At 61.2% G+C, this 55849-nt stretch carries 52 protein-coding genes and 2 pseudogenes (1 of these 54 cut by a window edge); 26 read left to right on the top strand and 28 right to left on the bottom strand.

Translation table 11 applies throughout. The features are described from left to right. The 3 genes from ABX75_RS08955 to ABX75_RS08945 all read left to right on the top strand — a co-directional run. A protein-coding gene (locus ABX75_RS08955) for an SUMF1/EgtB/PvdO family nonheme iron enzyme (RefSeq protein WP_047881775.1) crosses the window boundary here: on the top strand, positions 1–1485 show its 3' portion. 228 nt of this gene lie to the left of the window's left edge; 1485 of the gene's 1713 nt are visible here — the last part of the coding sequence; the start codon falls outside the window, past its left edge; its stop codon occupies positions 1483–1485. A gap of 84 nt (positions 1486–1569) precedes the next feature. Then, positions 1570–2493: a type VI secretion system-associated lipoprotein TagQ gene (gene tagQ, locus ABX75_RS08950; protein ID WP_034115457.1), complete on the top strand. Its 924-nt coding sequence runs from the start codon at positions 1570–1572 to the stop codon at positions 2491–2493. 124 nt (positions 2494–2617) lie between these two features. Continuing rightward, positions 2618–2992 carry a hypothetical protein gene (locus ABX75_RS08945; RefSeq protein ID WP_003195530.1) on the top strand — a complete coding sequence of 125 codons (375 nt, stop codon included), beginning with the start codon at positions 2618–2620 and terminating at the stop codon, positions 2990–2992. Positions 2993–3107: 115 nt separating this feature from the next. On the opposite strand, the gene ABX75_RS08940 is transcribed toward ABX75_RS08945, so the two are convergent. From ABX75_RS08940 to exbB, 6 genes are all read right to left on the bottom strand, one after another. Continuing rightward, positions 3108–4508, bottom strand: coding sequence for an aminoacyl-tRNA deacylase and HDOD domain-containing protein (locus ABX75_RS08940; protein WP_034115456.1), 1401 nt, complete (start codon positions 4506–4508; stop codon positions 3108–3110). Between the two features lie 117 nt (positions 4509–4625). Beyond that, positions 4626–6701, bottom strand: coding sequence for an ATP-dependent DNA helicase RecG (recG, locus tag ABX75_RS08935; RefSeq protein ID WP_047881792.1), 2076 nt, complete (start codon positions 6699–6701; stop codon positions 4626–4628). Positions 6702–6709: 8 nt separating this feature from the next. Next, a complete protein-coding gene (locus ABX75_RS08930; RefSeq protein ID WP_034101490.1) occupies positions 6710–7630 on the bottom strand; it encodes a hydrogen peroxide-inducible genes activator in 921 nt (306 codons plus the stop codon). 142 nt (positions 7631–7772) lie between these two features. After that, a complete protein-coding gene (locus ABX75_RS08925) occupies positions 7773–8525 on the bottom strand; it encodes an energy transducer TonB (RefSeq protein WP_034101489.1) in 753 nt (250 codons plus the stop codon). Beyond that, entirely contained in the window at positions 8522–8947 is a 426-nt protein-coding gene (gene exbD, locus ABX75_RS08920) for a TonB system transport protein ExbD (protein ID WP_003195519.1), read from the bottom strand. Before exbD ends, ABX75_RS08925 begins: the two co-directional genes overlap by 4 nt. Before the next feature lie 6 nt (positions 8948–8953). Further along, the gene (exbB, locus tag ABX75_RS08915; RefSeq protein WP_034101488.1) at positions 8954–9922 is read right to left on the bottom strand and encodes a tonB-system energizer ExbB; all 969 of its coding nucleotides are present in this window, start codon (positions 9920–9922) and stop codon (positions 8954–8956) included. A gap of 191 nt (positions 9923–10113) precedes the next feature. Here exbB and ABX75_RS08910 point away from each other — a divergent pair, with 191 nt between their 5' ends. Continuing rightward, positions 10114–10965, top strand: a complete 852-nt coding sequence (locus ABX75_RS08910) for an SDR family oxidoreductase (RefSeq protein ID WP_034101487.1) — start codon at positions 10114–10116, stop codon at positions 10963–10965. 63 nt (positions 10966–11028) lie between these two features. Here ABX75_RS08910 and ABX75_RS08905 read toward each other — a convergent pair whose 3' ends face one another. The 6 genes from ABX75_RS08905 to ABX75_RS08880 form a co-directional block, all read right to left on the bottom strand. Further along, on the bottom strand, positions 11029–11772 hold the full coding sequence (locus ABX75_RS08905) for a hypothetical protein (RefSeq protein WP_034101486.1): 744 nt from the start codon (positions 11770–11772) through the stop codon (positions 11029–11031). 56 nt (positions 11773–11828) lie between these two features. Continuing rightward, the gene (locus tag ABX75_RS08900; protein WP_003176922.1) at positions 11829–12209 is read right to left on the bottom strand and encodes a RidA family protein; all 381 of its coding nucleotides are present in this window, start codon (positions 12207–12209) and stop codon (positions 11829–11831) included. Between the two features lie 39 nt (positions 12210–12248). Beyond that, complete coding sequence (gene spoT, locus ABX75_RS08895) at positions 12249–14354, bottom strand: bifunctional GTP diphosphokinase/guanosine-3',5'-bis pyrophosphate 3'-pyrophosphohydrolase (RefSeq protein WP_034101485.1); 2106 nt, start codon at positions 14352–14354, stop codon at positions 12249–12251. Positions 14355–14414: 60 nt separating this feature from the next. Next, entirely contained in the window at positions 14415–14678 is a 264-nt protein-coding gene (gene rpoZ, locus ABX75_RS08890) for a DNA-directed RNA polymerase subunit omega (protein ID WP_003176920.1), read from the bottom strand. Between the two features lie 167 nt (positions 14679–14845). After that, positions 14846–15466: a guanylate kinase gene (gene gmk, locus ABX75_RS08885; RefSeq protein ID WP_034101484.1), complete on the bottom strand. Its 621-nt coding sequence runs from the start codon at positions 15464–15466 to the stop codon at positions 14846–14848. Positions 15467–15476: 10 nt separating this feature from the next. After that, positions 15477–16340, bottom strand: coding sequence for a YicC/YloC family endoribonuclease (locus ABX75_RS08880; RefSeq protein ID WP_034101483.1), 864 nt, complete (start codon positions 16338–16340; stop codon positions 15477–15479). A gap of 214 nt (positions 16341–16554) precedes the next feature. On the opposite strand from ABX75_RS08880, the gene rph reads away from it, so the two are divergent. Together rph and ABX75_RS08870 are read left to right on the top strand one after the other, a co-directional pair. Further along, positions 16555–17277 (top strand): ribonuclease PH, encoded by a 723-nt coding sequence (gene rph / locus ABX75_RS08875; protein WP_034101482.1) that lies wholly within the window; start codon positions 16555–16557, stop codon positions 17275–17277. 22 nt (positions 17278–17299) lie between these two features. After that, entirely contained in the window at positions 17300–17668 is a 369-nt protein-coding gene (locus tag ABX75_RS08870; protein ID WP_047881774.1) for a DUF4870 domain-containing protein, read from the top strand. A 58-nt stretch (positions 17669–17726) separates the two neighbouring features. Here ABX75_RS08870 and ABX75_RS08865 read toward each other — a convergent pair whose 3' ends face one another. Then, a complete protein-coding gene (locus ABX75_RS08865) occupies positions 17727–18506 on the bottom strand; it encodes an exodeoxyribonuclease III (RefSeq protein ID WP_003195493.1) in 780 nt (259 codons plus the stop codon). Positions 18507–18588: 82 nt separating this feature from the next. Between ABX75_RS08865 and pyrE the strand changes: the two genes are divergently transcribed. Continuing rightward, positions 18589–19233, top strand: coding sequence for an orotate phosphoribosyltransferase (gene pyrE, locus ABX75_RS08860; protein WP_034101480.1), 645 nt, complete (start codon positions 18589–18591; stop codon positions 19231–19233). Between the two features lie 100 nt (positions 19234–19333). Here pyrE and argB read toward each other — a convergent pair whose 3' ends face one another. The 4 genes and pseudogenes from argB to coaBC all read right to left on the bottom strand — a co-directional run bounded on the left by argB (position 19334) and on the right by coaBC (position 23591). Further along, a complete protein-coding gene (argB, locus tag ABX75_RS08855) occupies positions 19334–20239 on the bottom strand; it encodes an acetylglutamate kinase (protein WP_010207505.1) in 906 nt (301 codons plus the stop codon). A gap of 19 nt (positions 20240–20258) precedes the next feature. Continuing rightward, positions 20259–21680: pseudogene (locus ABX75_RS08850) on the bottom strand (phosphomannomutase/phosphoglucomutase); the annotation flags it as partial. Between the two features lie 241 nt (positions 21681–21921). Next, entirely contained in the window at positions 21922–22377 is a 456-nt protein-coding gene (dut, locus tag ABX75_RS08845) for a dUTP diphosphatase (protein ID WP_034101478.1), read from the bottom strand. Between the two features lie 5 nt (positions 22378–22382). Further along, positions 22383–23591: a bifunctional phosphopantothenoylcysteine decarboxylase/phosphopantothenate--cysteine ligase CoaBC gene (coaBC, locus tag ABX75_RS08840; RefSeq protein WP_034101477.1), complete on the bottom strand. Its 1209-nt coding sequence runs from the start codon at positions 23589–23591 to the stop codon at positions 22383–22385. 143 nt (positions 23592–23734) lie between these two features. On the opposite strand from coaBC, the gene radC reads away from it, so the two are divergent. Continuing rightward, positions 23735–24409, top strand: a complete 675-nt coding sequence (gene radC, locus ABX75_RS08835; RefSeq protein WP_034101476.1) for a DNA repair protein RadC — start codon at positions 23735–23737, stop codon at positions 24407–24409. Positions 24410–24432: 23 nt separating this feature from the next. On the opposite strand, the gene ABX75_RS08830 is transcribed toward radC, so the two are convergent. Then, entirely contained in the window at positions 24433–26025 is a 1593-nt protein-coding gene (locus ABX75_RS08830) for an ABC transporter substrate-binding protein (protein ID WP_034101475.1), read from the bottom strand. Positions 26026–26483: 458 nt separating this feature from the next. Here ABX75_RS08830 and rpmB point away from each other — a divergent pair, with 458 nt between their 5' ends. Both rpmB and rpmG read left to right on the top strand, forming a co-directional pair. Then, on the top strand, positions 26484–26717 hold the full coding sequence (gene rpmB / locus ABX75_RS08825) for a 50S ribosomal protein L28 (protein ID WP_034101474.1): 234 nt from the start codon (positions 26484–26486) through the stop codon (positions 26715–26717). 11 nt (positions 26718–26728) lie between these two features. Further along, positions 26729–26884 (top strand): 50S ribosomal protein L33, encoded by a 156-nt coding sequence (gene rpmG / locus ABX75_RS08820; protein ID WP_003176906.1) that lies wholly within the window; start codon positions 26729–26731, stop codon positions 26882–26884. Between the two features lie 71 nt (positions 26885–26955). On the opposite strand, the gene ABX75_RS08815 is transcribed toward rpmG, so the two are convergent. Next, positions 26956–27318, bottom strand: coding sequence for a cupin domain-containing protein (locus tag ABX75_RS08815; RefSeq protein ID WP_034101473.1), 363 nt, complete (start codon positions 27316–27318; stop codon positions 26956–26958). A 229-nt stretch (positions 27319–27547) separates the two neighbouring features. On the opposite strand from ABX75_RS08815, the gene ABX75_RS08810 reads away from it, so the two are divergent. Then, a complete protein-coding gene (locus ABX75_RS08810) occupies positions 27548–29041 on the top strand; it encodes an aldehyde dehydrogenase (RefSeq protein WP_034101472.1) in 1494 nt (497 codons plus the stop codon). A gap of 182 nt (positions 29042–29223) precedes the next feature. Continuing rightward, positions 29224–30369, top strand: a complete 1146-nt coding sequence (locus ABX75_RS08805) for an MFS transporter (protein ID WP_047881773.1) — start codon at positions 29224–29226, stop codon at positions 30367–30369. Here the strand turns inward: ABX75_RS08805 and ABX75_RS08800 are convergent. Beyond that, a complete protein-coding gene (locus ABX75_RS08800) occupies positions 30366–31934 on the bottom strand; it encodes a phospholipase D family protein (RefSeq protein WP_047881772.1) in 1569 nt (522 codons plus the stop codon). The genes ABX75_RS08805 and ABX75_RS08800 overlap by 4 nt on opposite strands. 62 nt (positions 31935–31996) lie before the next feature. Further along, complete coding sequence (locus ABX75_RS08795) at positions 31997–33421, bottom strand: PLP-dependent aminotransferase family protein (RefSeq protein WP_034101469.1); 1425 nt, start codon at positions 33419–33421, stop codon at positions 31997–31999. A 164-nt stretch (positions 33422–33585) separates the two neighbouring features. Here ABX75_RS08795 and ABX75_RS08790 point away from each other — a divergent pair, with 164 nt between their 5' ends. Next, positions 33586–33810 carry a DUF1127 domain-containing protein gene (locus ABX75_RS08790; RefSeq protein WP_047881771.1) on the top strand — a complete coding sequence of 75 codons (225 nt, stop codon included), beginning with the start codon at positions 33586–33588 and terminating at the stop codon, positions 33808–33810. Here ABX75_RS08790 and ABX75_RS08785 read toward each other — a convergent pair whose 3' ends face one another. Then, positions 33811–35103 (bottom strand): FAD-binding oxidoreductase, encoded by a 1293-nt coding sequence (locus ABX75_RS08785; protein WP_047881770.1) that lies wholly within the window; start codon positions 35101–35103, stop codon positions 33811–33813. A gap of 113 nt (positions 35104–35216) precedes the next feature. On the opposite strand from ABX75_RS08785, the gene ABX75_RS08780 reads away from it, so the two are divergent. Beyond that, the gene (locus ABX75_RS08780) at positions 35217–35570 is read left to right on the top strand and encodes a YkgJ family cysteine cluster protein (protein ID WP_034115453.1); all 354 of its coding nucleotides are present in this window, start codon (positions 35217–35219) and stop codon (positions 35568–35570) included. Here ABX75_RS08780 and ABX75_RS08775 read toward each other — a convergent pair. After that, positions 35567–36055: an Lrp/AsnC ligand binding domain-containing protein gene (locus ABX75_RS08775; RefSeq protein ID WP_003176896.1), complete on the bottom strand. Its 489-nt coding sequence runs from the start codon at positions 36053–36055 to the stop codon at positions 35567–35569. The two genes, ABX75_RS08780 and ABX75_RS08775, sit on opposite strands and share 4 nt — an antisense overlap. A 155-nt stretch (positions 36056–36210) precedes the next feature. Between ABX75_RS08775 and dadA the strand changes: the two genes are divergently transcribed. The 6 genes from dadA (at position 36211) to ABX75_RS08745 (ending at position 42305) form a co-directional block, all read left to right on the top strand. After that, a complete protein-coding gene (gene dadA / locus ABX75_RS08770; protein WP_034101464.1) occupies positions 36211–37512 on the top strand; it encodes a D-amino acid dehydrogenase in 1302 nt (433 codons plus the stop codon). Beyond that, complete coding sequence (locus ABX75_RS08765; RefSeq protein ID WP_034115452.1) at positions 37484–37837, top strand: RidA family protein; 354 nt, start codon at positions 37484–37486, stop codon at positions 37835–37837. The genes dadA and ABX75_RS08765 overlap by 29 nt, the downstream gene beginning before the upstream one ends. Positions 37838–37916: 79 nt before the next feature. Next, entirely contained in the window at positions 37917–38990 is a 1074-nt protein-coding gene (gene alr / locus ABX75_RS08760; RefSeq protein WP_034115451.1) for an alanine racemase, read from the top strand. A gap of 116 nt (positions 38991–39106) precedes the next feature. Beyond that, positions 39107–39655 carry a cupin domain-containing protein gene (locus ABX75_RS08755; RefSeq protein ID WP_005792468.1) on the top strand — a complete coding sequence of 183 codons (549 nt, stop codon included), beginning with the start codon at positions 39107–39109 and terminating at the stop codon, positions 39653–39655. A gap of 182 nt (positions 39656–39837) precedes the next feature. Next, positions 39838–40248 carry a cytochrome c5 family protein gene (locus ABX75_RS08750; RefSeq protein WP_034115450.1) on the top strand — a complete coding sequence of 137 codons (411 nt, stop codon included), beginning with the start codon at positions 39838–39840 and terminating at the stop codon, positions 40246–40248. Between the two features lie 134 nt (positions 40249–40382). After that, positions 40383–42305 (top strand): acetyl-CoA hydrolase/transferase C-terminal domain-containing protein, encoded by a 1923-nt coding sequence (locus ABX75_RS08745; protein WP_047881769.1) that lies wholly within the window; start codon positions 40383–40385, stop codon positions 42303–42305. A gap of 74 nt (positions 42306–42379) precedes the next feature. On the opposite strand, the gene ABX75_RS08740 is transcribed toward ABX75_RS08745, so the two are convergent. Then, positions 42380–42952 carry a xanthine phosphoribosyltransferase gene (locus tag ABX75_RS08740; protein WP_003195447.1) on the bottom strand — a complete coding sequence of 191 codons (573 nt, stop codon included), beginning with the start codon at positions 42950–42952 and terminating at the stop codon, positions 42380–42382. 58 nt (positions 42953–43010) lie between these two features. Then, positions 43011–45020, bottom strand: coding sequence for a DNA helicase Rep (gene rep / locus ABX75_RS08735; RefSeq protein ID WP_034101459.1), 2010 nt, complete (start codon positions 45018–45020; stop codon positions 43011–43013). Positions 45021–45288: 268 nt separating this feature from the next. Here rep and ABX75_RS08730 point away from each other — a divergent pair, with 268 nt between their 5' ends. Next, positions 45289–46962 (top strand): bifunctional diguanylate cyclase/phosphodiesterase, encoded by a 1674-nt coding sequence (locus tag ABX75_RS08730; RefSeq protein WP_047881768.1) that lies wholly within the window; start codon positions 45289–45291, stop codon positions 46960–46962. A gap of 25 nt (positions 46963–46987) precedes the next feature. On the opposite strand, the gene ABX75_RS08725 is transcribed toward ABX75_RS08730, so the two are convergent. After that, a complete protein-coding gene (locus ABX75_RS08725) occupies positions 46988–48391 on the bottom strand; it encodes a NorM family multidrug efflux MATE transporter (protein WP_047881767.1) in 1404 nt (467 codons plus the stop codon). A 153-nt stretch (positions 48392–48544) separates the two neighbouring features. Between ABX75_RS08725 and ABX75_RS08720 the strand changes: the two genes are divergently transcribed. From ABX75_RS08720 to ABX75_RS29945, 3 genes and pseudogenes are all read left to right on the top strand, one after another. Continuing rightward, positions 48545–49465: a LysR substrate-binding domain-containing protein gene (locus ABX75_RS08720; RefSeq protein WP_047881766.1), complete on the top strand. Its 921-nt coding sequence runs from the start codon at positions 48545–48547 to the stop codon at positions 49463–49465. Between the two features lie 180 nt (positions 49466–49645). Beyond that, a pseudogene (locus tag ABX75_RS29950) lies at positions 49646–50719 on the top strand (Cache 3/Cache 2 fusion domain-containing protein); the annotation flags it as partial. 42 nt (positions 50720–50761) lie between these two features. Then, complete coding sequence (locus ABX75_RS29945; RefSeq protein ID WP_371263985.1) at positions 50762–51622, top strand: methyl-accepting chemotaxis protein; 861 nt, start codon at positions 50762–50764, stop codon at positions 51620–51622. 25 nt (positions 51623–51647) lie between these two features. On the opposite strand, the gene ABX75_RS08710 is transcribed toward ABX75_RS29945, so the two are convergent. Both ABX75_RS08710 and ABX75_RS08705 read right to left on the bottom strand, forming a co-directional pair. Next, positions 51648–53144: a YifB family Mg chelatase-like AAA ATPase gene (locus ABX75_RS08710; RefSeq protein WP_047881765.1), complete on the bottom strand. Its 1497-nt coding sequence runs from the start codon at positions 53142–53144 to the stop codon at positions 51648–51650. 165 nt (positions 53145–53309) lie between these two features. Beyond that, positions 53310–53570, bottom strand: coding sequence for an accessory factor UbiK family protein (locus ABX75_RS08705; RefSeq protein ID WP_034101453.1), 261 nt, complete (start codon positions 53568–53570; stop codon positions 53310–53312). Between the two features lie 421 nt (positions 53571–53991). Between ABX75_RS08705 and glnK the strand changes: the two genes are divergently transcribed. Both glnK and ABX75_RS08695 read left to right on the top strand, forming a co-directional pair. Next, positions 53992–54330 carry a P-II family nitrogen regulator gene (glnK, locus tag ABX75_RS08700; RefSeq protein ID WP_002555808.1) on the top strand — a complete coding sequence of 113 codons (339 nt, stop codon included), beginning with the start codon at positions 53992–53994 and terminating at the stop codon, positions 54328–54330. Between the two features lie 34 nt (positions 54331–54364). Next, complete coding sequence (locus ABX75_RS08695; RefSeq protein ID WP_034101452.1) at positions 54365–55702, top strand: ammonium transporter; 1338 nt, start codon at positions 54365–54367, stop codon at positions 55700–55702. Positions 55703–55849 lie beyond the last annotated feature (147 nt).

The following is a 55849-nucleotide window of genomic DNA, read 5'->3' as shown; positions in this document are numbered from 1 at the left end:
TACCAGCAGTCTTTTATCTCCGGCTACCGTCGCGACTTCATCAACGGTCAGTTCACCCTCAAAGACCTGCCCAAGGACTGGAGCAAAGTCATCACGCCGTTGATGCCCAAGACCGACGCCAAAACGCCGCTCAAACCGATGCTGTATTTCATCGGTAAGTACGAAGTGACCGCGCGCCAATACGCCCAGGTGATGGCTCAGGCGCAGTCCCTGGCCAGCGGCGAGCCGGCCCCGGCCTGTGACGCGCCGACCGGGATGGCCGCGCGTTTGCCCAAGGTGAAGTTGTCGCGGTTTGAGGCCGAGCGGTTCTCGGCGGTGTACAGCGCCTGGCTGCTCAAATATCACCGGGATGCGCTGCCGGTCAGTGGTCGCGGCTCGTCCGAGGACGATGGCGGTGTGGGCTTTGTACGCCTACCCACCGAAGTGGAGTGGGAATTCGCCGCCCGGGGCGCCCAGGCCGTGAGCCGTCAGGACCTGGAAGGGCGGCTGTTCCCGCGCCGCACCGAAGGCAGCGACAGTGACGGCCCGCTGGGTGACTACGCTGTCTTCAACCAAGTGGCCGGCGGTACTGGCCAGGCCGCGCGGTTGATGCCCATCGGCACCAAACTGCCCAACCCGATCGGCATGTTCGATGTGATTGGCAACGCTGCGGAAATGGTCCAGGAATCCTTCCAGCTGGTCCACGCCGGCCGCCGCCAGGGCACCTATGGCGGGTTCGTGGTCAAGGGCGGTAATTACCTGGAAGGCGAGGGCACGTTGTTTACCGGCATGCGCCGTGAGTACCCATTGTTCGCCGCCGACGGCACCGAGCAAAGCAACGAGACCACCGGTTTCCGCGTGGCAATTGGCGCACTGTCGGCGCCGCGCTCGCGCTACAAGGAGCTGTTTGCGCAGTGGCAGAAAGAAGGTCGCCTGGCCTCGCTGACCGATGCCATCGACGACGCTCAGGACCCGACCAAGCGCCTGGACAGCATCATCGCCGCCAGCGTCGACCCCAAGCTGCAAGCCGAATTGGGACTGGTCAACGAGGAACTCAAACGCAACGTATCGCTGATCGCTCAACAGCGCGAAGAAGCGGCGGGCAACCTGATCCAGTCGGCGGCCCTGGTGGCCGAGACGATCAGCAACTACAACATTCGGCTGATCAACTTGCAGAAGAGTCGGCAGCAGGCGGTGGACAACAAGGACGAAGCCAGCGCGCAGCTGTTCGCTACGGCCATCGACAATGGCCGAAGCGCGCTCGACGGCGCGGTGGCGATCTATATCGACAACCTGGCCACCGGCACCCGCTATACCGATGCGGTGATCCAGGCGCAGTTTCAACGGATCAAGGAAGAGTTGGATCGCAAACCGGTGCTCGGCAAGAGCCTGGTGACGCGCGCAACACTGTTCGTTCGCCATGTCGGCAACTACCGCAAGCAACAGCGGGCCGACCCGGCAACGATCTTGAAGGAATTGCTCGCAGCGAGCGGTCAGCGGTCTTGATCGTTGGCTGTATGGCGAGCTTGGAAGGGACTCAGGCGGCATCGGCCGTGCTGGGCAAGTCAAACTTAGAAGAGAACACAACTTATGCTTTTTTCCCGTAAGGCGGTTTCCAAGCGTCACTTGCTGCTGATCGCAGCCGGTTTCAGCACCGTACTGACCGGTTGCGCCACGTCGCCGGCCTCCAAGGTCGCGTCGAGCACCAAGGTCGAGTACTACCCAAGCTGCTACGAGCCGGTCCAGCACCTGCGTGCCACCGATTCGGACATGACCAAGTCGGTCGTTACCGGCGCGGCCATCGGCGCTGCCGGCGGTGCCCTGCTGGGCGTGTTGAGCGGCGACAAGGACAAGCGCGGCCGTAACGCCGCCATCGGCGCGGCGGGCGGTGCCCTGGCCGGCGGCGCGGCGGGTTACTACACCGAGCGTCAGAAGCAGATTGCCGACGACAACCAGCGCATTGCGTCCTACGCGGCCGACGTCAACAAGAGCGCGTCCGACATCGACCGCAGCACCGCCTACGCCAAAGCCTCGCAGCAGTGCTACCAGAGCGCGTTCACCAAGCTGGTGGCCGATCGCAAAGCCAAGACCGTCAACGACACCGAAGGCCGCAAGCGCCTGGCGGAAATCGTCGCCGGCCTGAAGGAATCCAACGACCTGATCGTAGCGGTCAACGGCAAAGCCGCCGAAGACCTGAACAACTACACCCAGGCTTACGAGAAAGACCTGCAACAGGTCGGCGTGCAGCGTAACGACGTGGTGACCGTGGCCACTGCCGATACCACTCCGGTGGTTGCTCCGACCAAGGGCAAAAAGGCTGTGAAACCGGCCAAGAAGCCAGTGCTGCCGGTGGTGCCGAAAGAAGCCGTCGCTACCGAGAAAACCCTGCAGACCGCGCAGACCAAGCAAGCTGAAAGCAAGCAGGTCGCCAGCGCCGGTAAGGCACAGATCGAAGGCACCTGCCGCGATCCAAACCTGGCCGACTGGGCACCGGTCCCTTGCCCTAACGTTTAAGCAACATGTTGCTATAAGCGTTAAACGCCAGCCGATCTCCCGCTAAAGCGCGAGATCGGTGGCGTTCTTCCGGCAAATCGCTACACTGCTGCGGCCACTCAATAATTACACCGAGGCCGTGTGCATGAAATTTCGTCTTCTCCTGTGGGTGCTGGGCCTGATGATGGGCAAAGCCAGCCGCACCAACCCTGCCTTTCAGCAACAGCTGGGTGATAAAGACCTGGCGTTCCAGTTGCAGACCCTCGACGGCAAGGTTGCCCGTCATTTCATCGTCAAAGATCAGCGCATTACCAGCCGCTCAGGTGTTCACCCCGCGCCGGCGTTTGCCATTGCCTTTAAAGATGCCGCCTACGGCTTCGCCACGATGCAGGCGAAAAACAAGCAACTGGCGTTTATGACGGGGATTCAGGACAAGTCGATCCAGATCAAGGGCAACCCGGCGCTGGTAATCTGGTTCCAGGGGCTGACGAAGTACTTGAAGCCGAAGAAAAAGAAGTAGGGCTCTTCAGCTAGACCGAGTTGGATTTATCGGGGGCAAGCCCCCTCCCACATTTGGAATGCATTCCCATGTGGGAAGGGGCTTGCCCCCGATAGCTATATGACAGGCGCTACACTCAGCCCTGAGTGAATTGCGAAGCCAATTCGCGCAGCAAGACTTCGGCGTCCAGCACCTTACCCACCACTTCGTCAGCTTTGTCCCGGCTCAAGCCCAGACGCTCAAGCAGTGCATCCGGGATCGCCTCGTCCGGTCCGGAACCGATCCCACGGCTGCGCAGCAGGCGAACGGCCAGGCACACCAGGTTCGGGTACTCGGCGTAGTTGCCGTCGTAGGTCGGGTCGTGCTGGAAGCGCAGGGCGGTGGACAATTCGTCCGGCATGTCCCAATAACGCATCAACCAGGCGCCGATCTGCTCGCGGCTGATGCCCAGCAAGTGCTGTTCCACATAGCTGTGGCACAGGTGCGGGTTGACCTCCAAGTGGCGGCAGATCAGCGAGAAGTGCGGCGGGAACACATGGGCCAGCAACAGGTAGCCAAAGTTGTGCAGCAGGCCGGCGAGGTACGTCAGGCCCGCTTCCGGGCGCTGGGCGCGGGGCATGGCGCGGGTCAGGCCCTCGATCACGGCCGCGGTGTAGATCGACTGGTGCCAGTACGGCGTGGCCTGTTGCGGATGGTCCTTGGGCAGGCTCAAGGTTTTGCCCAGGGCCAGGCCCAGCGCCAGGTTGATCACCAGGTCGAACCCCAGCACGCGCACAATGGCGTCTTCCACGGAGCGGATTTTGCCCGGCGACGCGTAGTACGGCGACGCCGCCCAGCTCACCACCTGCGCCGCCAGCGCCGGGTCGGTTTCCACCACGCCGGTGATGTCGTCGATGGTGGCGTTGGGGTCGACCCGCAGCTTGATGATCTTCTGCGCAGTGTCGGCCAGCGGTGGAATTTCGATGGTCGCTTCCAGGCGCTGCTGGATACGGCGAGCGGTGAACGCCTGCATCGCCTGGGTGATTTCCTCGCGGTCATCATTAGGGCGGTCGAGGTTCGGGCGGATATTGCTCAACGGCTCGCCGAATTGCGCGGCGCTGGCCTTGGTGAGCATCGTCTTGAAGGCATCGGTGGGGATTTCCAGCAGCAGCCCGGCTTCGCCCGAATGCACCAACAGGCTCGGCTCGTTGAGCAGGCTGCCTTCGTACAGGCATGGCGAACTGGTGAGCGGCGGCAGGCCCGGCAGCAGTTTCAGGTCGTGCTTGTCCAGCATGCGCTTGATGCGATCCGGCGCCACGGCGGTCAGGCGACGCCCAGTGAGTTCGGCGAGGCGGTTGAGGTCCAGCAGTTGGTTCTGGGGAAACAGCACCATCAGTGCGCCCACCGCGTCTTCCAACAGCACGGCCTGCACCTTTTGCGCAGGATTCAGGCCCGGTTGTTCGGCGACTTCCGTGTAGCTGACGGCAAGCTTGGCGAGCAGGGCGCGGATAACCGGCGGGGCGGCCAGCGGGGCTGTGGCGTGGGCAACTTCTGACATGGCCTGATCCAATTTCGTACAGTCACCGAAGTATAACCAGCTTGATACAAGTGTTGGTCGGATAAGTGCTTTTTGTGACCCGGTTGGGGATCCGCGACGCCTTTTGCTTCTGTAGCGTCAAACCTGGCCGTATTGCTGACCGTGCCGCAGCCAGCGATCCAACAGCGGGCTGACATGATCCGGCCAGCGCTCCAGCAGGGCTTGCGCCGCATCGCGGACGGCCGGCAGCAGGTCGGCGTCGCGCATGAGGTCGGCCACTTTGAACTGCAACAGGCCGGTCTGGCGCGTGCCGAGCATTTCACCGGGGCCGCGCAGTTCGAGGTCTTTTTCGGCGATGACAAAACCGTCGTTGGTTTCGCGCATGATGCCCAGGCGCTGGCGGCCGATCTGCGATAGCGGTGGGTGGTATAGCAGCACGCAGTGGCTGGCGGCGCTGCCTCGACCGACGCGGCCGCGCAGTTGGTGCAATTGCGCCAGGCCCAGGCGTTCGGGGTTCTCGATAATCATCAGGCTGGCGTTGGGCACGTCCACGCCGACTTCGATCACCGTAGTGGCCACCAGCAGTTGCAGGTTGCCGGCCTTGAATTCGGCCATCACCGCCGCTTTTTCCGCCGGCTTCATACGACCATGGATCAGCCCGACCTTGAGTTCGCCCAGGGCGCTGGTGAGGTCTTCGTAGGTGGTTTCGGCGGCCTGGCAGGTCAGCTCTTCGGACTCTTCGATCAGCGTGCAGACCCAGTACGCCTGGCGCCCTTCGGCGCACGCGCCGCGCACGCGCTCGATCACCTCGACCCGCCGCGTATCGGTGACCAGCACGGTGTTGACCGGGGTGCGACCGGGCGGCAATTCGTCGAGGATCGAGGTGTCGAGGTCGGCGTAAGCGCTCATCGCCAGAGTGCGTGGGATTGGCGTGGCAGTCATGATCAGCTGATGCGGGCTCATGCGTCCGCCCACGCCTTTCTGACGCAGGGCCAGGCGTTGCTGCACGCCGAAGCGGTGTTGTTCGTCGATGATCACCAGCGCCAGGTTCTTGAACTGCACTTCGTCTTGAAACAGCGCGTGGGTGCCCACCACCATGGGGGCACCGGCGGCGATCTGCTCCAGGGCGGCTACGCGGTTCTTGCCCTTGAGCTTGCCCGCCAGCCACGCCACTTCCAGGCCCAGCGGTTCGAGCCAGCGCTTGAAGGTGATGAAATGCTGCTCGGCGAGAATCTCGGTAGGCGCCATCAGCGCCACCTGGTAACCGGCTTCCAGCGCCTGCAGCGCGGCGAGGGCGGCGACCACGGTCTTGCCTGCGCCGACGTCGCCCTGGATCAGGCGCAGCATGGGTTCGTGCTGGCTCAGGTCATAGGCGATTTCGTTGCCTACGCGCTGCTGGGCGCCGGTCGGCGTAAAGCCGAGATTGGCCAAGTATTGCGCGGGCAGACGCGTGGCCTTGGGCATCGCCGGCGCGCGCAGGGAGCGCATGCTTTCGCGCAGGCGTTGCTGGGACAGTTGGTGAGTCAGCAACTCTTCGAAGGCCAGGCGGTGCTGGGCCCAGTGATGACCCAGGGCCAGCTCGTCCACGTCGGCATCGGCGGGGGGGGGATGCAGGTAGCGAATCGCATCGGCCAGTGGCGCCAACTGGTAATCGCGGGCCAACTCCAAGGGCAGCCAGTCGGGCAGGCTGGTGGGGCCGAGCATGGACAGCGTCTGCATGCACAACTGGCGCAGGCGCTGTTGAGTCAGGCCTTCGGTGAGCGGGTAGATGGGGGTGAGGGTGGTATCTACCGGTGGCGGTTCGTCGCCGGTGATGGCGCGGTATTCCGGGTGGTAGATCTCCAGGCCCGAGGCGCCGGGCCGGGCCTCACCGTAGCAGCGCACGCGGGTGCCGCGCTTGAGGCCCTCTTTCTGCGCATTGCTGAAGTGGTAGAAACGCAGGCTCAGGCCGCCGGTACCGTCCTGCAAGCGCACCACCAGGCTGCGGCGCTTGCCCATCACCACATCGGCACCGCTGACGGTGCCTTCGATCACCGCATCCTGCCCAGGGCGCAAGTGGCCGATGGGCACCACGCGGGTGCGGTCCTGATAGCGCAGGGGCAGGTGGAACAGCACGTCCTGGAGGTTCTCCAGGCCGACCTTGGCCAACTTCTCGGCCATGGCCTCACCGACACCCTTGAGTGCCGTCACCGACACCTGCGACAGCTCAGTCATACGGTTACTTAGCTCGCCGCAGTCGGCTTGGCCACCGAGCACAGGCGGATGGAGTCGGCGAGGATCTCAATCGCCTTGGGCCGTGGGAAGCTGGCGCGCCAGGCGATGGCCACCGTGCGGAACGGCACCGGCGGTGTAAGCGGGCGTACTTCGATCACGCCGGGAGCGTAGTGATGGCTGTCCACCGCCGACAGCGGCAGGATCGAGATGCCCAGGCCCGAGGCGACCATGTGGCGGATGGTTTCCAGGGAGCTGGATTCCACGGTGGTGTGCTTGGCGCCGTCGTTGCCCTTGGTGAGGGTCGGGCAGGCTTCCAGCACCTGATCGCGGAAGCAGTGACCTTCACCGAGCAGCAGCAGGCTCTTGTCGTTGAGCAGGGCAGCGTCGATGCTGGCTTTTTTGGTCCACGGGTGCGAGGCGGGCATCAGCACCTGGAACGGCTCGTCGTAGAGCGCCAGGGTGAGCACGTCCGCTTCGTTGAACGGCAGGGCGATGATGATCGCATCCAGCTCGCCGTTGCGCAGTTTGTCGCGCAGTACGTGGGTGAAGTTCTCTTCGATATACAACGGCATCTGCGGCGCGACGCGGTGCAGTTGCGGAATCAAGTGCGGGAACAGGTATGGGCCGACGGTGTAGATGGCCCCGACCTTGAGCGGCGCGGTCAGTTGGTTCTTGCCGGCCTGGGCCAGTTCGCGAATGCTTTGCGCCTGCTCCAGCACCTTTTGGGCCTGGGCGACGATGCCTTCGCCTACTGGCGTGAGGCGCACGGCGCTCTTGCTGCGCTCGAAAATCAGCACACCGAGTTCGTCTTCAAGCTTTTTCACGCCCACCGACAGCGTCGGCTGGCTGACATGGCAGCGCTCGGCCGCATGGCCAAAGTGTTGCTCTTGGGCGAGGGTCACGATGTAGCGTAATTCTGTAAGAGTCATAGCGGGCGTCCATGAGGTTGCGAGCCAAGCATACCGGCTGCAATCGATAGACGCACGTTATCAGAAGTTTGTTAGGGATTGAGTGGGAACTGCTGAGGATTTTGCTGAAAGTGACGAGGGTTACCCCTCGCCACACTCATGTTCAGCGACGACGCTTTTCGATGTTGTACACGAACGGTGCAACGATCTCGATGCTGCCGCTCTTGACCATATCGGCCGGCGGTTTGGGCAGCGGTTGGGCACGACGGATCATGTCCAGGGTGGCGCGGTCCAGGTCGGCGTTGCCGGAAAGGCCCACCAGCTCGTAGGACAGTACATTGCCTTCGGCATCGACCACGAACTTCAGGCGGTTGAGACCCTCCTTGCCTCGGGCCTGGGCGCCTGGCGGATACTTCTTGTACTTCTGCAGGTGCGCCAGCAACGTGCCTTCCCAAGATGCCTTGGCCGCCAGCTGTTGTGGCGACGGCCCTGGTGCAGGCTGTGCCGATTTCTGCGGTGGCGCTTGGGTCGGCGGCGTATCGCTCGGTGGCTCCTCGGAAGGTTTTTCCTTGGGCGGCTCGGGCTTTTTCTCCACCGGCTTGGGCGGCTGGGGTTTGGGCTTGGGCTTGACCGGCTTGGGCACCTGGATCGTCGGCTTGGGCGCTTCGGCCATTTTTGGCAGCGGCAGCTCTTCCACCGGGGCGGGCGGCTGCGGCGGTGTCACCACCTTCGGCGGGGCCGGAGGCGGTGGCGGTGCGGGAGCAGGCGCCAGGTCGATGACCATGGCAGCCGGCGGCAACTGCACAGTGCGCGGCGCCGACCAGTGGAGTGCGATGGCAATCGCGATGGCATGCACGCCCAGTACGACGGCGAGGCTGGTGCCATAACGCGTCAGTTTGTGGCGCGTCGTAATCATTTCTTGGCTGCCGTCTCAAGTCCAACCAGGCCAACCTTGAGGTAGCCGGCCGCCCGCAGGGCATCCATCACGCTCATCAGATCGCCGTAGTCCACGCCTTTGTCGGCTTGGAAGAAGATCGTCGTGTCCTTCTTGCCTTGGGTCTTGGCGTCGAGCACCGGCCCCAGGGTCTCGGCTTTGACTTCTTCTTCGCCCAGGAACAGACGTTGATCTGCCTTGACGCTGAGGAAGATCGGTTTTTCCGGCCGTGGCGCCGGTTTGGCGCTGGAGGCGGGCAGGTCGACCTTGATGTCTACGGTGGCCAACGGTGCGGCCACCATGAAGATGATCAGCAGCACCAGCATCACGTCGATAAACGGGGTGACGTTGATTTCGTGGTTCTCGACGAGTTCGTCGTCGCCTTGATTCAAATGCAGGCCCATGGCCGATTACCCCACTTTCACCATGTGCGGTTGCGAGCTGCGCTCGGTAGGCAGGTGGTCGAGGTCGCGGCTGACCAGCAGCAGGACTTCCGCCGACGCGTCCGACACCTGGGCCTTGTAGCCGGCAATCGAGCGGGCGAAGACGTTGTAGATCACCACTGCCGGGATCGCTGCCACCAGACCCAAAGCAGTTGCCAGCAGGGCTTCGGCGATGCCGGGGGCAACCACGGCGAGGTTGGTGGTCTGGGTTTTGGCGATGCCGATAAAGCTGTTCATGATGCCCCATACGGTGCCGAACAGACCTACGAACGGTGCGGTGGAGCCGATGGTCGCCAGAACGCCGGTGCCGCTGCTCATGTTGCGGCCGCAGGCAGCCACCAGACGCTCAAGGCGGAAGGCGACACGCTCTTTGATGCCTTCTTTTTCGCGAGTGTTGGCCGACAGGCGCATCTCTTCCAGTGCATCGTGCACCAGGGTATTGGCCAGGGTGCCTTTCTTGGCTGCGCTTTCGCTGGCTTCCTTGAGGGTGGTGGCCTTTTTCAGATGGACGATTTCAGTACGCAGGCGACGCTTGGCGCCCAGCAGCTCGAAGCCTTTGGCGATCCAGATGGTCCAAGTGATGATCGAGGCTATGGCCAGGCCGATCATCACAGCTTTCACCACCACGTCAGCGTTCTGGTACATACCCCAGGGCGACAGGTCGTGGGCCATGCCCAAGGTGTTGTTCTCTTCCAGCACCACACCGGTGTCGTCCGCAGCCGGGGCGGCCGGGTCGGTGGCGACTGGCGCGGCAGGCGGTGCGGGCGGGGTGGCGGCATTCTGCTCGGCGGCAGCAGGTGTGGCGGGTGCGGTTGCATCGGCGAATGCGGCGGTCGGCGCCAGCAGAACGCTGAACAGCAGCGCAGCAATCGCGCGCCAGGCGCGGGAAGGGCTGTGAGGCTTGGTTGGCGAAGCGGGGGTTGTATTACGTGTCATGCTGGCCGGACCTGAGAGAAAGAATGAGTGATTGTCCTTCCAGACCCAGAGCAAGGGGCGAGGACAAATGGGTGGTCATTATTGCAAGTAATTCTTGTTAACAGAAGTAATACAGTAACTTTATTTGCCCTTTTTCTGGCCGTCGGTCAACTGAGAGGGCTAACCTAGACCTTTCAATACGGAGTTTTATGATGTCCGCGCCTTCTGTTGTGATTGTCGGATGTGGCGATGTGGGGAGTCGGTTAGCCAGCCAATTGCTTGCCTCGGAATGGGAGGTGTACGGCCTGCGGCGCGACATTTCGCGCTTGCCTGTCGGGGTGATCGGCATTGGCGGTGACCTGTTCAAAAAGGACTGCCCCGATACCTGGCCAATCGGCGGCGTGGATTACCTGGTGTATTGCGCCGCCGCGACCGATCACGATGAAGCTGGCTACCGCGCGGCTTACGTGCAGGGGCTGCAACATGTTCTGGAGTGGCTCGGCGATTATGGCCAGCAACCCAAACATCTGCTGTTTGTGTCCAGCAGCAGTGTGTATGGGCAGCAGAACGGTGAATGGGTCGACGAAACGTCCGAAACCCAGGCCAAAGGCTATTCCGGGCAGATCATGCTCGAAGCCGAGCAGGTTGCCTTGAACAGCGGCATTCCTGCCAGCATTGTGCGGTTAACCGGCATTTACGGCCCAGGCCGCGAATGGTTGCTGACCCAGGTGCGCCAAGGTTACCGGGTGGCGGTAGATCCACCGTTATATGGCAACCGGATCCACGCGGACGACGCAGCAGGCTTGCTCGCGTTTTTGCTGCGGCATGTGGAGCAGGGCGGTTCGCTGGATAAGGTCTATATCGGTGTGGACGACGCGCCGGCGCCGCTGGCCGAAGTGGTGGCCTGGCTGCGCGATTATCTGGGCGTGACAGAGTGGTCAGACGAGGCCAGTGTGCGGCGTGCGGGGAGCAAGCAATGCAGCAACGCGCGGATCAAGGCGCTGGGCTGGGTACCGACATACCCGACTTACCGGGAAGGCTACGCGGCGATCCTCAAGGGCTGAAACACGATCTGAAAAATGTGGGAGGGGCCTGCCCCTCTCACATTCAACTGCCTGCAAGGGTCGTTACTGTTTTTCCAACAGCCATTGGCGTGGGCCTGGCGTAAACGAAGGTACTTCGTCTGCCTGTGCCGTATTGACCGCCTGGAAAATTTCCAGCTGTTTGCCCTTGCGCATGAAAATCCAAGGGTTGCCCTGGCCATTGAGTTGCAGCCAGATGCTGTCGTAGCCGCCGCTCATAGAGGCGCAATCGCCTGCCAGGCACAGCGAATACCGGTCGACTTTGGGTAGGCCGACAACCTTGCCGTCGGCCTGGAACTGCACGATTGCGCCGTTGCCGAAGCCGTCGGTGATTTTCCAGTCGCCGCCCAGGTAGGCGGCATAGAGCGCTCGTTCGAAGTTGGCGCCCAATGGTGCGCCTTCCGGGGCTGGGTCTTTAGCACGGGCGAACAGTTGCTCGGGCTCGTTATCGTTGGCCACTTGCAGCAACTGCTTACCTTTGCGCTTGAGTTCGGTGGCGGAGCTGCCATAAAAGTCCACGCTCCAGGCGCCGGATTGTTGCCCGAGCAACTTGCCTTCGGCGACCTCAAAACCGTTGTAGTAACGGGCTTGAGATGCCTTGACGTTGACCTCCCATTCGAGGTTCGGGCCAAAGCTTTGCAGCGCTTCACGCAGAGGGCCGCCCTTGGCTGCCGCATCAATGGCGACCTGATTGATCCAAGTGCCGCTTACGTCTTGGTCGGCAGGGTTGCTGGCACAGCCGCCGAGCAACAGGGCGAGCAATGAAGAAGCTACAAGCGCTTTGCGCATCATGAAATCCTTTTAAAACGAGGTCGGCGCAGCCTGTGGGGGCTGCGCCGGGTGTTTTACTCGATCACCAGAATCGCGTCCATCTCAACCTGCGCGCCTTTTGGCAGGGCTGCCACGCCGATGGCGGCACGGGCTGGGTACGGCTGTTCGAAGTACTTGCCCATGATCTCGTTGACCTTGGCGAAGTGGCTCAGGTCGGTGAGGAAAATGTTCAGTTTGACGATGTCCTTGAAAGAACCGCCGGCGGCTTCGGCCACGGACTTGAGGTTTTCGAAGACTTGCACGGTCTGGGCTTCGAAGCCTTCCACCAGTTCCATGGTTTTTGGGTCCAGAGGAATCTGGCCGGACATGTAGACGGTATTGCCTGCCTTGATTGCCTGGGAGTAAGTACCGATGGCGGCCGGGGCTTTGTCGCTGGTGATAACAGTCTTGGTCATGAATGACTCCTTGTAATAGGCAGTGGCGGGGTTGAAGAACTACGCACGCATGCGGGTAATGCGGATGACCCCGGTCAAGGCGCGCAGCTTCTTGATCACGCGGGCCAGGTGTACGCGGTCGTGTACGCTGACCACCAGTTGGACCACGCTGATGCGACCATCGCGTTCGTCCATGCTGATCTTTTCGATGTTGCCGTCGGCGGCGTTGACGCTGCTGGCCAGCAGGGCGATCAGGCCGCGCTGGTGCTCCAGCTCAACGCGCAGTTCGACGTTGAATTCGCCGGTGACATCCTTGGCCCACGAAAGCTGGATGCATTTTTCCGGGTTGTGCCGGATTTCGGAGATGTTGCGGCAGTTGTCCAGGTGCACCACCATGCCTTTGCCCGCGGACAGGTGGCCGACGATCGGATCGCCCGGGATCGGTGTGCAGCATTTGGCGTAGCTGAGCACCAGGCCCTCGGTGCCGCGAATCGCCAACGGGCCTTCGGGGCTCGGCAATTGCTCGCCCTCGCCCAGCAGGCGGCGGGCGACCACGTAGGCCATGCGGTTGCCCAGGCCGATATCTTCCAGCAGGTCTTCGATGGTTTCCTGGCGATATTCGTGAAGCATCGCCTGCACGCGTTCTTGGGGAATCTTGTCCAGGGCGCTGTCGAAACCGTTGAGTACCTTGTTCAGCAGGCGCTCGCCCAGGCTGACGGACTCGGAACGGCGCTGCAGTTTCAGGGCGTGGCGAATGTGTGTGCGGGCCTTGCCGGTGACCACGAAATTGAGCCAGGCCGGGTTCGGTCGTGCGCCCGGTGCGCTGACGATCTCCACGGTGGAACCGCTTTGCAGCGGCTCCGACAGTGGCGCCAGGCGCCGGTTGATGCGGCAGGCGATGCAGCTGTTGCCTACGTCGGTGTGTACCGCATAGGCAAAGTCGACCGCCGTGGAGCCCTTGGGCAGCTCCATGATCCGCCCCTTGGGCGTGAACACGTAGACCTCGTCCGGGAACAGGTCGATTTTCACGCTTTCGATAAATTCGAGGGAGTTGCCCGCGCGTTGCTGCATTTCCAGCACGCCTTTGACCCATTGGCGGGCGCGGGCATGGGTGCCTTTGGGCTGCTCGTCGCCACTGGATTTGTACAGCCAATGGGCGGCGATGCCGTTGTTGGCCATTTCTTCCATTTCACGGGTGCGGATCTGGATCTCGATCGGCACGCCATGCATCCCGAACAGCGTGGTATGCAGCGACTGATAGCCGTTGGCCTTGGGGATGGCGATGTAGTCCTTGAAGCGGCCGGGCAGGGGTTTGTACAGATTATGCACAGCGCCGAGCACGCGGTAGCAAGTGTCGACCTTGTCGACGATGATCCGGAACGCATACACGTCCATGATCTCGTTGAAGGCCCGACGCTTGCCGCGCATCTTTTTATAGATGCCGTAGATGTGCTTCTGCCGGCCACTGACCTCGCCTTCGATTTCGTCGATGGCCAGGCAATGGCTCAGCGACTCTTCGATCTTGTTGACGATTTCCTTGCGGTTGCCCCGGGCACGCTTGACTGCCTGGTAGATGCGCGCCGAGCGCATGGGATGCATCGCCTTGAAGCCGAGGTCTTCGAATTCGATGCGAATGGCGTGCATGCCCAGCCGGTTGGCGATGGGCGCATAGATTTCCAAGGTTTCCTTGGCGATGCGCCGGCGTTTTTCGCCGGACAGCACTTCCAGCGTGCGCATGTTGTGCAGCCGGTCGGCCAGTTTGACCAGGATCACGCGGATATCGCGGGCCATGGCCATGGCCATCTTCTGGAAGTTTTCCGCCTGGGCTTCGGCCTTGGTCTCGAAATTCATCTGGGTCAGTTTGCTGACCCCGTCGACCAGTTCGGCCACGGTTTCGCCGAATTGGGAGCTGAGAGCTTCCTTGGCGATTCCGGTGTCTTCGATCACGTCATGCAGCATCGCGGCCATCAGGCTCTGATGGTCCATGTGCATGTCGGCAAGAATATTAGCCACCGCAAGAGGATGGGTGACGTACGCCTCGCCACTGCGGCGGCGTTGGCCGTCGTGGGCTTGTTCGGCGTAGAAATACGCTCGGCGGACCAGGTTGACCTGGTCTGGGCCGAGGTAGGCCGATAAGCGATCGGCGAGGGCGTCTATGCTCGGCAAAGTGTGAACTCCTGCCGATGGTTTTGACCCCGCGCCGTGCTACGTCGACCAGGCATAGGCTTAGACGGCCTCGTTGGACTCGTCCTCGAACGCTGCGAACAGCGGTTCGTCTTCAACGATTTCGGCGTTGGCGATGAACTCGTAGCTCATCAGGCCTTCAGCGATTTCACGCAGGGCGACAACGGTCGGCTTGTCGTTTTCCCACTGGACCAGAGGCTCTTTGCCGCCAGTGGCCAATTGACGGGCACGCTTGGTAGAGAGCATGACCAGCTCAAAGCGGTTATCCACGTGTTCTAGGCAGTCTTCAACGGTTACGCGGGCCATGGTATTCCTCGGAGCGAATGCAAGATGCGCGCTGCCCGGTTGGGCGAGCGGACTGAGCAGTTTAAAAAATCACCAGCGTTTAGGGAAGCGCTGATTTTTCGCGGAACCTCGTCAAACCGCTGCAAGTGCCAATGTAAAGCCCTTGCAGCGGTTTTGGGAAGCGTCAATCAGCCGAGCAGTTCGGCCAGTAATTTGCCAAAACGCTGTTGTTGGCGCTTCTGCTGGAGCTGATTGGCGCGGAAAATCGCCTTCAGGTCCTCCAGCGCGTGTGAAAAGTCGTCGTTGATGATCAGGTAATCGTAGTCGACGTAGTGGCTCATTTCGCTGACGGCTTCACGCATGCGGCCATCGATGATCTCGTCGCTGTCCTGGCCACGGTTGGTCAGGCGTTGGTGCAGGGCTTGCAGCGAGGGCGGCAGGATAAAGATCGAGCGCGCATTGGGCATCAGCTTGCGCACCTGTTCGGCGCCCTGCCAGTCGATTTCCAGGATCAGGTCATGGCCTTCGTCCAGGGTCTGCTGCAAGTGGCTTTGCGAGGTTCCGTAGAGGTTGCCGAACACCTCGGCGCGTTCCAGGAAGTCGCCGTGCTCGATCATCTTCACGAACTCGGTGCGCTCGACGAAGTGATAGTGCACGCCGTTCACCTCACCCGGGCGCATGGCGCGGGTGGTGTGGGAGATCGAGATGCGGATCTGATCGTTGGTGTCGGTCAGGGCCTTGACCAGACTGCTCTTGCCCGCGCCCGAAGGGGCGGAAATGATGTACAGGGTGCCGGTGCTGTGGGTCATGGAGGTTGCCTTACTCAATATTCTGTACTTGTTCGCGCATCTGCTCGATCAACACTTTGAGGTTGACCGCCGCCTGGGTGCTGCGCGGATCGAAGGCCTTGGAGCCCAGTGTATTGGCTTCGCGGTTGAGTTCCTGCATCAGGAAATCAAGGCGCCGACCGGCGGCGCCGCCGGACTTGAGCACGCGGCGCACTTCGAGGATGTGGGTGCTGAGGCGATCGAGTTCTTCGGCGACGTCACTTTTCTGCGCCAGCAGCACCATTTCCTGCTCCAGCCGCGTCGGGTCGAGGTCGGCCTTCATATCGGCGAAACGGTCGAGCACCTTCTGGCGTTGGGTGGCCAGCATCTGCGGCACCAGCTCGCGCAGGATCGACACATCCTCTTCGATCGAGGTCAGGCGCTCGTTGATCAGACGGGCCAGCTCGGCACCTTCTCGCTCACGACCGGCCTTGAGTTCCTTCAGGCCTTGGTTGAACAAAGCGAGGGCTTCGGCATTCAGGGCCTGCGGGTCGATAGCGTCGGCTACCAGTACGCCCGGCCAGGCCAGCACTTCGAGAGGGTTGAGCGGCGCGGGGCGCTGGATCAGGTCGGCAATGGTTTCGGCGGCGGCGACCAGTTGCGCCGCGCGTTCGCGGTCGACCTGCAAGGGTTTGCCGGTGGTTTCTTCGGTAAAGCGCAGGGTGCATTCCAGCTTGCCGCGGGAAATGCCCTGACGCAGCGCTTCGCGCACGGCGCCTTCCAGGTCGCGGAACGACTCCGGCAGACGCAAGTGCGGCTCCAGGTAGCGGCTGTTGACCGAGCGCAATTCCCAGCTCAGGGTGCCCTGGACGCCGGCTTTTTCGACGCGGGCGAAGGCGGTCATGCTGTGCACCATGCGGGTACCTCGCGTTGCAGTCCCGCGATCACGGGCTGATGGGTAAATGAAGCAGGCAGGCTGCGAAGGCGCAGGATTGTAGCGCAGTGGGGCGAGTGCGCCCAAACAAAGGCCGACAGGCCGAGCATTCGTAACTGAATTTTTAGAAGTGCCCCGAAGCGGTTCGCGGCTCTATAATGCCCGGCAGTTTTCGTCCTCAGTACAGGTATCCCCTATGAAACGTCCAAGTGGTCGCGTTGCCGATCAGCTCCGCTCGATCCGCATCACCCGCAACTACACCAAACACGCCGAGGGATCCGTACTGGTCGAGTTTGGCGATACCAAGGTCATTTGCACCGTCAGCGTCGAAAATGGCGTGCCGCGTTTCCTCAAGGGGCAGGGTCAGGGTTGGTTGACCGCTGAATACGGCATGCTGCCTCGCGCCACCGGCGAGCGTAACCAGCGTGAGGCCAGCCGCGGCAAGCAAGGCGGTCGTACCTTGGAAATCCAGCGCCTGATCGGCCGCTCCCTGCGCGCCGCCCTGGACATGTCCAAGCTGGGCGACGTGACCCTGTATGTTGACTGCGATGTGATCCAGGCCGATGGCGGCACCCGTACCGCGTCCATCACCGGCGCCATGGTGGCCCTGGTCGACGCCTTGAAAGTGATCAAGAAGCGTGGCGGCCTCAAGGCCGGCGACCCGCTCAAGCAGATGATCGCCGCCGTGTCGGTCGGCATGTACCAGGGCGAGCCTGTGCTGGACCTGGACTACCTGGAAGACTCCGCCGCCGAGACCGACCTGAACGTCGTGATGACCAGCACCGGTGGTTTCATCGAAGTGCAGGGCACCGCCGAAGGCGCGCCATTCCAGCCGGCCGATCTGAACGCCATGCTGGCCTTGGCCCAGAAAGGCATGAGCGAAATTTTCGAACTGCAGAACGCCGCCCTGGCCGACTGAAACCGCCTCAAGGAGAAGCGCCATGAATGACGGCCAAATGCCGGTACCTACGCCTTCCTACGAGGTTCGGCAGAGTGCAATGCTGTGCCATCTCGCGGCGTTTCTCGGGTTTGTGTTCCCTTTCGGCAGTGTCGTCGGCCCGCTGATTCTGTGGCAGATGAAAAAGGAAGTGGACCCGTTCATCGACGATCAGGGCAAGGAAGCCTTGAACTTCCAGATCACCGTGGCTATCGCCTGGTTGGTCTGTATCGTGCTGGCATTCGCCGTGATTGGTTTTTTCCTGATGACGGCTCTGGCGATTGCCACTGTGGTGCTGACCATCATTGGTGGCATCAAGGCCAACAAGGGGATCGCTTATCGCTATCCGCTGACCTGGCGTTTGGTTAAATAATGACCGCCCACAAAAAAACCGACAGCGATGTCGGTTTTTTTGTGCCTGGGAAAAGACCTCAGATGGTCAGCGTCCAGTCGTAGTCCACGATCAGCGGCGCGTGTTGCGAGAAGCGCGGCTGGCGCGGCAAGCGTGCGCTGCGAACGAACCGGCGCAGGCCTGGGGTCAGCAACTGGTAATCGAAACGCCAGCCCAAGTTGAGCATCTCGGCCTGTTCATTGTCCGGCCACCAGCTGTACTGATCGCCTTCACGGCTGACTTCGCGCAGGGCATCGACGTAACCCATGTTGCCGACAATCTCGTCCATCCAGGCCCGTTCCGGCGCCAGGAAGCCTGGGGATTGCTGGCTGTCGCGCCAGTTCTTGATATCCAGCTTCTGTTGCGCCACGTACAGCGAGCCACAATAAATGTACTCGCGACGTTTGCGCCGCTGTTTATCCAGATAACGGGCGAAATCGTCCATTAGCTTGAACTTCTGGTTCAAGTCTTCATCGCCGTTCTGCCCTGATGGAAGCAGCAAGGTCGCGATGCTGACCTTGTCGAAATCGGCTTGCAGGTAGCGCCCGTAGCGGTCGGCTGTCTCGAAGCCGAGGCCGCTGATGACCGCCTTGGGTTGCAACCGCGAGTACAAAGCCACGCCACCTTGGGTGGGCACTTCGGCATCGCAGGCATAAAGGAAGTAGCCATCCAGTTGGAAGGCTGGGTCGTCCAGTTCAAAGGCGGAGGCGCGGGTGTCCTGCAGGCAGATGACGTCGGCATTCTGGGCTTGCAGCCAACTGAGCAAACCACGCTCGACTGCAGCCTGAATACCATTAACGTTCACACTGATGATCCGCATAAATGGCCCCAAAAATCGCGTGCGTGTATGATACACGCCGTCTACCTAATTAGCTAAATCCGTGGTATCTGAGGCTTTTTTCATGCAGGCGTATCAACGCGATTTCATTCGTTTTGCCATCGATCGCGGGGTTTTGCGCTTCGGTGAGTTCACCCTCAAGTCCGGGCGGACCAGCCCGTATTTCTTCAATGCCGGCCTGTTCAACTCCGGTTCGGCCCTGGCGCAGTTGGGCCGTTTCTACGCGGCAGCCATCGTTGAAAGCGGTATGTCCTTCGACGTGCTGTTTGGCCCCGCCTACAAAGGCATCCCTTTGGCCGCCGCTACGGCCGTGGCCCTGGCCGAGCATCATGGGCGCGATTTGCCTTGGTGCTTCAATCGTAAAGAAGCCAAGGCCCATGGCGAGGGCGGTAGTCTGGTCGGCGCGCCGCTGACTGGCGATGTGTTGATCATCGATGATGTGATTACTGCCGGCACCGCAATCCGTGAAGTGATGCAGATCATCGCTTCCCAGGAAGGCGCCAAAGCGGCCGGCGTGCTGATTGCGCTGAACCGCCAGGAGCGCGGCAACGGTGAGTTGTCGGCGATCCAGGAAGTTGAGCGCGATTTCGGCATTCCGGTGGTGAGTATTGTGTCGTTGAACCAGGTGTTGCAGTTCCTGGAAGATGACCCGCAGCTCAAGCAGCACTTGCCTGCTGTACGTGCGTACCGCGAGCAGTTCGGGGTCTGACACAGGCCCCTGCCACCTTGACTGGCAGTGCCTACAGGTCCCGCATAAAAAAGGCCCCCGTTCAATCGATTGAACGGGGGCCTTTTTGTATTCTCAGCGCTTAGGGGCGCTTGCGGTTGCTGATCAGCGTGCCCATACCGGTGTCGGTGAAGATCTCCAGCAATACCGCGTTCGGCACGCGGCCATCGATGATCAGCGAGCTGCCCACGCCGCCCTGCACCGCTTCAAGGGCACAACGAATCTTCGGCAGCATGCCGCCGTAGATGGTGCCGTCGGCGATCAGATCGTCGACTTGTTGGGTGGTCAGGCCGGTCAACACTTTGCCCTGCTTGTCCATCAGGCCGGCGATATTGGTCAGCAGCATCAGCTTTTCAGCCTTCAATGCCTCGGCCACCTTGCCGGCCACCAGGTCGGCGTTGATGTTGTAGGACTCACCGTTGGCGCCCACGCCGATGGGCGCGATCACCGGGATGAAGTCGCCTTTTACCAGCAGGTTCAGTAGGTCGGTGTTGATACCGATCACTTCGCCCACTTGGCCGATATCGATGATTTCCGGCTGGGTCATTTCCGGCGTCTGACGGGTGACCGTCAGTTTTTTCGCGCGGATCAGCTCCGCGTCCTTGCCGGTCAGGCCGATGGCGCTGCCGCCGTGACGGTTGATCAGATTGACGATGTCTTTGTTTACCTGGCCGCCGAGGACCATCTCCACCACGTCCATGGTCTGCGCGTCAGTGACGCGCATGCCATCGATAAAATGACTCTCGATCGACAAACGCTTGAGCAGGTCGCCGATTTGCGGGCCGCCACCATGCACCACCACCGGGTTGATGCCCACGGCCTTCATCAGCACGATGTCGCGGGCAAAGCCGGTTTTCAGCTCGTCGCTTTCCATGGCATTGCCGCCGTACTTGATCACCAGCGTCTTGCCGACGTAGCGTCGAATATAAGGCAACGCTTCGGACAGGACCTTGGCGGTGTTGGCAGCGGCTTCGCGTTCGAGGGTCATTCAGGGCTCCGGTAAAAGATCAGAACGGTAATTGGAGATCAGGGGCAACACGTTTCAACTGGGCGTGGAACACGTCCTTGATGCGCTGCAACTCAGCCTCGGTATCCGCCTCGAAACGCAGCACCAACACCGGAGTGGTGTTGGATGCGCGAACCAGGCCCCAGCCTTTGGCGTAATCGACTCGCACACCATCAATGGACGTCAGGTTGGCGCCTTCACCCCATTGCGCATCGTGCAGTGCGTCAATGATGCTGAATTTGCTCTCCTCGGTCACATGGATATTGATCTCTGGCGTAGAAATATCGTTCGGGAAGGTCTGAAACAGCTCTTCGGCGGTGGATTCCTCCTTGCTGAGGATCTCCAGCAGGCGCGCGGCGCTGTAAATGCCGTCGTCAAAGCCGAACCAGCGCTCCTTGAAGAACACGTGGCCGCTCATCTCGCCGGCCAGCAGGGCGCCGGTTTCCTTCATTTTCTTTTTGATCAACGAGTGACCGGTCTTCCACATTAGCGGGCGACCGCCGTATTCCTTGATCAGCGGCGTGAGGCGACGGGTGCACTTCACATCAAAGATGATCTCGGCGTTGGGGTTGCGCTTGACCACATCGCGAGCGAAGAGCATCAACAGGCGGTCGGCGAACACGTTCACGCCAGTGTTGGTGACCACCCCTACACGGTCGCCGTCGCCGTCGAAGGCCAGGCCGACGTCAGCGCCGGTTTCCTTGACCTTGGCGATCAGGTCCACCAGGTTTTCAGGCTTGCCCGGGTCCGGGTGATGGTTGGGGAAGTTGCCGTCCACGTCGCAGAACAGCGGGACGACTTCGCAATTCAGGGCTTCGAGCAGCTGTGGAGCGATTACACCGGCGGCGCCATTGCCGCAGTCCACCACCACTTTGAGGCGGCGGGCGAGTTTGACGTCCCGGGTGATTTCATCGGAGTAGCGCTGCAGGATGTCGACCTGGGTGATGCTGCCCTGGCCACTGGTCAAGTCGTTGGTCTTGAGGCGGGTGTGCAGGGCCTGGATCTGTTCATTGGCCAGGGTGTCGCCGGCAATGACGATCTTGAAGCCATTGTAGTCCGACGGGTTGTGGCTGCCGGTTAGCATCACGCCGGATTTGCCGGCCAGTACGTTGGCGGCGTAGTACAACGCCGGCGTTGGCACCAGGCCCACATCGCTGACATGGCAGCCGCTATCGGCCAAGCCCTGGATCAGTTGCTCCACCAGCTCCGGGCCGGACAAGCGGCCATCGCGGCCGACGCACACATTCGGTTCGCCCTGCGCCAAGCTCTGCGCGCCAATGGCGCGGCCGATCCAGTAGGCGGTTTCGGCGGTGAGGGTCTTGGGGACCACGCCACGAATGTCATAGGCGCGGAAAATGCTGTCGGGGAACGTCGGGGCTACTCGGGCTGCGGTACTCATCGCGGGGGGAAACTCCATCTGAAGGGGGCAAGGCTGGCCTAAATGGGGGTGGCCGGCAGGCTCAAGCTGAAGGGTATGACGGCGTTTTCGGCAGAGAGTTCGTGGTGCACAAATGCCATCGCGGCTCGCGATCGGTCATTTTATTTGCGTAAGCCATTGATTTTAATGGATAAATATTTCCGATTAAATTCACGCATTCTTCATCCTGAAGAGCCTCGCTAGAAGCATTGAGCCGGACGTCAGTGTCCGGCCCGATTCAGCTTAGTCAGTGGCTGCCGGAATGCCCAAAACCGCCCGCGCCGCGTTGGGTTTCGTCGAATTCCTGTACCAGTTCGAAGTGCGCCTGCACCACGGGCACCAGCACCAGTTGGGCGATGCGCTCGCCAACGGCGATGTTGAAGGCGGTTTGCCCACGGTTCCAGCACGACACCATCAGCTCGCCTTGATAGTCCGAGTCGATCAGGCCCACCAGATTGCCCAGCACGATGCCGTGCTTATGGCCCAGGCCGGAGCGCGGCAGGATCAGCGCGGCCAGGCCCGGGTCGCCTACGTAGATGGACAGGCCCGTGGGGATCAGCAGGGTCTGGCCTGGCTCGAGCACGGTGTCTTGCTTGAGCATGGCGCGCAGGTCCAGGCCGGCGGAACCCGGTGTGGCGTAGGCCGGCAGTGGGAAATCGGTGCCGAGGCGAGGGTCGAGAATCTTGGCTTGCAAAGCGTGCATGTAAATTAAACCTGGTTCAGCCGTTGGGCGATAAAAGAGATCAGTTGGCGGGCAATCTTGCCCTTGCTGGTCTGGGCGAAAAGGGTGGCGTGCAGCTGGCGGTCGATCACGCTGCAAGCGTTTTCCTCGCTGTTGAAGCCGATGCTCGGGTTGGCGACATCATTGGCAACGATCAAGTCGAGGTTTTTGTCTTTCAATTTGCGTGCGGCGTAGTCCAGCAGGTGCTCGGTTTCGGCAGCAAAGCCGACGCTGAACGGGCGGTCGGGACGCGTGGCGATGGTTGCCAGGATGTCCGGGTTGCGCACCATTTGCAGGAGCAGGCCGTCGCCGCTTGTAGGGTCTTTCTTGAGCTTTTGCGGGGCGACGACTTCCGGCCGGTAATCCGCCACCGCTGCCGAAGCGATAAACAGGTCGCACGGAATGGCTGCTTCACAAGCTGCAAGCATGTCGCGAGCGCTGACTACGTCGATTCGCGTGACGCGGTCCGGGGTCGGCAAATGCACCGGGCCAGTGATGAGCGTGACGCGTGCGCCTGCCTCAACCGCAGCTTCGGCCAGGGCGAAGCCCATTTTCCCTGAGCTATGGTTGGTGATGTAGCGGACCGGGTCGATGTTTTCCTGGGTCGGACCGGCGGTGATCAGTACGTGCTTGCCCGTCAGGGCCAGGTGCTGGAAACACTCGGCGGCGCATTGCGCCAGGTCAGTGGCTTCGAGCATACGGCCCAGGCCCACGTCGCCACAGGCCTGGCTGCCGGACGCGGGGCCGAACACTTTGAGGCCACGGTCTTGCAGGAGTCGGGTGTTGGCCTGGGTCGCCGGGTCGCGCCACATAGCCTGGTTCATGGCCGGGGCGATGGCAACGGTAGCGTCGGTGGCCAGTACCAAAGTGGTCAGCAGATCGTCGGCGATGCCTTGGGCCAGGCGGGCGATCAGATCGGCGGTGGCCGGGGCGATCAGCACCAGGTCGGCCCATTTCGCCAGCTCGATATGGCCCATGGCTGCTTCGGCGGCAGGGTCGAGCAGATCCAGGTGAACCGGGTGGCCGGACAGGGCCTGCATGGTCAGAGGGGTAATGAACTCACTGCCGCCGCGGGTCATGACCACGCGCACCTCGGCGCCCTGGTCGAGGAGCCTGCGAACCAACTCGGCGCTCTTGTAAGCGGCAATGCCGCCGCCGACGCCGAGAACGATGCGTTTCCGATACAGACGCTGCATTGGTTTGCCTTTCCAGTTCAGTGAAGCCAGTTTCAGTGACGCCTGCGATGCCCCTCCCCAGGTGAAATCGCAGGCAAAAAAGAGGGCCTACGATAACACAGCGACCGCCACGCAACAGCGGCGCACATGCACAGGGAGGTGGGATGAGTATTCGCGATTGGCCGGCGGCAGAGCGGCCACGGGAGAAACTTTTGGAGTGGGGCGCGGCAAGTCTGTCCGACGCCGAGCTGCTGGCGATCTTCCTGCGTACAGGAGTGGCAGGCCGCAGTGCGGTGGACCTGGCGCGCCATCTGCTGACACAGTTCGGCGGCTTACGACCTTTGCTCGAGGCCAGCCAGACGTTATTCAACCAACAGTTGGGACTGGGGCCGGCGAAATTTGCGCAATTGCAGGCCGTACTGGAAATGTCCCGGCGGCATATGGCCGAACGCTTGCGCAAAGACTCCGTACTGGATAGCCCGGTGGTGGTGCGCGACTACCTAAAAGCGATGTTGCGGCATGAGCCTCACGAAATATTCGGCTGCTTGTTTCTCGACTCGCGGCACCGGGTGTTGGGTTTCGAGGCGTTGTCCCAGGGGACGATCGATGCCGCGATAGTTTATCCGCGACAAGTGGTCAAGCGCGCCCTGGCCTACAACGCGGCGGCGTTGATCCTATGTCATAACCACCCTTCCGGCAGCCTTGAGCCCAGTGCAGCTGATCGAAAATTGACCAAGCTGCTGCAAAAGGCGTTGGAGGTCGTGGATGTGCGGGTGCTGGACCACATCATCGTCGGCGACGGCGACCCGCTGTCGATGGCCGAGCATGGCTGGATGTGACCCCGCCCGGTGGGGACCGGGGCTCAGGGCTTGACGCTGACCTTGGAGAAATCCTGGCGTCCGAATGGACTGACCTGATACCCCTCGACACCCTTGCGCGTCAGGGCGAAGGCGGTCGGGTGTGCCAGCGGTAGCCACAGCGCCTGTTGCTGGATCTGCGCCTGGGCCTGTTGATACAGCTTGCTGCGCACGCCTTGTTCACTGGTGGTCTTGCCGGCGCTGATCAGCTTGTCGAGCGTCGGGTCGCAGTAGCGCGCAAAGTTGGTGCCGGACTTCACCGCCGCGCAGGAAAACTGCGGCGTCAGGAAGTTGTCCGGGTCGCCGTTGTCGCCGGCCCAGCCCATAAACAGCAGGTCGTGCTCGCCGGCCTTGGCGCGGCGGATCAGCTCGCCCCACTCGATCACACGGATCTCGGCCTGGATGCCGACCTTGGCCAGGTCCGCCTGAAGCAATTGTGCGCCGAGGTTAGGGTTGGGATTCAGCAGGCTGCCGGTGGGGCGCGTCCAAATCGTGGTCTTGAAGCCGTCCTTGAGCCCCGCGCGGTCCAGCAGCGCTTTGGCTTTGGCGAGGTCCTGTGGATAACCCGGCAACTCCTTGGCAAAGCTCCAGGTGTTCGGCGGGTAAGGCCCGCTGGCGGCTTCGGCGGTGCTTTCGAATACGGCCTTGAGGTAGCTGGCCTTGTCGAATGCCAAGTTGATAGCCTGGCGCACTTCGGGCTTGTCCAGGGGTGGGTGCTGGCTGTTGATGGCCACGAAAGCGGTCATGAACGCAGCGGTTTTCTCCACTTTGAGAGCGGCATCCTTTTGGGCCTCGCCCACATCCAGAGGCTTGGGCGACAGGGCGATCTGGCATTCGTCGCGATGCAGCTTCTGTAGGCGCACATTGGCATCGGGGGTGATTGCGAAGATCAAGTTATCCACAGCCGGTTTGCCAGCGAAGTAATCTGGGTTGGCCTTGTAGCGAACCACGGCATCTTTTTGAAAACGCACAAAAACGAAGGGGCCGGTGCCGATAGGGTGGCTGTTGAGTTTCTCCGGCGTGCCGGCCTTGAGCAGTTTGTCAGCGTACTCCGCCGGGTAGATCGAAGCGAAGCCCATGCTCAGGGCCGAGAGGAATGTGGAGTCGGCGTGGTCCAGGGTGAAGCGCACCGTCAGTGGGTCGAGGGCGTCGATCTTCTTGATCAGCGTGGGCAATTGCAGGGATTGGGCATGGGGGAAGCCACTTTGAGCGATCTTATGCCAAGGGTTGGCCGGGTCGAGCATGCGTTCGAAGCTGAAGCGCACGTCTTCGGCCGTCAGCGTTCGGCTTGGGGTGAAATACTCGGTGCGGTGGAATTTTACGTTGGGGTGCAGTTTGAAGGTGTAGGTCAGGCCATCGGGCGAGACTTCCCAGCTGTCGGCCAGGCTGGGCACGAGCTTGCCGCTGGTGGCGTCGTAGTCCACCAGACGGTTCATCAGCACATCGGCCGACGCGTTGGTGGTGGTCAGCGAGTTGTACTGCACCACATCGAACCCTTCGGGGCTGGCCTCGGTGCAGACGCTCAAATTGCTGGCGGCAGAGGCCAGCGGCGTAATAAAGAGAGGGGCAAGCAAGAGCGGCAGGGCTGCGAGGCGCATATTAGGTTTCCTTTGCAGATCGTAGGCCCATCTGCGAGTGCAGTCTGGAAAAGTCCTACCGTAGAGGTCTGATCGATAAATGACTAGCCCATTTTTGCCTGTGCTTTTGCCGAAAATACTGTTTTGATGGCGCCTCGGTGAGTTTCTGCGTGCGCCTGATCGCGTGGGTGGGGGCTCGAACTGATTCTGTGCGACGAGCGGTCAGCCATAAGGGCGGCCCCTCCTGGCAGCGGTTCGGGCGTTAGCGGCTTGGAATTAAGTCGGTAAAAACACACGGGCTGTTGTTGCACCTGGGTCTTTCTGGTATAAAGCAGCGCTCTTTTCTAGGGGCCCGGTTCCTTCGCTTGTAGGTGTAGCCGGTAAGACCCTAAAGAAACGCGGCGCCTGGCGCCAAATGACTGAGAGATTAAGCGGCCAACCCATGCCGGGTTGGGCATGTGGTTTTAGAGGGCTGAGGCATGTCGAGAGTCTGTCAAGTTACCGGTAAGGGTCCGGTGACTGGGAATAACATTTCCCACGCAAATAACAAAACCCGTCGTCGTTTCCTGCCGAACCTGCAGCATCACCGCTTCTGGGTTGAAGAAGAGAAACGTTTCGTGCGTCTGCGCGTATCCGCCAAAGGCATGCGTATCATCGACAAGCGTGGCATCACTGCCGTGCTGGCCGACATCCGCCGCGCTGCCAAGGTTTAAGGAGCTATATCATGCGTGAATTGATTCGAATGATCTCTAGCGCCGGTACTGGTCACTTCTACACTACCGACAAGAACAAGCGTACTACCCCGGACAAGCTCGAAAAGAAAATGTTCGACCCGCGCGTTCGCAAGCACGTGATCTACAAAGAAGGCAAAATCAAGTAATTGATTTCCTTCCTTGTGAAAAAAAGCCCGTATCTCACGATGCGGGCTTTTTTTTGCGTGCGATTTGCTGATCAGGCTTTCTGTTCGAACACCACGTAGATTTTGCGACATGGTTCGAGCACTTCCCAGGTCCCGGTGAAACCGGCGGGGATCACGAAGCGGTCGCCAGCGCGCAGGGTCTTGGCGTTGCCCTGATCATCGCGCAGCACGGACACGCCTTGCACGATCTCGCAGTATTCATGTTCGGTGTAGTTAACTTTCCATTGCCCCACTTCGCCCTCCCAGACCCCCGCATTCATCTGACCACAGGGGCTGTTGTAGTGGTTGTAGAGGGTTTGCTCGGGGTCGCCCTTGAGGATTTTTTCCGCGCCAGGGCGGTAGCGTTCGGGGGCGGTGTTGGCTTGGCTAAAGTCGACGATGTCCTGGATGCTCATGTGCATGTCCCGTCTGGCCTGCGGTTGGTGAGGCCAAAGTCTATGTTTATTAAAATGAACATCGCAAGGGCGTTTGCCGCCGTTATGTCAAATATATTGAAACATCCCTGGCCGCTGGTTTAGGGTGGCAGCTGCCTTGGGCCGAACAGCTGGCTGGCGGGCAAGAATTCTTTGAGGCTGCCGGGCGACATCGCCTGGCCCTCGTATTCAATAAGAGGAGGACACTCGCATGACCACCCTGACCCGTGCCGACTGGGAACAACGCGCCAAGGATCTGAAGATCGAAGGCCGCGCCTACATCAATGGCGAATACACCGCCGCCGTTTCCGGCGACACCTTCGAGTGCATCAGCCCGGTCGATGGGCGCCTGCTGGCCACGGTTGCCAGCTGTGACGCCGACGATGCCCAGCGCGCCGTGGAAAACGCCCGTGCCACCTTCAATTCCGGCGTGTGGTCACGCCTGGCGCCGGCCAAACGCAAAGCCACCATGATCCGTTTCGCCGCGCTGCTCAAAGCCAACGCCGAAGAGCTGGCGCTGCTCGAAACCCTGGACATGGGCAAGCCTATCAGCGACTCCCTGTATATCGACGTGCCCGGTGCCGCCAATGCCTTGAGCTGGAGCGGTGAAGCCATCGATAAGATCTACGATGAAGTCGCGGCCACCCCCCATGATCAACTGGGCCTGGTGACCCGTGAGCCGGTCGGCGTGGTTGGCGCCATCGTGCCGTGGAACTTCCCGTTGATGATGGCCTGCTGGAAACTCGGCCCGGCACTATCCACCGGTAACTCGGTGATCCTCAAGCCGTCCGAAAAATCTCCGCTGACCGCCATCCGTATCGCGGCCCTGGCCGTTGAAGCCGGGATTCCGAAAGGCGTATTCAACGTTCTACCAGGCTACGGCCACACCGTGGGTAACGCCTTGGCGCTGCACATGGACGTCGACACGCTGGTGTTCACTGGCTCGACCAAGATCGCCAAGCAGCTGTTGATTCGTTCTGGTGAGTCGAACATGAAGCGTGTTTGGTTGGAAGCAGGCGGCAAGAGCCCCAACATCGTGTTCGCCGACGCCCCCGATCTGCAGGCCGCTGCCGAGTCGGCCGCCAGTGCCATTGCCTTCAACCAGGGTGAAGTGTGCACCGCCGGTTCGCGCCTGCTGGTGGAGCGCTCGATCAAGGACACATTCCTGCCCCTGGTGATCGAGGCCCTCAAAGGCTGGAAACCTGGCAACCCGCTGGACCCGGCGACCAATGTCGGCGCCCTGGTGGACACCCAGCAGATGAACACCGTGCTGTCCTACATCGAAGCCGGTCACGCCGACGGCGCCAAGCTGGTGGCGGGCGGCAAGCGCACGCTGGAAGAGACCGGCGGCACCTACGTCGAACCGACGATTTTCGATGGTGTGACCAATGCCATGAGAATCGCCCAGGAAGAAATCTTCGGCCCGGTGCTGTCGGTGATCACCTTCGACAGCGCCGAAGAAGCGATCAAGATTGCCAACGACACCCAATACGGCCTGGCCGCGGCGGTGTGGACTGCGGATATCTCCAAGGCGCACCTGACCGCCAAGGCGCTGCGCGCGGGTAGTGTGTGGGTCAACCAGTACGATGGCGGCGACATGACTGCGCCGTTCGGTGGCTTCAAGCAATCGGGCAACGGTCGCGACAAGTCGCTGCATGCGTTCGACAAGTACACCGAGCTGAAGGCCACCTGGATCAAGCTGTAAGCAACACTGCCGGGCCTGTGTAGGAGCGAGCTTGTGTGGGAGCCGGCTTGCCTGCGATAGCATCACCGAAGTGTGGCTGACACACCGAGGCGTTTGCATCGCGGGCAAGCCCGGCTCCCGCACAAGCTCGCTCCTACAGTTCGTTTTGAACCTAGAAAATAATTATCCACAGGAGCGTGGCAATGCGTTGGGCGACTTACTTTGCCGTCCTGGCTTCGGTACTCAGCGTGGGCTTGGCCCTGGGCGTCAGTATGCCGCTGGTCTCCCTGCGCCTGGAGAGCTGGGGCTACGGCAGTTTCGCCATTGGCGTAATGGCCGCGATGCCGGCCTTCGGCGTGCTGCTCGGCGCTAAGCTTTCCAGCCGCTTGGCCGCTTGGCTCGGTACGGCAAACCTGATGCGTTTGTGTCTGTGGGCGGGTGCGGTGTCCATCGGTTTACTGGCGATCCTGCCCAGTTATCCCGTGTGGCTGGTGCTGCGTTTGATGATTGGGGTGATCCTGACCATTGTTTTTATCCTTGGCGAGAGCTGGATCAATCAATTAGTGGTGGAGCAATGGCGTGGCCGGCTGGTGGCGCTGTATGGCTGCAGCTATGCGCTGAGCCAACTGTCGGGCCCGTTGTTGTTGGGTGTGATCGGCACCGGGCATGACTACGGTTTCTGGGTCGGCGTAGGGCTGCTGATGGTTGCGCCGTTGCTGTTGCTGGGGCGTTCCGGTGCGCCGACGGCCGATTCGTTTAGCGTCACTTTCGCCGAGCTTTGGCGTTTTTGCCGGAGCCTTCCGGCCATTGCCTGGGCGGTGGCGCTGTTCGCCGCGTTCGAAGCGATGATCCTGACACTGCTGCCGGTGTACTGCCTGCAACAGGGATTCAGCGCCGAGATTGCCCTGGCGATGGTCAGCACGGTGGTCGTCGGCGATGCGTTGCTGCAATTGCCCATCGGCGCGCTGGCCGATTATTTGCCACGTCGCACCCTGTTTCTCGGCTGTGCGCTGCTGTTGCTGGCATCGAGCCTGGCAATTCCTGCGCTGCTGCACACGCTGCTGATCTGGCCGGTGTGGGTGCTGTTCGGCGCCAGTGCGGGCGGGTTGTTCACGCTGTCGTTGATTCTGATCGGCGAGCGCTACCGCGACGACGCGCTGGTGCGGGCCAACGCCCATATCGCGCAGCTATGGGGCATCGGGTGTCTGTTGGGGCCATTGATCGCTGGCGCCGGCAGCCAGTGGGTCAGCGGGCACGCACTGCCGTTGCTGATGGCTGCCGGGGCATTGGGGCTGGTGCTGTTGTTAGTGCGCCAAGGTGCTTTCGGCGCTACACAGCCTTGTTCTTAAAGCATGCGCTCCAGGCCGACCGAAGTAGCAAACCACGCATTGAACCGCCGCCACCAACTGCCTGGCTCGCGCGTCAGGGTGTGCAGTTGGCCGTCATCTTCGGTTACCCACACCACTTGGCCGTCTTGTAGTTTCGCCTCATAGCTGAGGGCGGGCGCCATGCCTTGCAGCGCCAGGTTGCGTACGTGCTCGGCCAGTTCGGGGCTGTCCACCAGCACCCCGACCTCGGTGTTCCACAGCACCGAGCGGGGATCGAAGTTGAACGAACCGATAAATGATTTCTCGCCATCAAAGATCATTGCCTTGCTGTGCAGGCTGGAGTCCGAACCACGGAACGAGCCGCGCCGGAACAGATGCGGCCCACTGCCGGCGCTCGGGTCGCCGGGTTGGCGGCGCAGTTCGTACAGCTTCACGCCGTGCTCCAGCAACGCTTTGCGGTACGGCGCGTAACCGCCGTGCACAGCCGGTACGTCGGTGGCTTCCAGGGAGTTGGTCAGCAGGCTGACTGATACGCCGGCATCGGCGAGCCCGGTGAGGTACACCAGCCCAGGTTGGCCTGGCACGAAGTACGCCGAAATCATCATCAGTTCACGGTTGACCCTTTCCAGCTCAGGTGCCAGTTGAGTGGTCAGCAGTAGCTGCGGGTCCGGGTCGGCCTTGGCCAGCACCTTGCTCGGTGCATCCCATAGCGCCTGGTTCCAGGCCCAGATCAGTTCGCGGCGCCAGATGTCCATGCGTGGTTGGGTCTGGTAGGCGCGCAAGCGGTTGTACAGGGCATGGTGTTGTTGGCGCGACTCCGCCAATGACGCCGCCAGGCCCGCGCGGGCGGCGGCCAGATCGTCTTTGGAGGGCAGGGTAGAGACGAAGTTGTCGATCGGCTTGCTCAAGGCGCTGTTCCAGTATTGATCGAAACTGTGACCCAATTGCTCGGCCACCGGCCCGACGCTGAGCATGTCGATATCGGTGAAATTCAGATTGGGCTCGGCGTCGAAATACTCATCCCCAAGGTTGCGGCCGCCGACGATGGCTGCACTGTTGTCCGCCAACCACAGCTTGTTGTGCATGCGCCGGTGTTGCAGCGACAAGTTGAATAGGCGGCCCATGGCCCGCGTAGCGCCCGTGCTGCGCCCCAGATGCAGCGGGTTGAACAGGCGGATTTGGATGTTGGGGTGGGCGGCGAGGGTGGCGATCACCTGGTCGAGGCCGTCGCTGGTGGTGTCGTCCAGCAGGATGCGTACACGCACGCCACGGTCGGCGGCTTTGAGCAGTTCGTCCACCAGCATGCGCGTGCTGATGCCGTCATGCACGATGTAGTACTGCAGGTCGAGGCTGGTCTGGGCGTTGCGGATCAGTTCGGCGCGGGCCATAAAGGCTTCGCTGCTGTTGGGCAGCAGGCGAAAGCCCGAGCGCCCTTGATATGGCGCCGCCTGGGCCTGGATAGAGCGGCCGAACGAGGATTGTTCGGCCGGCAGTGCGTCACTGGGCACCCGAGGCGCAGTCACCGTGGCGCAGCCGCCCAGGGTGAGGGCTCCCAACAGTAGGAACGGTAAAAGCCGTTGGATCATCAAGGGAGTCGCTTCCGGATCAGGGCAGTAGTCGGCATATGACGGCTATTTGCCGTGAAAGGTCAGTCCGCTGATTCGGCCAGCATTTTGCTCGCGGCGATGCCGACCTTGCGCACTGCCTCTTCGATCTGCGGGGTTGGCTTGGCAGCATAGTTCATGCGCAGGCAATTGCGGTACTTGCCGGATGCAGAAAAGATGCTTCCTACAGCCACCTGTACGCCTTGTTCTACCAGCACACGGTTGAGTTTGAGGGTGTCGAAGCCCTCCGGTAGTTCTACCCACAGCATGAAGCTGCCCTGAGGCCGGCTGGCGCGGGTGCCAGCGGGAAAATACCGGCTGACCCAATCGAGCATCAGGTCACGATTGCGCTGGTATTGGGTGCGCATCCGTCGCAAATGTGGTTCGAAATGCCCGCCCTTGAGGAATTCGGCGATCGCGATCTGCGGCTGTGTGGCCGTAGAACCGGTGCTGATGTATTTCATGTGCAGCACTCGCTCCAAATAGCGCCCCGGTGCGACCCAGCCAATACGCAGGCCTGGTGCGAGGGTTTTGGAGAATGAACTGCACAACAGTACGCGGCCGTCTTCATCGAAGGATTTGATCGTGCGCGGGCGTGGGTAGCTGTAGGCCAATTCGCCGTATACATCGTCTTCGATAATTGCCACATCGAAGCGCTGGGCCAGGTTCAGCAGCGCACGCTTGCGTGCCTCGGGCATGATGTAGCCCAGCGGGTTGTTACAGTTGGGAGTCAATTGGATGACCTTGATCGGCCACTGCTCTAAGGCCAGCTCCAGCGCTTCGAGGCTGATGCCGGTGAGCGGGTCGGTAGGAATTTCCAGGGCCTTCATGCCCAGGCCTTTGAGGGTCTGCATGGCGCCATGGAAGCTCGGCGAGTCTACCGCGACGATATCGCCGGGCTCACAGATGGCGTGGATGCTGGCGGAGAGTGCCTCGTGGCAGCCGGTGGTGATCACGATGTCTTCGGCGCCCAGTTGGCAGCCGGAATCCAATGACAGTCGAGCAATCTGCTCGCGCAACTCCATACAGCCGAGGATGTTGTCGTAATACAGGCCGGGAAGATCCTGGCGTCGACTGACGCGGGCCAGGCTGCGCAGCAGGGGTTTGAGGGTGGGTGACAACACATCGGGCATGCCGCGGCCCATCTGTATGACGTCTTTACGCGGTACGGCGCGAATAAGTTCCAGCACCTGATCCCATTGGGAAATCTCCACTGGGCGCTGGGCCGGACGGCCTATTTCCGGCAGGGCGGGCAGCTCACGGCCCACGGGTACGAAGTACCCGGACTTGGGCTTGGGGGTTGCCAGGCCGTTGTCTTCCAGCAAGCGATAGGCCTGTTGCACGGTGCTCAGGCTGACCCCGTGCTCCACACTCAACGCACGGACGGAGGGCAACCGGTCGCCGGGGCGATAGAAGCCTTGTTCGATGCGAGTGCCCAGCAGTTCGGCGAGGTTGACGTAGAGGGTCATGGCGGTCGCTCCCGGGACCAGTACAGATCTTGGGAAAATACAGGATTCAGCCGCCCAGTGGCAGTATCTGTATGGATTTAATAGATAAAGGTTGAATCTGTAATGGTTTTGCTCGCTCGCTCATTCTAGTCGCTCATGGCAACCGGCAAATGAGGGGCAACAAAATGAACGGCATAAGCGATGTGCGCCTGAGGTTACACAGTCAGGAATTGGAGGCTGACCACGCACGGGTCGCAACGCCAAGCGATATCAGCCGTTGGGGGCTGTTCTGGCGCCGTCGCCACACGCGCAAGGCTTTGCTGAGCATGACCGGCGAGCAACTGCGCGACATCGGCTTGAGTGCCCAACAGGCGCGCCAGGAAGGTCTGAAACCGTTCTGGCGCGATTGATCAGAGCAGCTCTTTGAGACGGTGCCAAAGCATGCCCAACGCCAGCAGCGGCGAGCGCAAATGCTTGCCACCGGGGAAGGTCATATGCGGCACCTGGGCGAACAGATCGAAACGCCCCTGCTGTTGGCCGCTGATCGCTTCGGCCAGCAGCCGGCCCGCCAGATGCGTGGCGTTGAGGCCATGGCCGGCGTAAGCCTGGGCGTAATACACATTGGACTGATCGGCCAGGCGACCGATCTGCGGCAGGCGATTGGCGCCGATGCCGATCATGCCGCCCCATTGGTAATCGATCTTCACGTCGGCCAACTGCGGGAACACTTGCAGCATTTTCGGACGCATATAAGCGCCGATGTCCTTGGGATCGCGTCCGGAATAATGACAAGCACCACCGAACAGCAGGCGACGATCGGCGGACAGCCGGAAGTAATCCACGGTGACTCGCTGATCACACACCGCCATGTTCTGCGGTAGTAATTGCGTGGCCTTGGCTTCACTCAAGGGTTCGGTGGCGATGATATAGCTGCCGGCGGGCAGTACCTTGCCGCTCAGGTGAGGGTTGAGGCCATTGAGATAAGCGTTGCAGGCCAGCACCAGCGTCTTTGCGCGCACCATACCCTGGTTGGTGTGGACTTGGACCTCGGAGCCGTAGTCGATGCGGGTCACTTCTGACTGTTCGAACAGCCTCACGCCCAGCCGCTCGGCGGCAGCAGCTTCGCCAAGGGCTAGGTTCAGCGGGTGCAGGTGGCCGGAACCCATGTCGATCATGCCTCCGACGTAGCGCTCGGAGCCGATCACGCTGCTCATTTCGTTGGCTTGCAGCAAGCGCACTTCATGACGATAACCGAGGCTGCGCAGTTCTTCGGCATCTTCGGCCAGGCCCTGCAGATCGCGAGGTTTATTGGCGAGGTCGCAATAGCCCCAGGTCAAGTCGCAAGGGATCTGGAAGCGCTCGACGCGCTCGCGCACGATCTCCACGGCTTCCAGGCCCATCTGCTTCATCTGGCGCACGCCGTCGGTGCCGATGACGTTGGCGAACTGGTCGAGCCCATGGCCGACGCCGCGAATCAGCTGGCCGCCATTACGTCCGCTGGCGCCCCAGGCGACTTTGCGCGCTTCCAGCAGCACTACGCTGAAACCGCGGTCGGCCAGTTCCAGTGCGGTGTTGAGCCCGGAAAAGCCGCCGCCGACCACGCACACGTCGGCCGTGACTTCCCCTGTCAACGCTGGGTAATCAGGCAGAGGTAGGCTGCTGGCGGCGTAGTAGGAATCGGCGTGCCGGGCGCTGGCGGTCATGGGCGCATCCCTGTTTGGAAAATTTGACGCAGGATACAGCGGTCGGACGATGCTGTCTGCGCAGGGCAATTTGCGGCAGAATCCACCCCTGTTCGCCGTTGAGTACCTGTTCGATGAGTTGCAACCGTCAGAAGATCAGCGCATTGCGCCGTCAGATTCCTTCGTTCGAGTGTGTTCCGGGCTGCCACGACTGCTGTGGGCCGGTGACCACATCCCCCGAGGAAATGTCGCGCCTGCCGCGCAAGACCGCTGCCGAGCAGGAAGCCGCCATGGACGAGCTGAACTGCGTCCACCTGGGCCCCACTGGCTGCACGGTGTATGACGAGCGACCGCTGATCTGTCGGTTGTTCGGCACCACCCAAACCTTGCCATGCCCCAACGGGCGCCGGCCGGTGGAGTTGATTCATCCACGGGTGGAAAAACAGATCCACGAATATATGGCCAGCACCCGGCAGGTATTGGTTTAGTCCGGGATCGGCAGGTTCAGGCTCTCCTTTACCTCTTCCATCACGATATAGCTCTTGGACTCACGCACGTGGGGCAGCTTGAGCAGGATGTCGCCCAGCAGTTTGCGGTACGAGGCCATCTCGGAAATCCGCGCTTTCACCAGGTAGTCGAAGTCACCGGACACCAAGTGGCACTCCAGCACATGGGGCAGTTTCAGCACGGCGCGGCGGAACTCTTCGAAAGTGTCTCCCGACTTGTAATCCAGGCTGATCTCGACAAATACCAGCAAACTCCCCTTCAAATGCTGCGGGTTCAGCCGTGCGTTGTAGCCCATGATGATCCCCTCGCGCTCCAGGCGCCGCACGCGCTCGGTGCAGGGCGTGGTCGAGAGGCCGACCTTTTCCCCCAGCTCAGTGAACGATATGCGCCCGTCGGTTTGTAGGATGCGCAGGATATTGCGATCGATCTTGTCCAGCTCCCGTTTGGTCTGGGTATTGGTACGCATAGGGGATACGCCTCTGTAAAAACAGTTTTTGCCGAGAATTGTCGCCAAATATAGGCATTTATATAGTGAAATGCACTGGTGATTGCTTTTTATACTGCGCCCATCATTGCTCGAATAACACACGTCGGCGGCCACGCCGCGATGAGGATATAAAAATGCGCGTTCTGGTCTTGGGTAGCGGCGTCATTGGTGTCACCAGTGCGTACTATTTGGCGCGTGCCGGTTTCGAAGTGGTGGTCGTCGACCGTCAACCCGCCGCAGCCATGGAAACCAGTTTCGCCAACGCCGGTCAGGTGTCCCCCGGTTACGCCTCGCCCTGGGCCGCACCGGGTGTGCCGCTCAAGGCCATGAAATGGCTGCTGCAACGCCACGCGCCGCTGGCCATCAAGGCCACCGCCGATATCGATCAATACCTGTGGATGGCGCAGATGCTGCGCAACTGCACCGCCAGCCGGTATGCAGTTAACAAAGAGCGCATGGTGCGTTTGTCCGAATACAGCCGCGACTGCCTTGATGAGCTGCGCGCCGAGACCGGTATTGCCTACGAAGGCCGCAGCCTCGGTACTACCCAACTGTTCCGTACCCAGGCGCAGTTGGATGGCGCGGCCAAGGACATCGCGGTGCTCAAAGAGTCCGGCGTGCCTTTCGAACTGCTTGACCGTGCCGGCATTGCTCGCGTCGAGCCTGCCCTGGCCAGCGTCACCGATATTCTGGCCGGTGCCCTGCGCTTGCCCAACGATCAGACCGGCGACTGCCAGATGTTCACCACGCGCCTGGCCGAGATGTGCACGCAATTGGGCGTTGAGTTCCGCTTCGAACAAGACATCCAGCGCCTCGATCACGCGGGCGACCGCATCAACGGCGTATGGATCGATGGCAAGCTGGAAACGGCCGATCGCTACGTGCTCGCCTTGGGCAGTTATTCGCCGAAGTTGCTCAAGCCGCTGGGTATCAAGGCCCCGGTGTACCCACTCAAGGGGTACTCGCTGACTGTGCCGATCACCAACCCGGCGATGGCGCCCACGTCGACCATTCTCGACGAGACCTACAAGGTCGCTATCACCCGTTTCGACAACCGCATCCGCGTCGGCGGCATGGCTGAAATAGCCGGTTTTGACCTGTCGCTGAACCCGCGTCGCCGGGAAACCCTGGAGATGATCGTCAACGACCTTTATCCTCAGGGCGGTGATTTGGCCCAGGCTTCGTTCTGGACCGGCCTGCGTCCAACTACACCTGACGGCACGCCGATTGTCGGTGCCACGCCGTTCAAGAACCTGTTCCTGAATACCGGCCACGGCACGCTCGGTTGGACCATGGCCTGCGGCTCGGGCCGTTTGCTGGCCGACCTGATGGCCAAGAAAACCCCGCAAATCAGCGCCGCAGGCCTCGATATTTCCCGTTATGGCAACCACCAGGAGTCCGCAAAACATGTCAATCCAGCGCCAGCTCATCAATGAGCGCATGAGCCAGATCGTTGTCCACAGCGGTACCGTGTACCTGGCTGGGCAAGTCGGCGACGACATGGGCGCCGGGATTGAACAGCAGACCCGTGAAACCTTGGCCAATATCGAGCGTTTGCTGGACCTGGCCGGTACCGACAAGACCCGATTGCTGTCGGTGACGATTTATTTGAAAGACATCGACGCCGATTTCGCCGGTATGAACGCGGTGTGGGACGCTTGGTTGCCCAAAGGGGTTGCCCCGGCCCGCGCCACGGTTGAGGCCAAGCTGTGCGAGCCGCAAATCCTGGTAGAACTGTCCGTCGTGGCTGCTCTGCCGTAATACAGATCCCTCTCCCGGCGCTGAGGTTTGTTGATCAGCGCCGGTTTTTCTTCACTCTGCCGCCTAGAAGCCTGCCGTCATGCGTCCAGCCCGTGCCCTGATCGACCTCCAAGCCCTGCGCCACAACTACCAATTGGCCCGTGAAGTCACGGGAGCCAAGGCACTTGCCGTGATCAAGGCCGATGCCTATGGCCACGGTGCCGTACGTGTGGCCCAGGCGCTGGAAGCCGAGGCCGACGGCTTTGCCGTAGCGTGCATCGAGGAAGCTTTGGAACTGCGTGCCGCTGGCATTCGTGCGCCGGTGCTGCTGCTGGAAGGCTTTTTTGAAGCCGACGAGCTGCCACTGATCATCGAGCATGATTTCTGGTGCGTGGTGCACTCGCTGTGGCAACTGGAGGCGATCGAACAGGCGCGCTTGAGCAAGCCGCTGACCGTCTGGCTCAAGCTGGATTCGGGTATGCACCGCGTGGGCTTGCACCCTAAGGATTATCACGAGGCTTACCAGCGCCTACTGGCGACCGGCAGCGTTGCCAAGATTGTGCTGATGAGCCACTTCGCCCGCGCCGATGAGCTCGATTGCGTGAGCAGTGATGAGCAGGTGGCGGTGTTTGATGCGGCGCGCCAGGGCCTGAGCGCAGAGGTCAGCTTGCGCAATTCGCCATCGGTAATGGGCTGGCCGAATGTGTCCAGCGACTGGGTCCGGCCCGGCATCATGCTTTACGGTGCTACGCCTTTCGGCGAAGCGCAGTCTGTGGCCGCACGTTTGCAGCCGGTGATGACCCTGGAATCGAAAGTGATCTGCGTGCGTGAACTGCCGGCGGGTGAGCCCGTAGGCTACGGTGCCAGGTTCATCACGCCCAAGCCGATGCGAATCGGGGTAGTGGCCATGGGTTACGCCGACGGTTACCCGCGCCATGCTCCCACGGGTACGCCGGTGCTGGTGGCCGGGCAGCGCAGTCAGTTGCTGGGGCGTGTGTCCATGGACATGCTGTGCATCGACCTGACGGACGTGCCTCAGGCCGGTCTGGGCTCTACGGTGGAATTGTGGGGCAAGAACATCTTGGCCAGTGACGTGGCCGTCGCCGCCGAGACCATCCCCTACCAGATCTTTTGCAACCTGCGGCGGGTGCCAAGGCTCTACTCCGAGGCCTGACAGGTCGTCACGAATGGAGCTGGTCGGGATTTAGGCCAAAGTGTTGTAAATACTGAACGCTGTCGCCATGATAACGCTCAATTACAACAAAGCCTGAATCCTAGGAGGCACCTGCATTGGACGTCGGCGAACGACTGCAATCCATCCGTAAACTCAAAGGTCTTTCCCAGCGTGAGCTCGCCAAGCGCGCGGGTGTCACCAACAGCACCATTTCGATGATCGAAAAAAACAGTGTCAGCCCTTCGATCAGCTCCTTGCGCAAGGTGCTGGGTGGCATTCCCATGTCCATGGTCGAGTTCTTCTCTGAAGAGATCCTTCAGGAAATACCGACGCAGATCGTCTATAAAGCCAATGAGCTGATCGACATCTCCGACGGCGCCGTCACGATGAAACTGGTGGGCCGCGCGCATCCAAGCCGGGCCATCGCGTTTCTCAACGAGATCTACCCGCCTGGCGCCGACACAGGTGAAGAAATGCTCACCCACGAGGGCGAGGAAACCGGGATTCTGCTGGAAGGCCGGTTGGAGTTGGTGGTCGGTCTTGAAACTTTTGTGCTCGAAGCGGGCGATAGCTACTACTTTGAAAGCACCAAGCCCCACCGTTTTCGCAATCCGTTCGACGTGCCGGCGCGACTAATCAGCGCAGCCACACCCGCGAACTTTTAACAGAAGAGGCGTCCTGCCAGCATTGCAGAGCCGCCCGTAGCTGCATTCCGCCAGACTGAATCTCCCTTTGGTTAATAGGGTTGTTTCAGCCAGGCGGGCTAACCGTTATACTTTCGCCGCCTGCGAAACCGTGGCCGCAGGCGTGAATAGCCACCATTGAGGGTGAACGCGTGAACCTAATTATGAAAATGCTGGCTGCACCAGCAACCGTACTGGCTCTATGGGCTGTCAGCGCTCAAGCTGCCACCAATGATGAGATCGCCAAGCGCCTGGAGCCTGTGGGCCAGGTGTGTGTTCAAGGTCAGGAATGCAAAGGCATGGAAGTGGCCGTGGCTGCCGGCGGTGGTGGAGCGAAAACGGCAGATCAGATCATCGCCAAGCACTGCAACGCATGTCACGGCTCGGGTTTGCTTGGCGCGCCGAAAATTGGCGACACCGCGGCCTGGAAAGAGCGCGCTGACCACCAGGGCGGCCTCGATGGCATCCTGGCCAAGGCTATCACTGGCATCAACGCCATGCCGCCTAAAGGCACTTGCGCCGATTGCTCCGATGATGACCTCAAGGGCGCGATCAAGAAGATGTCCGGTCTTTAATCAGCCGATCTTCGTCAAAAATGCCGCTTACGAGCGGCTTTTTTGTGCCTGGGATTCATCCTGAAGGCTGGTTATTGCAGCAAAGAGCCTGCAAGCTCGGTCCAACCCAAATCATGGAATGTCAGGAGGGTCGGATGGTGCAGTTGTGTTCAATCGAGCAAGCAGTTGACGACGTACTGGCACGGTTGCCGGCGCATATCCATATGGGCCTGCCCCTGGGTTTGGGTAAACCCAATCTGTTCGTCAACGCGTTGTATCGGCGTATTGCCAAGTTACCGGAACGAGCGCTGACCATTTATACCGCTCTAAGCCTGGGCCGCCCGACATTGGGCGACGGTTTGCAGAAGCGTTTCCTCGAACCCTTTATCGAGCGCGTGTTCGGTGATTACCCTGAATTGGACTTTCTCGCCGACCTGCATAAAGACAGCCTGCCGCCCAATATCCACGTGCAGCAATTCTTCATGCAGCCCGGCAGCCTGCTGCACAGCGTTTCGGCCCAGCAGGATTACGTCAGCAGCAACTACAGCCATGCTGCCCGCGACATCAACGCCGCCGGCCTGAACCTGGTGGCGCAACTGGTCGCCAGCAGTACCGAACACCCCGACCGCCTGAGCCTGAGCTGCAACCCCGACATTACCCTCGACCTACTGCCGATGATCGCCAAGCGCCGTGAGGCGGGTGAGACCATCCTGATCGTCGGCCAGGTCCACACCGATTTGCCCTACATGCCCGGTGATTCTGAGCTGGGCATGGACGTATTCGATTACCTGCTCGATGAGAAGGACAGCACCACGCTGTTTTCCACGCCCAATATGCCGGTGGGTTTCCAGGATCACTTTATCGGCCTGCATGCCAGTACCTTGGTGCGCGATGGCGGTACCTTGCAGATCGGCATCGGTTCCATGGGCGACGCGCTGACCGCCGCATTACTGGCGCGCCAGGCGGACAACGAAGCCTATCGCTTGCTGATGACGGACCTGGATGTGTACCGCTGGGCGCCGTTGATCAGCCGTGAAGGCGGCGTCGCGCCCTTCGCCCGTGGCCTTTACGGCTGCAGCGAAATGTTCGTCAATGGCCTACTGGTGCTGGCCGACGCCGGCATTGTACGACGCAAGGTGTACCCGGATGCGGCCACTCAGGAGCAGGCAAACGCCGGCTTGCTCGACGATGCGGCGCAGCCCGATGGTGTATCGATCCACGGCGGTTTCTTTCTTGGCCCGCGCAGTTTTTACCAGCGCTTGCAGGAAATGACCCATTCCAAGCGCCTTGAATTCAACATGACCCGTATCAGCTACATCAACGAGCTGTACGGTCAGGAGGCGCTCAAGCGCCTGCAGCGTCAGGATGCGCGGTTTATCAACAGCGCGATCGTGGTGACGTTGCTGGGCGCGGGTGTGGCTGATCAATTGGAAGACGGCCGCGTGCTTAGCGGCGTGGGCGGGCAATACAACTTTGTCGCCCAGGGCCACGCGTTAGAGGGGGCGCGGTCGATCCTGATTCTGCGCAGCTGGCGCGAATCGGCCGGGGAGGTCAGTTCCAATATCGTTTGGGATTACGGCCACTGCACCATTCCACGGCATCTGCGGGACATCGTCATCACCGAATACGGCATCGCGGATTTACGCGGTCAGACGGACGCGAAGGTGATCGAGGCGTTGCTCAACATCACCGACTCGCGCTTCCAGGCCGACTTGATCGAGCAGGCGCAAAAGGCCGGCAAGTTGCCCAAGGATTTCCAGCTCGATCCGCGCTTCAGCGACAACACGCCGGAGCGGCTCCAGGGTATCCAGGCGCGGCATCGGCGTTTGTTCCCGGAGTATCCGCTGGGCAGCGATTTCACGGACGAAGAGCGGGATTTGTTGCGCGCCTTGAACTGGCTCAAGAGCAAATTCAAGCTGACGGAGATTCTGGAGTTGGGCAAGGCGGCGCTGGATGCACCGGAGCCGCAGGCGTTTCCAGCGCATCTGAGGCGGATGCGGTTGGATGCGCCGGAGGGTTTGAAGGAGGACCTCTACCAGCGCCTATTGCTCGCTGGCTTACAAGCAACCGCTCACTAAAAACCAACGCAAAGCCAATGTGGAAGGGGGCTTGCCCCCTCCCACATTTTGATCCGTGTTCACCTCGTAGCAAATTACTCGATGAAGGTGACGACGCCACCGGCCAGCGACTTCACCCGCGCCAGCGATTCAACCCGATAGCCCTGGGCATCCAGCTCCGCACGGCCACCCTGGAACGACTTCTCGATGACGATCCCCAAACCGGCCACGGTGGCGCCGGCCTGCTTGATGATCGAAATCAGTGCCTGGGACGCCTTGCCGTTGGCCAGGAAGTCATCGATCACCAGCACGCGGTCGCTGCTGGTCAGGTGGCGCGGCGAGATGGCCACGGTGCTTTCGGTTTTCTTGGTGAAGGAATACACCGTCGCCGACAGCAGGTTTTCGGTCAGGGTCAGGGATTGCTGCTTGCGCGCGAAGATCACCGGTACGCCCAGGTTCAGGCCGGTCATGATCGCCGGGGCGATGCCTGAAGCCTCAATGGTGACGATCTTGGTGATGCCCGAATCCTTGAACAGCGCAGCGAATTCGTCGCCGATCAGTTTCATCAGCGCCGGGTCGATCTGGTGGTTCAGAAACGCGTCGACCTTGAGTACCTGATCGGAAAGCACGATGCCTTCTTCGCGAATTTTCTTGTGCAGTGCTTCCACGGAAAGCTTCCTCTAATGGCGCGTTGTGCGCCGAAAGTAGATTAAAAAGTAGTCGATTCTAGCGCTTTAACATCGCGCGTATATCCGCCAAGGCGGTGTTGCCGCGCACGGCCTTCACCTCGGTCGGGGTGTCGTCATTGCCTTCCCAGGCCAGATCGTCCGGCGGTAACTCGTCGAGAAACCGGCTGGGGGCACAATCGATGATTTCGCCGTATTGCTTACGCTTGGCGGCGAAGGTGAAGGCCAGGGTCTGACGCGCGCGGGTAATGCCCACGTAGGCCAGGCGCCGTTCTTCCTCGATAGTGTCGGCTTCGATGCTGGAGCGGTGCGGGAGGATTTCCTCTTCCATGCCCATGATGAACACGTAGGGGAATTCCAGGCCCTTGGAGGCATGCAAGGTCATCATCTGTACACCTTCGGCGCCATCTTCTTCTTCCTGCTGGCGTTCGAGCATATCGCGCAGTACCAGCTTGCCGATGGCGTCTTCGACGGTCATCTCGCCGTCTTCGTCTTTTTCCAGGGTGTTCTTCAGTGCTTCGATCAGGAACCAGACGTTGCCCATGCGGTAATCCGCGGCCTTGTCGCTGGAGCTGTTGGTGCGCAGCCAGTTTTCATAGTCGATATCCATGACCATGCTGCGCAGGGCGCTGATCGGGTCTTCGCCGGCACATTGCTCGCGCACTTTGTCCATGAAACGCTTGAAGCGCGACAGCCGATCGGTGAAGCGCGTGTCCAAATGTTCGCCCAGGCCGATTTCGTCGGTAGCGGCGTACATCGAGATCTTGCGCTCGGTGGCGTAGTTGCCGAGTTTTTCCAGGGTGGTGGAGCCGATTTCCCGACGCGGCACGTTGATCACGCGCAAGAAGGCGTTGTCGTCGTCTGGATTCACGATCAGACGGAAATAAGCCATCAGGTCTTTGACTTCCTGACGTCCGAAAAAGCTGTTACCGCCTGACAGACGATACGGCACCTGGTGGTGCTGCAATTTCAGCTCGATCAGCTTGGCCTGGTAGTTGCCCCGGTACAGGATCGCGAAATCGCTGTAAGGCCGGTCAGTGCGCAGGTGCAGGCTGAGGATCTCGACGGCCACGCGCTCGGCTTCGGCGTCTTCGTTGCGGCAGCGGATCACGCGGATCTCGTCGCCATGGCCCATCTCGCTCCACAGTTGCTTTTCGAACTCGTGAGGGTTGTTGGAGATCAGCACGTTGGCGCAACGCAGGATACGGCTGGTGGAGCGGTAGTTCTGCTCCAGCATCACCACCTTCAAGGACGGGTAGTCCTCCTTGAGCAGCATCAGGTTTTCCGGGCGGGCACCGCGCCAGGCGTAGATCGACTGGTCATCGTCGCCTACCACGGTGAACTGGTTGCGCGTCCCGATCAGCAGTTTTACCAGCAGGTATTGGCTGGCGTTGGTGTCCTGGTATTCATCCACCAGCAGGTAGCGCACCTTGTTCTGCCATTTCTCCAGGATGTCTTTGTGTTCCTGGAACAGCTTGACCGGCAGCAGGATAAGGTCGTCGAAGTCCACCGCGTTGAACGCCTTGAGCGTGCGCTGGTAGTGGGTGTAGACGATGGCGGCGGTCTGCTCCTTAGGGTTGCGCGCGTTTTCCAGGGCTTCGGCGGGCAGGATCAGATCGTTTTTCCAGGCGCCGATCATGTTCTTGATCTCATCGACGCCGTCGTCGCCCGCGTATTCCTTTTGCATGATGTCGGTCATCAGGGCTTTGACGTCGGTCTCGTCAAAGATCGAAAAGCCCGGTTTGTAGCCCAGCCGCACATGCTCCTTGCGGATGATGTTCAGCCCCAGGTTGTGGAAGGTACACACGGTGAGGCCACGGCCCTCGCCACCCTTGAGCAGGGTACCGACGCGCTCTTTCATTTCGCGCGCGGCCTTGTTGGTAAAGGTCATGGCGACAATGTACTGAGCGCGGATGCCACAGTTCTGGATCAGGTGCGCGATCTTGCGGGTGATCACGCTGGTCTTGCCGGAGCCTGCGCCGGCGAGCACCAATAGAGGGCCGCCGACGTAGTTCACGGCTTCTTGCTGCCGGGGGTTGAGTCGGGACATACGGATTTTTTGGGGTCGTTGGTCAAAAGGGCGGGCATTTTAACAGGCTGGCAAGATTCTGCTGCCCTGGATCGACGGTGTGACGTACCACTCGATCTAAATTTGCCGGTTTTGCTACTTTGCCGCAGGATGTCGGGGCTTCTTGTGGTTGAAGCACTGACAAATGATTACAACCGGCGTGTTTGATAACTCTTATCATTGGTGATTATCAGGCCGCGCGTCATAATGCCCGCCGCCAATGAAATCTTGCAGAGTCTAGGGAGCTAGCTTGTCTACGCCTGTCGAACCCTTGCGTTTGCTGCTTCTGGCCGATACGCCTGAGTGGGCAGCGTTGTTGCGCGAGTGCCTGGCGCCGATGGGCGATGGGGCTGTGCTGATCAGCGCGCCAAGTTGGGATTCCGTGAGTCGTCTGTTCGATGACGACCAGAGCGCGGTGCTGTTGACCACACCTGCCCTGCAACCTGCCCCCGGCCGTTGCAGCTTGCCCTGCGTGCTGCTGCTTGAGCAGGAGCCGCTGGTTGCGCCCCTTGGCGTCAGCGATTGGCTGGTGCGTGATGCAATAGCTGTCGACACGCTACGCCGCTGCCTGCGTCATGTGCGCGAGCGCGGTGTACTGGAGACGACCCTGCAACGCCTGGCCGAGCAGGATCCGCTCACCGGTATCGCCAACCGCCAGGGCTTCCAGACCTTGCTGGCTGCGAGGCTGGCCGAGAATGACGGTCGCGGCCTGGCTCTCGGCCATCTGGACCTGGACAATTTCCGCCATGCCAACGATGCTCTCGGCCACCAGGCCGGCGATCGCCTGATTCTGCAGGTCGTGTCGCGGCTCAAGAGCCAGCTCGAAATCGGCGACCAGCTCGCCCGCCTGGGCAGCGACGAATTCGCCTTGCTGATCGACACACGCCGTGCGCCGCAGCGTGCTGAATGGATGGCCGAACGCATCATCGAAGCCATGGCCGAACCCTACTGGGTCGATGGCGAAAGCCTGCTGATCGGCTGCAGCCTGGGCGTGGCCCATGCCCGCGCTCGCGCCGGCGCCGACCCGCTGATGTGGCACGCCCATATCGCTATGCAGCAAGCTAAAAGCACCCAGGGTTGCACCTTTCATATCTTCAACGAACGCATCAATCGCAACGCCCGCAGTCTGGCCGATCTGGAGAGCGAACTGCGTCGTGCCCTGCGGCGCGATGAGCTGGAGCTGCATTACCAGCCGCGCCTGGACCTGGATGACGGCCATATCGTCGGTCTCGAAGCCTTGGTGCGCTGGCGCCACGGTGAGCGCGGCCTGCTCCCGCCCAGCGAGTTCGTGCCCCTGGCCGAGCAAAGCGGCTTGATCGTGCCGCTGGGCTATTGGGTGATCTCCCGTGCCCTGCGCGACATGCAGGATTTGCGCGAACGCGGCCTGCCGCAGCTGCACATGGCGGTCAACCTGTCGTTCCGTCAGTTTCAGGACAGCCAATTGCTCTCTACCCTCAGCCGCCTGATTGCTGAGCGTGGGGTGGAGGCGCAATGGTTGGAGTTCGAACTGACCGAAACCGCCGTGATGCGCCGCAGTGACTTGGTCAAACAAACCATGGATGCCCTTGGTCGCCTGGGCGTGCGGTTTTCCCTGGATGACTTTGGTACCGGTTTCTCATCGTTCGTGCACCTCAACAGCCTGCCGATTGCCCTGCTGAAAATCGATAAGAGCTTCGTGGGCGGCATGGAGGAGCGCGAAGAGAACCGCAAGTTGGTGCACGCCATGATCAATCTGGCTCACAACCTCAACCTGGAAGTGGTGGCCGAAGGCGTCGAAACCCCAGAGCAATTGGCGCTGTTGCGTTTGTTCGGTTGCGACCAGGCCCAGGGTTACCTGATCAGCAAGCCGTTGCCATTGCCTGAGCTGGTGGATTACCTGACTATCGGCAATGGCCGGCAAGCCATGCCGGGCGCGGCCAACTAGCGCGGCGAGGCGACGCAATAGGCTTCTAGTCCGTTTGCGCAGTCTGAAACGCTACTTGGTCCGCAGGTTCCTGGTGAATCATGCGTTTGATCTTCGCTTCAAACGCCCAGGTCAGGCTCACTGCCGCGCAGGCCAGCCCCAGTGCCAATCCCCACCATACACCGGTGGGGCCCCAACCCAGGGTGAACGCCATCAGCCAGGCCGACGGCGCACCGATCAGCCAGTAGCAACCCAAACCGACCAGGAAGGTGGTTTTGGCGTCCTTGAGCCCACGAATGCAGCCCATGGCGATGGTTTGCACGCCATCGAACAGTTCGAACCAGGCCGCCACGGCCAACAGGCTGACGGCCAGGACGATGACGTCATGGAACGCCGGGTCGTTATGGTCGAGGAACAGTCCGATCAGCGGGTCGGAATACAGCCACAGCACAGCGGCAAACCCCAACATCACCAAGGCGCCGAAACCGATTCCGACGCGTCCTGCCAGACGGGCCCGCAGCAACTGCCCGGCGCCGTAGTGCTGGCCGATGCGCATGGTCACTGCGTAGGACATCCCCGCCGGCACCATGAACGCCACCGAGACGATCTGCAGAGCGATCTGATGCGCAGCCAGTTGCGTGCTGCCCATGGTGCCCATGCACAGCGCCGCGAAGGCAAACAGCCCGACTTCCACCGCATAGGTGCCGCCAATCGGCAGCCCCAGCCGCCACAGTTCGCGCAGATAGTGGGTATTGAGGCGCAGCAGGCCGCTGCTCAGCGGGTAGGCGGCATACGCACGATTGCTGCGGATGTACCACATCAACGTCAGCGCCATGCCATTGGCGACGATCGCCGTGACCAGGCCAATGCCCATCAGGCCCAGTTTCGGCAGGCCGAACATACCTTCGATCAGTGCGTGGTTGAGCAGGTAGTTGAGCACCGTGCCGCCGAGGCTGATCACCATCACCGGCGTGGCTTTACCTATGGCGCTGGTGAAGCCACGCAGGGCCATGAAGCTCAGGTAGCCAGGCAGGGCGAACGGCAGGATCGTCAGAAATTGCCCCGCCGACTGCACGTTGGTTTCGGTCTGGCCGAACAGCAGTAACACCGGTTTGAGGTTCCATAGCAGCAGGCCGGCCGCCAGGGCCATCAACCAAGCGAGCCAAAGCCCTGCCTGGGTCAGACGCGTGGCGCCTTCGATGTCGCCCGCGCCATGACGGATGGCCACCAGCGTACCCACGGCGGCGATCACGCCGATGCAGAAGATCGACACGAACGAATAGCTCGCCGCGCCCAGGCCACCGCCGGCCAAGGCTTCGGGACTCAGGCGCGCCATCATCAAAGTGTCGGTCAGCACCATGAGCACGTGGGCCAACTGCGAGGCGATCAGCGGCCCGGAAAGCCGCAGAATGGCCCAGAGTTCGGTACGTGCCGGATGCTGCATAATCATCACGCTCTGAAAGTCATAGAATTGGGGGAGGGTTGATTCTCGGCGCTCTCAGCCCATTGCACAAAGGGATAAATGCGATCGTTCGCATGATTAAAACTCATGCTCCTATCGAGTCTGGTAGGGTTCTCGTATTGAGTTGTCGGAGCTTTCCCAATGTCTCGTCGTCTTCCACCGCTTTATGCCCTGCGTGCCTTTGAGGCCGCTTCCCGGCACAACTCTTTCACTCGCGCCGCCGAAGAACTGTCCATCACCCAAAGTGCGGTGAGCCGGCATATCCGCACCCTCGAAGAGCATTTCGCCTGTCGCCTGTTCCAGCGTAGCGGTCGCCACCTGCAACTTACCGAGGCCGCACGGCTGCTGTTGCCCGGCGTGCGCGAGGGGTTCGCCGCGTTGGAGCGGGCCTGCCACACCCTCAATAGCGAGGACGACATCCTGCGCATGAAGGCCCCCTCCACCCTGACCATGCGTTGGCTGCTGGCGCGGCTCAGTCGTTTTCGGCATTTGCAGCCGGGCAATGAGGTGCAACTGACCAGCGCGTGGATGAGCGTTGACGAAGTGGACTTCAACCACGAGCCGTTCGACTGTGCCGTCCTACTCAGCAATGGCCATTTCCCCACGGATTGGGAGGCGTGTCGCCTGTTTCCCGAGATGCTGATTCCCGTCGGCGCCCCCAACCTGCTCGACGACGGCCCCTGGGACGCGGCGCGACTGGCCACGGCTGAGTTGCTGCACCCGACGCCGGATCGGCGCGATTGGCGCTACTGGCTGGAGCGCATGGGGCTGTCGTCCCAAGTGTCGCTCAAGGGGGGGCAAGTCTTCGATACCCTGGAACTAGGCATGATCGCGGCGGCGCGGGGGTACGGCGTGTCCATGGGCGACCTGCTGATGGTGGCCGAAGACGTGGCTCAGGGGAGGCTGAGCCTGCCATGGCCCAGCGCTGTGGCCAGTGGCGAGCACTATTATCTGGTCTGGCCGAAAACCCGTCCGGGTGGCGAGCGCCTGCGACGCCTCGCGGATTTCCTGCAGAGCGAAGTGCAAGCGATGGTGTTGCCTGCGGTGGAACGCTTCGATTGAAGTGCTTATAACGCTGGTGCGCAACCGTTTGCGCGATACCCCTGCGATTCGCTCAAGTATTGCAATCACCCGCCGAAGTAGGTGTGTTGGAACCATCGTGCACCAATGTTTGCCCACTTAGATAATTTGCCGAGCAGCGCTATGAGATCAGGATGATCCTGGCCTCGGCCAGGAGCTGTCATGTCTCAACCTCGTGCCCGGATTGCCTCCCAACTCGGTATGGCCCTTGCCGTGATCCTGGCTGTCGCCATTGGCGGCAGTACTGTTTTTGCCCTGCGTTCCCTGGATGCCGCCAACCTCGACACCCGCGAGGAACATTTGGCCAGCGAGGCGCGCCTGCTCGCCGACCAGCTGAATACGTTCCATAGCACGCTGCGTGAAAGCACTCAGCGCCTGACGGGGCTGTTCGAGAAGCGCTTCAGCGCGGGCTTGAGCGTGCGCGCGGACCAGCCCATCGCGGTCGCCGGTGTGCAGACCCCGAGCCTGTATCTGGGCAGCGAGGTGCTGAACAACAACTTCACCGAAGTGGATGTGTTCAAGCAGATGTCCGGCGGCGTAGCCACGGTGTTCGTGCGCAGTGGCGACGACTTTATCCGGGTCAGCACCTCCCTGACCAAGCAGGACGGCAGCCGCGCCATCGGTACTGTGCTGGACCGCCAGAGCCCGGCGTATGCGCGGGTGTTCAGCGGGCAGCCCTATATTGGTCGGGCGGTGTTGTTCGATCGCTCCTATATGACTCAGTACAGCCCGGTGCGTGACGCCAGCGGCAAAGTCATCGCGGTGCTGTTTATCGGTTTCGACTACACCGATGCGCAGAACGCCCAGTTCGAGAACCTCAAACGCTTCCGCATCGGCCAGACCGGTTCACTGGCCTTGCTGGATGAACAGAAACACTGGCTGGTGTCGCCGGCGGGTGTGCAGGCCCCGGAGCAAGCGGTGCCGGTGATGCTGGATCTGGCCAAAACCCCAGGCAAGGGACGTTTCTGGAGCGATAAGAGCGAAGACTTCTACAGCGTATCGGTACCGTTCGACGGCGGCCCGTGGGCAGTGGTCGCCAGCATGCCAAAGGCGGAAATCCGCGCGGTCACCTGGGCCGTCGGCCTGCGTCTGGTGATCGGCAGTGTGTTGGCGATGTTGCTGGCGGTGGGTGCGACGGTATGGTTGTTGCGCAGCAAACTGGCGCCGTTGGGCGATTTGGTGCGTCAGGCCGAAGCCCTGGGCGCTGGGGATTTGAGTGCTCGCCTGAACGTCTCCAGCCATGACGAGATCGGCCAACTGGCGCGGGCCTTCAACCAGATGGGGGAAGCGCTGTCGACCATGGTGTCGCATATCCGCAAGGCGGCCGAAGAGGTCAACGGTCGCGCTCAGGCGCTGTCCGGGTTGTCCGGGGGCGCCTATGAGGGCATGGAGCAGCAGTCCGGTGAAATCACTAGCATGGCCGGCGCGGTGGAAGAGTTCAGCGCCACATCGCTGAACATCGCCGACAACATGGGCAACACCGAACGTCTGGCTCAAGAGAACGCCCAACAGACCCGGATCGGACGCAACTCGATGCAGGAAGCCTCGTCGTCCCTGGAGCATATCGCCACGGCACTGAACAGCACCGCAACGGTGATCAACACATTGGGTCAGCGTTCCCAGGAGATCGGCGGCATCGTCGGTGTGATCACCGCCATTGCCGAACAGACCAACCTGCTGGCGCTCAACGCCGCCATTGAGGCTGCGCGGGCCGGTGAGCAAGGCCGTGGTTTCGCTGTAGTGGCGGATGAAGTGCGCAATCTGGCCTCGCGTACACGTGAAGCCACCGATGAAATTTCCGGGATGATCCAAAGCATTCAGAAAGAAACCGGCAACGCCATCAGCACCATGGAGCAAGGCAAGGTGCTGATGCAGGAAGGCTTGTCGCGTAACGCCGACGTGGCGTCGGCCCTGGCGCGGATCGACGAACAAAGCCGCTCGGCCGGTCAGCAGTTCGCTGCGATTACCACGGCTACCCAGGAACAGAGCAGCACCGCGACTTTGCTCAGCAGCAACCTGCAGAGCATTGCGCTGGCCAACAGCGAACAGCGCGAAGTCGTCTCGAACCTGGCGATCACCGCCAAGGAGTTGGAGACACTGGCGTCGGGCTTGCGGCATGAGGTGGATCGCTTCCGCTGAAGCGCTGTTGATCAGGGAGGGATGCTCACATGATAGCCGCCGGGCGGTATTGCAGCGCCTCCTTCAGATGCTCGCGAGTGATCGTAGCCTCCTGCTCCAGATCGGCTAACGTGCGCGCCACCTTGAGTAAGCGGTGAGCCGCGCGCAAGGAGAGTGTCAGCCGCTCGCAGGCACTCTCCAGCCAGCTCTCGTCGGCCTTCGCCAGCCTGCAATGCTCGCGCAACCCCGGCAGGTCCAGAAACGCATTGGCACAGCCCTGGCGTTTTTCCTGCTGCTCCCGCGCGTTGGCAACCTGTGCGGCCGCCGTTGCTGTGTTATCCCCGGCTGCCAGTGCCGGGTTCAGCGCCGTGGTTTCCCGTGCAACCGTCAGGTGCAAGTCGATCCGGTCCAGTAACGGCCCGGACAGTTTGTTGCGATAGCGCTGGATCTGCTCCGGCGTACAGCGACAGCGCCCGGTGGTGTCACCCAGATAACCGCAGGGGCAGGGGTTCATTGCGGCCACTAGTTGGAAGCGCGCCGGGAAACTTACCCGGTCGCGCGCGCGGGAAATCACGATATGCCCTGACTCCAGCGGCTCGCGCAGTACCTCCAGCACCTTGCGATCGAATTCCGGTAATTCATCCAGAAACAGCACACCGTGATGGGCCAGGGTGATTTCCCCCGGCTGGGGTTTCGAGCCACCGCCCACCAAGGCCGGCCCGGACGCGGAGTGGTGGGGTTGGCGAAACGGCCGATGGGGCCAATGGCTCAGAGGTGCCAGGCTGACCACCGACTGGATGGCCGCGACTTCCAGGGCTTCGTGTTCGGTCAAGGGCGGCAGCAGACCGGGCAAGCGGCTGGCGAGCAAGGTTTTGCCGGTGCCGGGCGGGCCGCTGAACAGCAGGTTATGTGCGCCAGCCGCAGCAAGCAGCAGCGCGCGCTTGGCCGCCAATTGGCCCTGCACTTCACTCAAGTCCGGATAGGGCTTGTTCAGATACAGCAAGCCATCGGACCTGTATGGCTCGATCGGCACCTGGCCATTCAAGTGCGCCACCACCTGCAGCAAGTGATCCACCGCAATCACCTTCAACCCCGATGCCAGGCAGGCTTCTTCGGCGTTCGCACGCGGAACTATCACCGTGCGTCCCGCCTTGCGTGCGGCCAGTGCCGCCGGCAGTACACCTTTCACCGCGCGTACCTCGCCGGACAGGGCCAGTTCGCCCAGGCACTCCACGTCATCGAGCATCAGCGCCGGCACTTGCACGCTCGCCGCCAGGATGCCCAAGGCAATCGCCAGGTCAAAACGCCCGCCGTCCTTAGGCAGGTCAGCGGGCGCGAGATTGAGGGTGATGCGACGGGCAGGGTATTGCAGCGCGGAGTTGAGAATGGCGCTGCGCACGCGGTCTTTGCTTTCCTTGACTGCGGTTTCGGGCAGCCCCACCAGCGTCAGGGACGGCAGGCCGTTGGCCATATGCACTTCGACGGTGACGGCGGGCGCTTCGACGCCGATCTGGGCGCGGCTGTGGACGATGGCGAGGGACATGCTCGTTCCTTGAAAAGTGAGGGCCGCTTCCTGCGGTTTTTCAAGGGTAGACGAGGTGGGTAAGAGCGGGGCGGGGAGGTTTTACTGAACGTATCTTGGGTAGGTGGAGCGTGAGCCTGTTCGCGAAGATCTGCGCGAACAGGCTCGTCTCAACAGAGGTATGGGCTATTTCTGATCAGGCGTCAGCCGCGCTTCCAACTCCGCCACCTTCGCCTCCAGGCTCTCCAGCCGCGCACGCGTGCGGGCCAGCACGACCATCTGGCTGTCGAATTCTTCACGGCTGACCAGGTCGAGCTTGCTGAAACCGCTTTGCAGCAAGGCCTTGAACTGGCTTTCGATTTCATTGCGGGGCAATGGAGTTTCTCCGCTGAACAGGCGAGAGGCGTGGCCGCTCAGGGCGTCGAGGAAATCTTTGGGCGCGAGCATGGGAAATATTCCGGAAAAACTGTTGGCGGGCAGTGTATCACGCACCGTCTATAGTCTTTTTCACGGCCTTGAGCGCACGCTTTTCGCGCAGAGGGGCGGCGGGCCACGCACCGTTTTCGTGCGCATTACGCTCACCAAAACGACCCGCAGGTGGACATAAGTGGGCAAAGGATTGATTTCAGTGGTTTTTACGGAGCTGGCAAGGTTTCTGCTTAGACGATCATGACCCATGCACTGATGCAGTCGCTGTGACGAATGCAGTGCGCCGATGGATCAGGGGTACAGGTTTGTCACCAGTGGTTAGCTGGCGCCGCAACGGCATAGCCGAGGCGACGACGCGTTACAAAGCCAGGCACTGCGCTTAGACTTGAGACGGGTTTGTTTTCCTGGGGCAAGTCCACCAATTCGGGAGAGAGTTTTCATGAAGCTAGTCACTGCCATCATCAAGCCGTTCAAGTTGGACGATGTACGCGAGTCGTTGTCCGAGATCGGCGTGCAGGGCATTACCGTTACTGAGGTCAAAGGCTTCGGTCGGCAGAAGGGTCACACCGAGCTGTATCGCGGCGCGGAATACGTAGTGGATTTCCTGCCGAAGGTGAAGATTGATGTCGCCATTGACGACAAGGATCTTGACCGGGTTATCGAGGCGATAACCAAGGCCGCCAACACCGGCAAGATCGGTGACGGCAAGATCTTCGTGGTCAATCTGGAACAGGCTATTCGCATCCGTACCGGCGAAACCGATACCGACGCAATCTAAGCCGCCAAACCCCAACGCCCCAGGAGAAAACAATATGACTCTGCGTAAATTCGCAGGGCTCGGAGCCCTGTTGTCCATCGTAATGCCAAGCCTGGCCATGGCGGCAGACGAAGTGGCTGCTCCAGTCCTCAACTCCGGCGACACCGCGTGGATGCTGACATCCACTGCGCTGGTGCTGTTCATGACCATCCCTGGCCTGGCGCTGTTCTACGGCGGCATGGTTCGCTCCAAAAATATTCTGTCGGTGATGATGCAGTGCTTTGCCATCACGGGCCTGATCAGCATCCTGTGGGTTATTTACGGCTACAGCATCGCGTTCGATACCACTGGTATGGAACAGGGCGTGGTCAACTTCAATTCCTTCTTCGGCGGCATGGGCAAGGCGTTCCTGGCGGGTGTCACCCCGGCCAGCATCACCGGGCCGGCGGCGTTGTTCCCCGAAGCGGTGTTCATCACCTTCCAGATGACCTTCGCGATCATCACCCCGGCACTCATCGTCGGCGCCTTTGCCGAGCGCATGAAGTTCTCCGCCATGCTGATCTTCATGGCCATCTGGTTCACTCTGGTCTACGCACCGATCGCACACATGGTGTGGAGCGGCAACGGCGGCCTGTTGTGGGACTGGGGCGTGCTGGACTTCGCCGGCGGCACCGTGGTGCACATCAACGCCGGTGTCGCGGGCCTGGTGGCGTGCATCGTGCTCGGCAAGCGTAAAGGCTACCCGACCACGCCGATGGCGCCGCACAACCTGGGTTACACCCTGATCGGCGCGGCCATGCTGTGGATCGGCTGGTTTGGTTTCAACGCCGGTTCCGCGGCGGCCGCCAATGGCACCGCCGGCATGGCGATGCTGGTGACTCAGATCGCCACCGCTGCTGCGGCGCTGGGCTGGATGTTCGCCGAGTGGATTACCCACGGTAAGCCAAGCGCACTGGGCATCGCTTCGGGTGTGGTCGCTGGCCTGGTTGCCGTTACGCCAGCTGCCGGCACCGTAGGCCCGATGGGCGCCCTGGTGATTGGCCTGGTGGCCGGTGTGATCTGCTTCTTCTGCGCCACCAGCCTCAAGCGCAAGCTGGGCTATGACGACTCCCTGGACGCCTTCGGTGTGCACGGTATCGGCGGTATCGTCGGTGCGATCCTCACCGGTGTGTTCGCAGCCCCTGCGTTGGGCGGCTTCGGCACCGTGACGGACGTAGCGGCACAGGTATGGATCCAGTGCAAAGGTGTGGGTTTCACCGTGATCTACACGGCGATCGTCACCTACGTCATCCTCAAGGTGCTGGACATGGTCATGGGCCTGCGTGTCACCGAAGAGGAAGAGGCGGTTGGCCTCGATCTGGCGCAACACAACGAGCGCGGCTACAACTTGTAAGTACGCGAAAAAAAGATGCCCGGCTTGCCGGGCATTTTTTTGTCTGGCGTTTGTCAGTCATAGGGCGCCAGGCCATTTTTGTGCAGTGATTGTGATGGGGCGCACACGGCATTTTTCAGCGTGCGAATGTCTTACAGGCATGTAGGC

The organism is Pseudomonas sp. ARP3 (genome assembly GCF_001029595.1).
GTDB classification, from domain to species: Bacteria; Pseudomonadota; Gammaproteobacteria; order Pseudomonadales; family Pseudomonadaceae; genus Aquipseudomonas; species Aquipseudomonas rhodesiae.
Note: the sequence above shows the minus strand (reverse complement) of the source record. Positions and strands in the feature narration are given on the sequence as shown.

Bases quoted from the DNA above. Each gene is read 5' to 3' on its own strand.
- ABX75_RS08910 (WP_034101487.1), top strand. From the start codon at position 10,114: ATGTCCGCGCCTTCTGTTGTGATTGTCGGATGTGGCGATGTGGGGAGT.
- ABX75_RS08810 (WP_034101472.1), top strand. From the start codon at position 27,548: ATGACCACCCTGACCCGTGCCGACTGGGAACAACGCGCCAAGGATCTG.
- ABX75_RS08725 (WP_047881767.1), bottom strand. From the start codon at position 48,391: ATGATTATGCAGCATCCGGCACGTACCGAACTCTGGGCCATTCTGCGG.
- ABX75_RS08925 (WP_034101489.1), bottom strand. From the start codon at position 8,525: ATGATTACGACGCGCCACAAACTGACGCGTTATGGCACCAGCCTCGCC.
- rpoZ (WP_003176920.1), bottom strand. From the start codon at position 14,678: ATGGCCCGCGTAACCGTTGAAGACTGCCTAGAACACGTGGATAACCGC.
- ABX75_RS08785 (WP_047881770.1), bottom strand. From the start codon at position 35,103: ATGACCGCCAGCGCCCGGCACGCCGATTCCTACTACGCCGCCAGCAGC.
- ABX75_RS08880 (WP_034101483.1), bottom strand. From the start codon at position 16,340: ATGGTGCACAGCATGACCGCCTTCGCCCGCGTCGAAAAAGCCGGCGTC.
- pyrE (WP_034101480.1), top strand. From the start codon at position 18,589: ATGCAGGCGTATCAACGCGATTTCATTCGTTTTGCCATCGATCGCGGG.
- rep (WP_034101459.1), bottom strand. From the start codon at position 45,020: ATGTCCCGACTCAACCCCCGGCAGCAAGAAGCCGTGAACTACGTCGGC.
- ABX75_RS08720 (WP_047881766.1), top strand. From the start codon at position 48,545: ATGTCTCGTCGTCTTCCACCGCTTTATGCCCTGCGTGCCTTTGAGGCC.
- ABX75_RS08945 (WP_003195530.1), top strand. From the start codon at position 2,618: ATGAAATTTCGTCTTCTCCTGTGGGTGCTGGGCCTGATGATGGGCAAA.
- ABX75_RS08780 (WP_034115453.1), top strand. From the start codon at position 35,217: ATGAGTTGCAACCGTCAGAAGATCAGCGCATTGCGCCGTCAGATTCCT.
- rph (WP_034101482.1), top strand. From the start codon at position 16,555: ATGAAACGTCCAAGTGGTCGCGTTGCCGATCAGCTCCGCTCGATCCGC.
- dut (WP_034101478.1), bottom strand. From the start codon at position 22,377: ATGCACGCTTTGCAAGCCAAGATTCTCGACCCTCGCCTCGGCACCGAT.
- glnK (WP_002555808.1), top strand. From the start codon at position 53,992: ATGAAGCTAGTCACTGCCATCATCAAGCCGTTCAAGTTGGACGATGTA.
- ABX75_RS08775 (WP_003176896.1), bottom strand. From the start codon at position 36,055: ATGCGTACCAATACCCAGACCAAACGGGAGCTGGACAAGATCGATCGC.
- coaBC (WP_034101477.1), bottom strand. From the start codon at position 23,591: ATGCAGCGTCTGTATCGGAAACGCATCGTTCTCGGCGTCGGCGGCGGC.
- ABX75_RS08790 (WP_047881771.1), top strand. From the start codon at position 33,586: ATGAACGGCATAAGCGATGTGCGCCTGAGGTTACACAGTCAGGAATTG.
- ABX75_RS08745 (WP_047881769.1), top strand. From the start codon at position 40,383: ATGGTGCAGTTGTGTTCAATCGAGCAAGCAGTTGACGACGTACTGGCA.
- recG (WP_047881792.1), bottom strand. From the start codon at position 6,701: ATGACTGAGCTGTCGCAGGTGTCGGTGACGGCACTCAAGGGTGTCGGT.
- ABX75_RS08695 (WP_034101452.1), top strand. From the start codon at position 54,365: ATGACTCTGCGTAAATTCGCAGGGCTCGGAGCCCTGTTGTCCATCGTA.
- ABX75_RS08870 (WP_047881774.1), top strand. From the start codon at position 17,300: ATGAATGACGGCCAAATGCCGGTACCTACGCCTTCCTACGAGGTTCGG.
- ABX75_RS08830 (WP_034101475.1), bottom strand. From the start codon at position 26,025: ATGCGCCTCGCAGCCCTGCCGCTCTTGCTTGCCCCTCTCTTTATTACG.
- ABX75_RS08900 (WP_003176922.1), bottom strand. From the start codon at position 12,209: ATGACCAAGACTGTTATCACCAGCGACAAAGCCCCGGCCGCCATCGGT.
- ABX75_RS29945 (WP_371263985.1), top strand. From the start codon at position 50,762: ATGGGGGAAGCGCTGTCGACCATGGTGTCGCATATCCGCAAGGCGGCC.
- ABX75_RS08930 (WP_034101490.1), bottom strand. From the start codon at position 7,630: ATGACTCTTACAGAATTACGCTACATCGTGACCCTCGCCCAAGAGCAA.
- ABX75_RS08805 (WP_047881773.1), top strand. From the start codon at position 29,224: ATGCGTTGGGCGACTTACTTTGCCGTCCTGGCTTCGGTACTCAGCGTG.
- ABX75_RS08815 (WP_034101473.1), bottom strand. From the start codon at position 27,318: ATGAGCATCCAGGACATCGTCGACTTTAGCCAAGCCAACACCGCCCCC.
- ABX75_RS08800 (WP_047881772.1), bottom strand. From the start codon at position 31,934: ATGATCCAACGGCTTTTACCGTTCCTACTGTTGGGAGCCCTCACCCTG.
- rpmB (WP_034101474.1), top strand. From the start codon at position 26,484: ATGTCGAGAGTCTGTCAAGTTACCGGTAAGGGTCCGGTGACTGGGAAT.
- dadA (WP_034101464.1), top strand. From the start codon at position 36,211: ATGCGCGTTCTGGTCTTGGGTAGCGGCGTCATTGGTGTCACCAGTGCG.
- exbD (WP_003195519.1), bottom strand. From the start codon at position 8,947: ATGGGCCTGCATTTGAATCAAGGCGACGACGAACTCGTCGAGAACCAC.
- ABX75_RS08750 (WP_034115450.1), top strand. From the start codon at position 39,838: ATGAAAATGCTGGCTGCACCAGCAACCGTACTGGCTCTATGGGCTGTC.
- ABX75_RS08705 (WP_034101453.1), bottom strand. From the start codon at position 53,570: ATGCTCGCGCCCAAAGATTTCCTCGACGCCCTGAGCGGCCACGCCTCT.
- radC (WP_034101476.1), top strand. From the start codon at position 23,735: ATGAGTATTCGCGATTGGCCGGCGGCAGAGCGGCCACGGGAGAAACTT.
- ABX75_RS08710 (WP_047881765.1), bottom strand. From the start codon at position 53,144: ATGTCCCTCGCCATCGTCCACAGCCGCGCCCAGATCGGCGTCGAAGCG.
- argB (WP_010207505.1), bottom strand. From the start codon at position 20,239: ATGACCCTCGAACGCGAAGCCGCTGCCAACACCGCCAAGGTCCTGTCC.
- ABX75_RS08765 (WP_034115452.1), top strand. From the start codon at position 37,484: ATGTCAATCCAGCGCCAGCTCATCAATGAGCGCATGAGCCAGATCGTT.
- tagQ (WP_034115457.1), top strand. From the start codon at position 1,570: ATGCTTTTTTCCCGTAAGGCGGTTTCCAAGCGTCACTTGCTGCTGATC.
- alr (WP_034115451.1), top strand. From the start codon at position 37,917: ATGCGTCCAGCCCGTGCCCTGATCGACCTCCAAGCCCTGCGCCACAAC.
- ABX75_RS08905 (WP_034101486.1), bottom strand. From the start codon at position 11,772: ATGCGCAAAGCGCTTGTAGCTTCTTCATTGCTCGCCCTGTTGCTCGGC.
- ABX75_RS08940 (WP_034115456.1), bottom strand. From the start codon at position 4,508: ATGTCAGAAGTTGCCCACGCCACAGCCCCGCTGGCCGCCCCGCCGGTT.
- rpmG (WP_003176906.1), top strand. From the start codon at position 26,729: ATGCGTGAATTGATTCGAATGATCTCTAGCGCCGGTACTGGTCACTTC.
- ABX75_RS08865 (WP_003195493.1), bottom strand. From the start codon at position 18,506: ATGCGGATCATCAGTGTGAACGTTAATGGTATTCAGGCTGCAGTCGAG.
- gmk (WP_034101484.1), bottom strand. From the start codon at position 15,466: ATGACCCACAGCACCGGCACCCTGTACATCATTTCCGCCCCTTCGGGC.
- exbB (WP_034101488.1), bottom strand. From the start codon at position 9,922: ATGACACGTAATACAACCCCCGCTTCGCCAACCAAGCCTCACAGCCCT.
- ABX75_RS08795 (WP_034101469.1), bottom strand. From the start codon at position 33,421: ATGACCCTCTACGTCAACCTCGCCGAACTGCTGGGCACTCGCATCGAA.